At 51.3% G+C, this 56,963-nt stretch carries 59 protein-coding genes (2 of these 59 cut by a window edge); 35 read left to right on the forward strand and 24 right to left on the reverse strand.

Annotated elements, in window-relative coordinates; translation table 11 throughout:
- The 6 genes from ABRZ28_RS11405 to ABRZ28_RS11430 form a co-directional block, all read left to right on the forward strand.
- Window positions 1-430, forward strand: the 3' end of a protein-coding gene (locus ABRZ28_RS11405; RefSeq protein ID WP_319602894.1) for a protein-glutamate methylesterase/protein-glutamine glutaminase. It extends 623 nt beyond the left edge of the window; only the last 430 of its 1,053 coding nucleotides appear in the window; its start codon lies off the left edge, out of view; it ends in the stop codon at window positions 428-430.
- Window positions 431-468: 38 nt separating this feature from the next.
- Window positions 469-858 (forward strand): chemotaxis response regulator CheY, encoded by a 390-nt coding sequence (gene cheY, locus ABRZ28_RS11410; RefSeq protein ID WP_319602893.1) that lies wholly within the window; start codon window positions 469-471, stop codon window positions 856-858.
- Window positions 859-867: 9 nt separating this feature from the next.
- A complete protein-coding gene (gene cheZ, locus ABRZ28_RS11415; RefSeq protein ID WP_319602892.1) occupies window positions 868-1,515 on the forward strand; it encodes a protein phosphatase CheZ in 648 nt (215 codons plus the stop codon).
- A 260-nt stretch (window positions 1,516-1,775) separates the two neighbouring features.
- On the forward strand, window positions 1,776-2,927 hold the full coding sequence (gene flhB / locus ABRZ28_RS11420) for a flagellar biosynthesis protein FlhB (protein WP_319602891.1): 1,152 nt from the start codon (window positions 1,776-1,778) through the stop codon (window positions 2,925-2,927).
- On the forward strand, window positions 2,920-5,001 hold the full coding sequence (flhA, locus tag ABRZ28_RS11425; protein ID WP_330520303.1) for a flagellar biosynthesis protein FlhA: 2,082 nt from the start codon (window positions 2,920-2,922) through the stop codon (window positions 4,999-5,001). Before flhB ends, flhA begins: the two co-directional genes overlap by 8 nt.
- The gene (locus ABRZ28_RS11430) at window positions 4,998-5,414 is read left to right on the forward strand and encodes a flagellar protein FlhE (RefSeq protein WP_319602889.1); all 417 of its coding nucleotides are present in this window, start codon (window positions 4,998-5,000) and stop codon (window positions 5,412-5,414) included. The genes flhA and ABRZ28_RS11430 overlap by 4 nt, the downstream gene beginning before the upstream one ends.
- A gap of 45 nt (window positions 5,415-5,459) precedes the next feature.
- Here ABRZ28_RS11430 and ABRZ28_RS11435 read toward each other — a convergent pair whose 3' ends face one another.
- The 3 genes from ABRZ28_RS11435 to flgA form a co-directional block, all read right to left on the reverse strand.
- Window positions 5,460-5,897, reverse strand: coding sequence for a flagella synthesis protein FlgN (locus tag ABRZ28_RS11435; RefSeq protein WP_319602888.1), 438 nt, complete (start codon window positions 5,895-5,897; stop codon window positions 5,460-5,462).
- Between the two features lie 5 nt (window positions 5,898-5,902).
- Window positions 5,903-6,199, reverse strand: a complete 297-nt coding sequence (gene flgM / locus ABRZ28_RS11440) for a flagellar biosynthesis anti-sigma factor FlgM (RefSeq protein WP_319602887.1) — start codon at window positions 6,197-6,199, stop codon at window positions 5,903-5,905.
- A 145-nt stretch (window positions 6,200-6,344) separates the two neighbouring features.
- Window positions 6,345-7,016: a flagellar basal body P-ring formation chaperone FlgA gene (gene flgA, locus ABRZ28_RS11445; protein ID WP_330520304.1), complete on the reverse strand. Its 672-nt coding sequence runs from the start codon at window positions 7,014-7,016 to the stop codon at window positions 6,345-6,347.
- 159 nt (window positions 7,017-7,175) lie between these two features.
- On the opposite strand from flgA, the gene flgB reads away from it, so the two are divergent.
- The 11 genes from flgB to flgL all read left to right on the forward strand — a co-directional run bounded on the left by flgB (window position 7,176) and on the right by flgL (window position 17,306).
- Window positions 7,176-7,592, forward strand: a complete 417-nt coding sequence (gene flgB / locus ABRZ28_RS11450) for a flagellar basal body rod protein FlgB (RefSeq protein WP_319602885.1) — start codon at window positions 7,176-7,178, stop codon at window positions 7,590-7,592.
- A 27-nt stretch (window positions 7,593-7,619) separates the two neighbouring features.
- A complete protein-coding gene (gene flgC / locus ABRZ28_RS11455; RefSeq protein ID WP_095834298.1) occupies window positions 7,620-8,024 on the forward strand; it encodes a flagellar basal body rod protein FlgC in 405 nt (134 codons plus the stop codon).
- 14 nt (window positions 8,025-8,038) lie between these two features.
- Entirely contained in the window at window positions 8,039-8,710 is a 672-nt protein-coding gene (gene flgD, locus ABRZ28_RS11460; RefSeq protein ID WP_319602884.1) for a flagellar hook assembly protein FlgD, read from the forward strand.
- A gap of 79 nt (window positions 8,711-8,789) precedes the next feature.
- Window positions 8,790-9,983: a flagellar hook protein FlgE gene (gene flgE / locus ABRZ28_RS11465; protein ID WP_330520305.1), complete on the forward strand. Its 1,194-nt coding sequence runs from the start codon at window positions 8,790-8,792 to the stop codon at window positions 9,981-9,983.
- Window positions 9,984-10,004: 21 nt separating this feature from the next.
- Entirely contained in the window at window positions 10,005-10,760 is a 756-nt protein-coding gene (locus ABRZ28_RS11470) for a flagellar basal body rod protein FlgF (protein ID WP_319602882.1), read from the forward strand.
- 27 nt (window positions 10,761-10,787) lie between these two features.
- Window positions 10,788-11,570 (forward strand): flagellar basal-body rod protein FlgG, encoded by a 783-nt coding sequence (gene flgG, locus ABRZ28_RS11475; RefSeq protein WP_319602881.1) that lies wholly within the window; start codon window positions 10,788-10,790, stop codon window positions 11,568-11,570.
- A gap of 125 nt (window positions 11,571-11,695) precedes the next feature.
- Window positions 11,696-12,412, forward strand: a complete 717-nt coding sequence (gene flgH, locus ABRZ28_RS11480) for a flagellar basal body L-ring protein FlgH (RefSeq protein ID WP_319602955.1) — start codon at window positions 11,696-11,698, stop codon at window positions 12,410-12,412.
- Between the two features lie 19 nt (window positions 12,413-12,431).
- Complete coding sequence (locus tag ABRZ28_RS11485; RefSeq protein ID WP_319602880.1) at window positions 12,432-13,541, forward strand: flagellar basal body P-ring protein FlgI; 1,110 nt, start codon at window positions 12,432-12,434, stop codon at window positions 13,539-13,541.
- Complete coding sequence (gene flgJ, locus ABRZ28_RS11490) at window positions 13,541-14,491, forward strand: flagellar assembly peptidoglycan hydrolase FlgJ (protein ID WP_330520306.1); 951 nt, start codon at window positions 13,541-13,543, stop codon at window positions 14,489-14,491. The genes ABRZ28_RS11485 and flgJ overlap by 1 nt, the downstream gene beginning before the upstream one ends.
- Before the next feature lie 134 nt (window positions 14,492-14,625).
- Complete coding sequence (gene flgK / locus ABRZ28_RS11495; protein ID WP_330520307.1) at window positions 14,626-16,320, forward strand: flagellar hook-associated protein FlgK; 1,695 nt, start codon at window positions 14,626-14,628, stop codon at window positions 16,318-16,320.
- Window positions 16,321-16,349: 29 nt separating this feature from the next.
- Entirely contained in the window at window positions 16,350-17,306 is a 957-nt protein-coding gene (flgL, locus tag ABRZ28_RS11500; RefSeq protein WP_330520308.1) for a flagellar hook-associated protein FlgL, read from the forward strand.
- A 214-nt stretch (window positions 17,307-17,520) separates the two neighbouring features.
- On the opposite strand, the gene fliR is transcribed toward flgL, so the two are convergent.
- The 13 genes from fliR to fliF form a co-directional block, all read right to left on the reverse strand.
- On the reverse strand, window positions 17,521-18,306 hold the full coding sequence (gene fliR, locus ABRZ28_RS11505) for a flagellar biosynthetic protein FliR (protein WP_319602876.1): 786 nt from the start codon (window positions 18,304-18,306) through the stop codon (window positions 17,521-17,523).
- 2 nt (window positions 18,307-18,308) lie between these two features.
- Window positions 18,309-18,578, reverse strand: a complete 270-nt coding sequence (fliQ, locus tag ABRZ28_RS11510) for a flagellar biosynthesis protein FliQ (protein ID WP_319602875.1) — start codon at window positions 18,576-18,578, stop codon at window positions 18,309-18,311.
- 64 nt (window positions 18,579-18,642) lie between these two features.
- Window positions 18,643-19,419: a flagellar type III secretion system pore protein FliP gene (gene fliP, locus ABRZ28_RS11515; RefSeq protein WP_319602874.1), complete on the reverse strand. Its 777-nt coding sequence runs from the start codon at window positions 19,417-19,419 to the stop codon at window positions 18,643-18,645.
- Window positions 19,416-19,844 carry a flagellar biosynthetic protein FliO gene (gene fliO / locus ABRZ28_RS11520; protein WP_319602873.1) on the reverse strand — a complete coding sequence of 143 codons (429 nt, stop codon included), beginning with the start codon at window positions 19,842-19,844 and terminating at the stop codon, window positions 19,416-19,418. The genes fliP and fliO overlap by 4 nt, the downstream gene beginning before the upstream one ends.
- The gene (fliN, locus tag ABRZ28_RS11525) at window positions 19,844-20,257 is read right to left on the reverse strand and encodes a flagellar motor switch protein FliN (protein ID WP_319602872.1); all 414 of its coding nucleotides are present in this window, start codon (window positions 20,255-20,257) and stop codon (window positions 19,844-19,846) included. The genes fliO and fliN overlap by 1 nt, the downstream gene beginning before the upstream one ends.
- Entirely contained in the window at window positions 20,250-21,266 is a 1,017-nt protein-coding gene (fliM, locus tag ABRZ28_RS11530; RefSeq protein ID WP_330520309.1) for a flagellar motor switch protein FliM, read from the reverse strand. The genes fliN and fliM overlap by 8 nt, the downstream gene beginning before the upstream one ends.
- 5 nt (window positions 21,267-21,271) lie before the next feature.
- Window positions 21,272-21,751, reverse strand: a complete 480-nt coding sequence (gene fliL, locus ABRZ28_RS11535; protein WP_330520310.1) for a flagellar basal body-associated protein FliL — start codon at window positions 21,749-21,751, stop codon at window positions 21,272-21,274.
- 151 nt (window positions 21,752-21,902) lie between these two features.
- The gene (locus tag ABRZ28_RS11540; RefSeq protein WP_330520311.1) at window positions 21,903-23,180 is read right to left on the reverse strand and encodes a flagellar hook-length control protein FliK; all 1,278 of its coding nucleotides are present in this window, start codon (window positions 23,178-23,180) and stop codon (window positions 21,903-21,905) included.
- Window positions 23,177-23,623: a flagellar export protein FliJ gene (fliJ, locus tag ABRZ28_RS11545; RefSeq protein WP_319602868.1), complete on the reverse strand. Its 447-nt coding sequence runs from the start codon at window positions 23,621-23,623 to the stop codon at window positions 23,177-23,179. Before fliJ ends, ABRZ28_RS11540 begins: the two co-directional genes overlap by 4 nt.
- Window positions 23,620-25,002, reverse strand: coding sequence for a flagellar protein export ATPase FliI (gene fliI, locus ABRZ28_RS11550; RefSeq protein ID WP_319602954.1), 1,383 nt, complete (start codon window positions 25,000-25,002; stop codon window positions 23,620-23,622). Before fliI ends, fliJ begins: the two co-directional genes overlap by 4 nt.
- Window positions 25,002-25,700: a flagellar assembly protein FliH gene (gene fliH / locus ABRZ28_RS11555; protein ID WP_330520312.1), complete on the reverse strand. Its 699-nt coding sequence runs from the start codon at window positions 25,698-25,700 to the stop codon at window positions 25,002-25,004. The genes fliI and fliH overlap by 1 nt, the downstream gene beginning before the upstream one ends.
- On the reverse strand, window positions 25,693-26,685 hold the full coding sequence (gene fliG / locus ABRZ28_RS11560; RefSeq protein WP_319602866.1) for a flagellar motor switch protein FliG: 993 nt from the start codon (window positions 26,683-26,685) through the stop codon (window positions 25,693-25,695). Before fliG ends, fliH begins: the two co-directional genes overlap by 8 nt.
- Window positions 26,682-28,397, reverse strand: a complete 1,716-nt coding sequence (gene fliF, locus ABRZ28_RS11565) for a flagellar basal-body MS-ring/collar protein FliF (RefSeq protein ID WP_319602865.1) — start codon at window positions 28,395-28,397, stop codon at window positions 26,682-26,684. The genes fliG and fliF overlap by 4 nt, the downstream gene beginning before the upstream one ends.
- A 335-nt stretch (window positions 28,398-28,732) precedes the next feature.
- Here fliF and fliE point away from each other — a divergent pair, with 335 nt between their 5' ends.
- Window positions 28,733-29,047 (forward strand): flagellar hook-basal body complex protein FliE, encoded by a 315-nt coding sequence (fliE, locus tag ABRZ28_RS11570; protein WP_319602864.1) that lies wholly within the window; start codon window positions 28,733-28,735, stop codon window positions 29,045-29,047.
- Between the two features lie 229 nt (window positions 29,048-29,276).
- Here the strand turns inward: fliE and fliT are convergent, their stop codons facing one another.
- Genes fliT through fliD form a run of 3 tightly spaced genes read right to left on the reverse strand, consistent with a single transcriptional unit; the run spans window position 29,277 to window position 31,494 of the window.
- A complete protein-coding gene (gene fliT / locus ABRZ28_RS11575) occupies window positions 29,277-29,651 on the reverse strand; it encodes a flagella biosynthesis regulatory protein FliT (RefSeq protein WP_330520313.1) in 375 nt (124 codons plus the stop codon).
- Between the two features lies 1 nt (window position 29,652).
- Window positions 29,653-30,060, reverse strand: coding sequence for a flagellar export chaperone FliS (fliS, locus tag ABRZ28_RS11580; protein WP_330520314.1), 408 nt, complete (start codon window positions 30,058-30,060; stop codon window positions 29,653-29,655).
- A gap of 12 nt (window positions 30,061-30,072) precedes the next feature.
- Window positions 30,073-31,494: a flagellar filament capping protein FliD gene (gene fliD, locus ABRZ28_RS11585; protein ID WP_330520315.1), complete on the reverse strand. Its 1,422-nt coding sequence runs from the start codon at window positions 31,492-31,494 to the stop codon at window positions 30,073-30,075.
- A 285-nt stretch (window positions 31,495-31,779) separates the two neighbouring features.
- Between fliD and ABRZ28_RS11590 the strand changes: the two genes are divergently transcribed.
- The 14 genes from ABRZ28_RS11590 to phoH all read left to right on the forward strand — a co-directional run bounded on the left by ABRZ28_RS11590 (window position 31,780) and on the right by phoH (window position 49,270).
- Window positions 31,780-32,673 carry a flagellin N-terminal helical domain-containing protein gene (locus tag ABRZ28_RS11590; protein ID WP_330520316.1) on the forward strand — a complete coding sequence of 298 codons (894 nt, stop codon included), beginning with the start codon at window positions 31,780-31,782 and terminating at the stop codon, window positions 32,671-32,673.
- A gap of 159 nt (window positions 32,674-32,832) precedes the next feature.
- The gene (locus tag ABRZ28_RS11595; RefSeq protein ID WP_330520317.1) at window positions 32,833-37,038 is read left to right on the forward strand and encodes an FkbM family methyltransferase; all 4,206 of its coding nucleotides are present in this window, start codon (window positions 32,833-32,835) and stop codon (window positions 37,036-37,038) included.
- Window positions 37,039-37,138: 100 nt separating this feature from the next.
- The gene (locus ABRZ28_RS11600) at window positions 37,139-38,305 is read left to right on the forward strand and encodes a nucleotide sugar dehydrogenase (protein WP_330520318.1); all 1,167 of its coding nucleotides are present in this window, start codon (window positions 37,139-37,141) and stop codon (window positions 38,303-38,305) included.
- A 139-nt stretch (window positions 38,306-38,444) separates the two neighbouring features.
- A complete protein-coding gene (locus ABRZ28_RS11605; protein ID WP_330520319.1) occupies window positions 38,445-40,358 on the forward strand; it encodes a flagellin N-terminal helical domain-containing protein in 1,914 nt (637 codons plus the stop codon).
- Between the two features lie 29 nt (window positions 40,359-40,387).
- Entirely contained in the window at window positions 40,388-40,984 is a 597-nt protein-coding gene (locus ABRZ28_RS11610; protein ID WP_330520320.1) for a hypothetical protein, read from the forward strand.
- A gap of 25 nt (window positions 40,985-41,009) precedes the next feature.
- Window positions 41,010-41,294: a hypothetical protein gene (locus ABRZ28_RS11615; protein WP_330520321.1), complete on the forward strand. Its 285-nt coding sequence runs from the start codon at window positions 41,010-41,012 to the stop codon at window positions 41,292-41,294.
- Between the two features lie 214 nt (window positions 41,295-41,508).
- Window positions 41,509-42,459 carry an Rpn family recombination-promoting nuclease/putative transposase gene (locus ABRZ28_RS11620; RefSeq protein ID WP_330520322.1) on the forward strand — a complete coding sequence of 317 codons (951 nt, stop codon included), beginning with the start codon at window positions 41,509-41,511 and terminating at the stop codon, window positions 42,457-42,459.
- 240 nt (window positions 42,460-42,699) lie between these two features.
- Complete coding sequence (locus ABRZ28_RS11625) at window positions 42,700-42,942, forward strand: type II toxin-antitoxin system CcdA family antitoxin (RefSeq protein WP_319602851.1); 243 nt, start codon at window positions 42,700-42,702, stop codon at window positions 42,940-42,942.
- Window positions 42,942-43,253 (forward strand): CcdB family protein, encoded by a 312-nt coding sequence (locus ABRZ28_RS11630; RefSeq protein WP_330520323.1) that lies wholly within the window; start codon window positions 42,942-42,944, stop codon window positions 43,251-43,253. Before ABRZ28_RS11625 ends, ABRZ28_RS11630 begins: the two co-directional genes overlap by 1 nt.
- A gap of 149 nt (window positions 43,254-43,402) precedes the next feature.
- Window positions 43,403-44,362, forward strand: coding sequence for an Rpn family recombination-promoting nuclease/putative transposase (locus ABRZ28_RS11635; protein WP_330520324.1), 960 nt, complete (start codon window positions 43,403-43,405; stop codon window positions 44,360-44,362).
- A gap of 270 nt (window positions 44,363-44,632) precedes the next feature.
- Entirely contained in the window at window positions 44,633-46,330 is a 1,698-nt protein-coding gene (locus ABRZ28_RS11640) for a thiamine pyrophosphate-binding protein (protein WP_330520325.1), read from the forward strand.
- 241 nt (window positions 46,331-46,571) lie between these two features.
- Window positions 46,572-47,294, forward strand: coding sequence for an RNA polymerase sigma factor FliA (locus tag ABRZ28_RS11645; RefSeq protein WP_319602847.1), 723 nt, complete (start codon window positions 46,572-46,574; stop codon window positions 47,292-47,294).
- Window positions 47,295-47,346: 52 nt separating this feature from the next.
- Window positions 47,347-47,859: a flagella biosynthesis regulatory protein FliZ gene (fliZ, locus tag ABRZ28_RS11650; RefSeq protein WP_319602846.1), complete on the forward strand. Its 513-nt coding sequence runs from the start codon at window positions 47,347-47,349 to the stop codon at window positions 47,857-47,859.
- A gap of 622 nt (window positions 47,860-48,481) precedes the next feature.
- Window positions 48,482-49,270 carry a phosphate starvation-inducible protein PhoH gene (gene phoH / locus ABRZ28_RS11655; RefSeq protein ID WP_319602845.1) on the forward strand — a complete coding sequence of 263 codons (789 nt, stop codon included), beginning with the start codon at window positions 48,482-48,484 and terminating at the stop codon, window positions 49,268-49,270.
- 69 nt (window positions 49,271-49,339) lie between these two features.
- Here phoH and rplY read toward each other — a convergent pair whose 3' ends face one another.
- The 3 genes from rplY to ABRZ28_RS11670 form a co-directional block, all read right to left on the reverse strand.
- A complete protein-coding gene (gene rplY / locus ABRZ28_RS11660) occupies window positions 49,340-49,624 on the reverse strand; it encodes a 50S ribosomal protein L25 (RefSeq protein WP_319602844.1) in 285 nt (94 codons plus the stop codon).
- A 136-nt stretch (window positions 49,625-49,760) separates the two neighbouring features.
- Window positions 49,761-51,521, reverse strand: a complete 1,761-nt coding sequence (gene radD / locus ABRZ28_RS11665; RefSeq protein WP_330520326.1) for a DNA repair helicase RadD — start codon at window positions 51,519-51,521, stop codon at window positions 49,761-49,763.
- Between the two features lie 4 nt (window positions 51,522-51,525).
- Window positions 51,526-51,765: a YecH family metal-binding protein gene (locus ABRZ28_RS11670; RefSeq protein ID WP_319602842.1), complete on the reverse strand. Its 240-nt coding sequence runs from the start codon at window positions 51,763-51,765 to the stop codon at window positions 51,526-51,528.
- Window positions 51,766-52,100: 335 nt separating this feature from the next.
- Between ABRZ28_RS11670 and rsuA the strand changes: the two genes are divergently transcribed.
- From rsuA to ABRZ28_RS11685, 3 genes are all read left to right on the forward strand, one after another.
- Window positions 52,101-52,799 (forward strand): 16S rRNA pseudouridine(516) synthase RsuA, encoded by a 699-nt coding sequence (rsuA, locus tag ABRZ28_RS11675; protein WP_319602841.1) that lies wholly within the window; start codon window positions 52,101-52,103, stop codon window positions 52,797-52,799.
- Between the two features lie 15 nt (window positions 52,800-52,814).
- Window positions 52,815-54,005, forward strand: coding sequence for a Bcr/CflA family multidrug efflux MFS transporter (locus ABRZ28_RS11680; protein WP_319602840.1), 1,191 nt, complete (start codon window positions 52,815-52,817; stop codon window positions 54,003-54,005).
- A gap of 516 nt (window positions 54,006-54,521) precedes the next feature.
- Window positions 54,522-54,866, forward strand: coding sequence for a YejG family protein (locus ABRZ28_RS11685; RefSeq protein ID WP_319602839.1), 345 nt, complete (start codon window positions 54,522-54,524; stop codon window positions 54,864-54,866).
- Window positions 54,867-54,975: 109 nt separating this feature from the next.
- Here ABRZ28_RS11685 and yejF read toward each other — a convergent pair whose 3' ends face one another.
- Entirely contained in the window at window positions 54,976-56,568 is a 1,593-nt protein-coding gene (gene yejF, locus ABRZ28_RS11690) for a microcin C ABC transporter ATP-binding protein YejF (protein WP_330520327.1), read from the reverse strand.
- A gap of 1 nt (window position 56,569) precedes the next feature.
- Window positions 56,570-56,963, reverse strand: the 3' portion of a protein-coding gene (locus ABRZ28_RS11695) for an ABC transporter permease (protein ID WP_319602837.1). The gene runs 632 nt beyond the window's last position; only the last 394 of its 1,026 coding nucleotides appear in the window; its start codon lies beyond the right edge, outside the window; it ends in the stop codon at window positions 56,570-56,572.

The raw sequence follows: 56,963 nt of genomic DNA on the forward strand, positions 1-56,963 counted from the left end.
TCAGATCACCGTAAAGGAAGCCGAGGATGGCGAGCGCGTTTTGCCCGGTCATGCCTATATTGCGCCGGGAGCGCGGCATCTTGAACTGGCGCGCAGCGGCGCTAATTACCAGGTGCGCTTAAATGACGGCCCGCCGGTTAACCGTCACCGTCCATCGGTTGATGTATTGTTTCGTTCGGTTGCGCAGTATGCCGGGCGAAATGCCGTAGGGGTCATCCTTACGGGAATGGGAAACGACGGAGCTGCCGGTTTGTTGGAACTTCATCAGGCCGGTGCCTACACCCTGGCACAAAACGAAGCAAGTTGCGTGGTATTCGGTATGCCGCGTGAAGCTATCGCTATGGGGGGCGTCGACGAAGTGGTGGATTTGCACCAGGTTAGCCAGCGGATGTTGGCTCAAATCTCTGCCGGACAGGCATTACGTATATAAGCAGCTCCCGGTGAGCAATAAATATTTTAGGAGTAGGTATGGCCGATAAAGAACTCAGGTTTTTAGTAGTGGATGATTTTTCGACAATGCGCCGAATTGTTCGCAACCTACTAAAGGAGCTGGGCTTTAATAATGTGGAAGAGGCGGAAGATGGCGCCGATGCACTGAACAAATTGCGCGCCGGTGCTTTCGATTTCGTTATTTCCGACTGGAATATGCCCAATATGGATGGTTTGGAGTTGCTGCAAACCATTCGCGCCGACGCGGCGCTTTCAAAACTTCCGGTGCTGATGGTCACGGCGGAAGCGAAGAAAGAAAACATTATCGCCGCCGCACAGGCGGGTGCCAGCGGTTATGTCGTTAAACCATTTACTGCGGCTACCCTGGAAGAGAAGCTGGGTAAGATATTTGAAAAACTGGGTATGTAAGGGGATCTTATGAAGCCACATCCAATGCCGCCCGTAAACGATACTGCCTCCGCTACCGAGATTATTTCCCGTATCGGCCAATTGACCCGTATGCTGCGCGACAGCCTGCGGGAACTGGGTCTGGACAACGCGATAGCCGAAGCGGCGGAAGCGATTCCGGATGCGCGCGATCGCCTTGATTACGTCGTCCAAATGACGGCTCAGGCGGCGGAACGGGCGTTAAGCAGCGTCGAAGCCGCGCAACCGCGTCAGAACCAGCTAGAGGCCGAAGCCAAATCCCTGAAGTCGCGCTGGGATGAGTGGTTTGAAAATCCCATTGAGCTGGCTGACGCGCGCGAACTGGTGACCGACACCCGCAAATACCTGGAAGAGGTGCCGGAACATACTTCATTCACCAATGCGCAACTGCTGGAAATCATGATGGCGCAGGATTTCCAGGATCTGACCGGTCAGGTTATCAAACGCATGATGGCTGTTATTCAGGAAATAGAGAAACAGCTGCTGATGGTGCTGTTGGAAAATATACCTGAAAAATCGGCGGAGCCGAAACGCGCCAATGATGGTTTGTTAAATGGTCCCCAGGTGGATAAAAGCGCGGCGGGGGTTGTTTCCAGCCAGGATCAGGTTGACGACCTGTTGGACAGTTTGGGGTTCTAGTTTTGTCGAACAAAACCGGCGTGTGCGGCGGCGATACCGCGCACACGTCGGTACGAGATTCACTCCCTGTCATTTCCGGCTATGCCTATGGTCGCTTTATCGGGCCGTACTCAGCCGAACCCTGTTTCTCTTGCGCGCCTCCGGCGACTATCCAGCAAAGAAACATAGGTTTTCCCCGTTGTTCCAGCCATAAAGTTTTTTCATATTTGTCATGCTAAGCAGCAAAATCCTCTCCTAAGTAGTCATAACAGGAAGCGGCATTGGCTGAAGATAGCGATCTGGAAAAAACAGAATCCCCCACTCCCCATAAAGAGGAGAAGGCTCGCGAAGAGGGGCAGATCCCCCGATCCCGCGAACTGAGCTCTATTCTGATGATGATGGCGGGGTTGGCCATATTATGGATGGGCGGGGAATCGATGTCGCGCAAGTTGGCCTTAATGGTTAGCCAGGGGCTGTCTTTTAATTACGAAACCATCGGCGATGAGACCCAGATGCTGCGCCATATCGGCGTATTACTCAAGCTGGGGGCGATGGCGCTGATCCCCATTATGTTGGGCGCGGTGTTGGTCGCTTTATCCGCGCCGATGCTATTGGGCGGGGTATTGTTCAGCGCTAAATCAATCAAATTTGATTTAAAAAAGCTAAATCCGTTATCTGGTCTAAAACGGTTATTTTCGTCTCAGTCATTAGCTGAACTGTTCAAAGCGATATTGAAATCACTGATGGTGGGGATAGTAACGACATGGTTTTTATTGCATAACTGGCCAAAGATGCTGCATTTGATATCAGAGCCGCCGATGGCTGCGCTGGGGGATGCATTAGATCTGGCGGCAATTTGCGGCTTTCTTGTCATCATGAGTCTTGTGCCAATGGTGGCATTTGATGTGTTCTGGCAAATCTGGAGCCATATCAAAAAATTGCGCATGACCAAGCAGGAGATCCGTGACGAACATAAGGAAAGCGAAGGCGACCCGCATGTCAAAGGTCGCATTCGTCAACAGCAACGGGCCATGGCGCAGCGCAGAATGATGGCGGATGTGCCTAAAGCCGATGTCATCGTCACTAACCCGACCCATTACGCCGTCGCATTGCAATATAATGAGAAAAAAATGAATGCGCCCAAAGTGTTGGCGAAAGGGGCGGGCGAAATCGCCGCGCGCATTCGCGAACTGGGCGCAGAGCATCGGATACCGATGCTGGAAGCGCCGCCGCTGGCTCGCGCGTTGTATCGTCATTCCGAAGTCGGACACCATATTCCGGCTGCGTTATATGCTGCTGTTGCAGAGGTTTTGGCTTGGGTTTACCAATTGAAACGCTGGAAGCGCGAAGGTGGATTAATCCCGAGAAAACCTAAACACCTACCGGTGCCGGATGCACTGGATTTTGCTAAAGAGAATACTGCTGATGGCTAATTTGGCCTCTATATTACGTTTACCGAGTAATTTTAAAAGCACACAGTGGCAAATATTAGCCGGGCCGGTTCTGATCCTGCTGATTTTGTCCATGATGGTGCTGCCGCTGCCGCCGTTTGTCCTGGATCTGTTATTTACTTTTAACATCGCGCTTTCCATCATGGTGCTGCTGGTCGCCATGTTTACCCAGCGTACGCTGGAGTTTGCCGCTTTTCCCACCATCTTGTTGTTCTCAACGCTGCTGCGGTTATCCCTTAACGTGGCGTCGACACGTATCATCCTGCTGGAAGGCCATACCGGAACCGCGGCGGCGGGACGAGTCGTTGAAGCGTTCGGCCATTTTCTGGTAGGCGGTAATTTCGCCATCGGTATCGTGGTTTTCATCATCCTGGTGCTGATTAACTTTATGGTGATAACCAAAGGCGCCGGACGTATCGCCGAGGTGGGCGCGCGCTTTGTACTGGATGGGATGCCAGGCAAACAGATGGCCATTGATGCCGATCTCAACGCCGGCTTGATTGGTGAGGAGGAAGCTAAAAAGCGGCGTTCTGAAGTAACGCAGGAAGCCGACTTTTATGGTTCGATGGACGGTGCGAGTAAGTTTGTGCGCGGCGATGCCATCGCCGGCCTGATGATTATGGTGATCAATATTATCGGCGGATTATTGGTCGGCGTTTTTCAGCATAATATGCCGGTAGGTCAGGCTGCTGAAAGTTATACGCTACTGACCATCGGCGATGGCTTGGTGGCTCAAATTCCGGCGTTGGTTATTTCGACCGCCGCAGGGGTAATTGTGACGCGCGTCAGCACCGATCAGGATGTCGGCCAGCAGATGGTTACCCAGTTGTTCAACAATCCTCGGGTGATGGTATTAAGCGCGGCCGTACTGGGATTGATAGGCCTGGTACCCGGTATGCCTAATTTCGTGTTTCTGCTATTCACGGCGACGCTGCTGGGACTGGCCTGGTGGATGCGCGGCGATCAACAGAAAATGCCGGCAGTGACCCCCGAACCTTCAGCCATGGAAAAGCATAAGGTGGTTGAGGCCAGTTGGGCGGATGTTCAACTGGAAGATCCGCTAGGCATGGAAGTGGGGTATCGACTGATTCCTATGGTGGATTTTCAGCAGGATGGCGAGTTGCTCGGCAGAATCCGCAGTATCAGAAAGAAATTCGCGCAGGAAATGGGCTATCTGCCGCCGGTTGTGCATATTCGTGACAATCTGGAACTTCAGCCGGCAAGCTATCGTATTTTGATGAAAGGGGTTGAGGTCGGTCACGGCGAGGCCTATCCGGGCCGCTGGATGGCGATTAATCCCGGTAATGCGGTAGGCGATCTCCCTGGCGAGGTAACCAAAGATCCCGCATTCGGACTGCCCGCCGTATGGATAGAAAGCGGAATAAAAGAGCAGGCGCAAACGCAGGGATACACGGTAGTCGAAGCCAGTACGGTCGTTGCTACGCATCTTAATCATTTAATTAGCATGCATGCCAGCGAACTGTTTGGACGGCAAGAAGCGCAGCAGTTGATGGATCGCGTCGCGCAGGAAATGCCGAAACTGGCGGAAGACTTTATTCCGGGCGTCGTGACGTTAACGACCTTGCATAAGGTTTTACAGAATCTACTGAGCGAAAACGTTTCGATTCGCGATATGCGAACCATTATGGAAACCCTGGCCGAACATGCGCCGGTGCAGCCCGATCCGTACGAGTTAACCACCGTTGTTCGAGTCGCGCTGGGGCGCGCCATAACCCAGCAGTGGTTCCCGGGCGATGGCGAGCTTCAGGTCATTGGCTTGGACGGCTCATTGGAACGTTTGCTGCTTCAGGCGTTACAAGGCGGCGGGGGACTTGAGCCGGGTCTGGCCGACAGGTTGTTGGCACAGGCGAAACAGGCGTTGCAGCGGCAGGAAATGTTGGGCGCGCCGCCTGTGTTATTGGTCAATCACGCATTGCGCGGATTGCTGGCTCGTTTTCTGCATCGCAGTTTGCCGAATATGGCGGTGCTTTCTAATCTGGAAATCAGTGACCAGCGGCAGATCCGCATGACTTCGATTATCGGAGAGGCGCAATGAGATTTGCCCGGATAGCCGTCGCCGCACTCTTTTTCGTTGTTCCTGCCGCGGTTTTTGCTACGCCGGGCGCCTGGAATGCCAGTAAAAGAGGGGTCGTGCTGGAGCATCGCGGCGTCACCGCCTCTTCTCCCGCATTTTTACCTAGCCCTAATATGGCGGTTGGCGTCGATAAGCGCGTTACCCTGATCTACTGGCGTTATGAGTCTTTGTCTCCTGAACCTGTCGGGTTGATTGTCCGGCTTTGCACGCTGCGGCGGTGTGTGAAGTTGGATGGCGCAAGCGGGCAGACGCGGGGCTTGAGCGGGGAACCCGCTAATAGTGAATTTCGCTTTATATACTACATTGAGGGCGGCGGAAGGCTTCACCGGGCGTTTAACGTAAACAGCATCAGCCTGGCGGTTAACTATAAGTGATAACGGCTATCGGAGAAGTGAATGTCTCTATACGGCAAGAGACATTCAGATGCTGATTTTACGGCCGGAATAATTGGCGCCTTTTGCTTGACCGTCCGGTCCATATAGCGACTGTCCGTGACGCGGCTTGAGTATTTCGAGCGCTTTATCAGTGTGGGAAATATGCTGATTGAGCAGCATGCCATTATGTTGATTTTTGTTTCGCAGACTTTTCGTTAGCTGCTGTATCTGTTGCCAGCGCTCTGCCAATGCTTCCATATCGTCATAAGGCGCCTGAAGTTTTTTCAATGATTCTTCTTCATGACGGCATGTCTCCAGATATTGCATTGTTGCCAACAGCGAACTTTTTTTCTCGGTCACTTGCTGAAGCGCGCTGCTATTGATGTGGCCGGCACAAAGCTGTGCTTGCTCATCCGACATAACCTGCTGTAGGTCATTCAGATTATGCAACAACTTATCCAGTATCGTTTGTAGTTTTTCCATCGTGATTAATTACTTGCTAAGAAGTCCTGAGTATCTTTGATTAACGCGTCAGCGATTTTTTCGACATCGATTTTCAGCGAACCATCACGAATAGCTTGTTTCAACGTTTCGACCCGATTCAGATCAATATCGCTGGCGCCAGGCTGCATCAACTTAGCCTGTGCATCGCTGAGTTTTACCTGCGTGGCGCTGATTTCAGTCTGCGCCTCGGTCTGTTTACGTTTGGGCTTGGATACCTCGCCCGGTTCGCGCTGCTGGACCTGACTGACGGGCTTCAGCGGCTGGGTACGATCAATACTCATAAAATCAATCCCTCTGAGATGAGGATAAAATAAGTTAATTATCAATCTGATACATGTAGCTCTAGGCTACGGTTCAGTTGGGAAAAATAAGGCCGACAACCATCTTGTGAATATCATCGGCAAATGGCAAAAAACCTTTAATAAATTACTGTGGAATAAGAATAATCCCATCCTCGCCGGCGACGCCGCTTATGACCTGACCTGATGCGGTTCTGACTCTGACCGACTGACCCACCGCCGCGTTATTCATCGCCTTACCCTCGCTGTTGATGGTAAAGCCTTCTCCCTGCGCAAAAACCTGCACGTTTTGTCCTGCCTTTATTATCCATGCTCTGCGCAGCATTGAGGCGGTTATTGGTTGTCCCGGCGTCAGATCGCGCAGGGTAATCGCGCCTTCCGCCTCGCTCAGCGTATGTATGGCGCGCGGCGGCAACTGGTCAAGGCGGCCTTTGGTCAGGCGTAAATCACGCTTTTCCAGTTTTGCTCCGCGATTGACGATACGGCTACTCACCACATAGTGTCCGGTTACCTGAACCTCGGTCTGGATGAATTTGCGCTGCTGACCGCAACGAACCGAAACGCTGATATTACCCCAGGTCCGCGTACTTGTCGGTAAGGATATTTGCGGCCTTTCGCACTGCGGCCACTGTGATTGCGGCGATTTAACCACGACCTTAACCGTCGTATTGGGGCTTGCTTTGTAACGCGCGGAAAAAAATTCATTTATCTGTGTCGCAAGATCGGACGGGGCAGCGTGACCGAACGGCGATACTGACAAGCAGATCAGTAGCCATATGAGGTTACTTTGTCTTTTCATATGCGATCTCCAGATAACGGTATATCCGTGCGCCAGTGTAATGGCTTCCGCCTGAGGTTAAGGCAATAAATAGCGCCGCATTTTATGTCTATTCATTCGATGGCATTGCCATAATGAGAATTATCCTATCCGCTCTAAATTCTAACTTGCGGAGGGAGCATGCTCGATAAATTAAGCGCCTCGTTGCAGTTTCAACAGGAAGCGTTGAACTTGCGTGCCCAGCGGCAGGAAATTCTGGCCGCAAATATAGCCAATGCGGACACCCCTGGCTACCAGGCAAGGGATATCGATTTCGCCAGTCAGCTCAATAAGGTTATGGAACAGGGCCGTGCGGAAGGTACAGGTATTGCTTTAAAAACCACCTCTGTACGGCATATTCCCGCACAGAATTTCCAGCCGCCGGAGCTTGATCTGTTATACCGCGTTCCCGACCAGCCGGCATTGGACGGCAACACCGTGGACATGGATCGCGAGCGCACCAATTTTGCCGATAACAGCCTGAAATATCAATCCAGTCTGACGGTTCTGAGCGGTCAAATCAAAGGCATGATGTCGGTTCTACAGTCTGGCTCATGATAGTAACGTGATAAAAGGCAAGGTTTTATGTCGTTATTGAATATATTCGAGATTTCTGGTTCCGCGCTTGCTGCGCAATCGCAGCGCATGAACGTGAGCGCCAGCAACCTGGCGAATGCCGACAGCGTTACCGGCCCGGATGGAGAACCTTATCGCGCCAAACAGGTGGTGTTTGAGGTGAATGCGGCGCCGGGGCAGTCCACCGGCGGCGTGCGTGTCTCCGGCGTTGTTGATGATCCGTCGCCCGCTCGTTTGGTCTATGAACCAGGCAATCCTTTAGCGGATGCTCAGGGATATGTGCGTATGCCGAATGTCGATCCGGTGTCGGAAATGGTTAACACCATTTCAGCATCACGCAGTTATCAGGCAAACGTAGAAGTATTGAACACCACGAAAACGATGATGTTGAAAACGCTGACGATTGGACAATAAACCGGGGGAATGGCATGTCAATTACCGTTAACGATACGAGCTCGGCAACGCAAACAGCGGCCAGTTCGACAACGACGACAAACGGCACTAGCAGTGTCGATCTGCAAAATCAGTTTCTGACGCTGCTGGTTGCTCAGTTGCAGAATCAGGATCCCACCAACCCGATGGATAACGACCAGTTGGTCAGTCAGTTGGCGCAGATTAATACCGTAAGCGGTATTGAAAAACTGAATACGACGCTGGGGTCTATCTCCGGTCAGATCAATAACAATCAGTCGTTGCAGGCAACGACCCTGATTGGCCATGGCGTGATGGTGCCCGGAAGCGAGGTGTTGGTCGGGAGTGAGACGACTACGCCGTTCGGACTGGAACTGGAGCAAGCGTCGGACACGGTTACGGCAACGATTACCGATAGCACCGGCAAAGTGGTACAGACTCTGGATCTGGGCGCGTTGTCCGCCGGCGTCCACTCTTTTAACTGGGACGGCAAGACCTCGGACGGCACAGTCGCGCCGGATGGCGCCTACACCGTATCTATCGCCGCCAGCGCCAACGGCGCTCAGCAGGTGGTGCAACCGCTGAATTATGCGCTGGTCAACAGCGTGACCAACAGCGATTCCGGCGCATTGCTGGATCTCGGCCTGCGCGGTAAAGCCTCGCTGGAAGATGTCCGGCAGATCCTGTAACAGTCATCGAACGTCATAGTATTCCAGCGCGACGGTATGACTGGAATACGGTGTAATCAATTTATCTGGAGAGAGTAACATGGGTTTTTCACAGGCGGTCAGCGGATTAAACGCCGCATCCAATAACCTGGATGTCATCGGCAACAACATCGCCAACTCGGCAACGGTAGGATTCAAGACCGGTACGGTATCTTTTGCCGATATGTTCGCCGGCTCTAAAGTCGGGATGGGGACCCAGGTCGCCGCCGTGATGCAGGATTTCAGCAACGGTACGGTCACCAGCAGTTCGCGCGCGCTGGATATTGCCATCAGCGGCAGCGGTTTTTTCCGCGTACAGGATACCAACGGTTCTGTTTATTACAGCCGTAACGGTCAGTTCACGCTGGATAGCGCCCGTAATATCGTCAATATGCAGGGCATGCAGTTGACCGGCTATCCGGCGACGGGTACGCCGCCGACCATTCAGCAGGGGGCCGATCCCGTCGCGCTGACTATTCCGGAAGATGCCATGGCCGCTCAGGCGACCACCGTGGCTTCCATTATCGCCAACCTGAACTCTTCCGATGCGGTCAAGACCTGGGATGAAACCAACGCGGCTGACACCTCCAACTACAAAGGCTCGATCACCACCTACGACAGCCTGGGCAACGCCCATGATTTCGCACTCTATTTCGTCAAGACGGGCGACAATCAGTGGAGCGCGTACGCAAAAGATACCAGCGACAGCACCTCTGACTACCAAAAGATCGACCTCGAATTCTCCAGCAACGGCGCTGTGACGACGCCGGGGCCGTTTACGCTGGCCATGAATTCGCTGAACGGTTCGGCGGCAAGTACGTTTACGCTGAACTTCGCCGGCAGCATGCAGCAAAACAGTGATAACAGCACCAAGTCTCCGACCCAGAACGGCTATGCGCCCGGTGAACTGACCGGCTACAGCGTCAATGACGACGGCACCGTCGTCGGCACTTATTCCAACCAGAAACAACAGATTCTGGGGCAGATTGTATTAGCCAACTTCTCCAACCCTGAGGGGTTATCTCCCGAGGGCGATAACGTCTGGTCGGCGACCGATAACTCCGGACAGGCGGTGGTTAACCTGGCCGGCACCGGCAACCTGGGTAAGCTGATCGGTCAGGCGACGGAAAGCTCCAACGTCGATATGAGTCAAGAGCTGGTTAATATGATTGTGGCTCAGCGCAACTATCAGGCCAATTCGCAGACCATCAAAACGCAGGATGCCATTCTGCAAACGTTGATCAGCCTGCGTTAATTGTTTTAACGGAGATATTGCATGGATCACGCTATTTACACGGCGATGGGCGCGGCGAGTCAGACGCTGGAACAGCAGGCGGTTACCGCTCACAATCTGGCCAATGCGTCGACGCCGGGTTTTCGCGCCCAACTTTCGGCGCTGCGCGCAGTGCCGGTAAATGGGTTGTCATTACCCACCCGCACGCTGGTTGTCGCCTCGACGCCCGGCGCGGATATGACGCAAGGGGTAATGGACTATACCGGTCGGGCGATGGATGTCGCCCTTGCGAAAGACGGTTGGCTGGCCGTTCAGGCGGCGGACGGCAATGAAGCCTATACCCGTAACGGTAATATCGAGATCAATGCCGACGGTCAGTTGATGGTCCAGGGGCATTTGGTGCAAGGTGACGGCGGACCGATTGAGGTTCCTCCTCAGGCTCAGATCACGATAGCGTCAGACGGAACCATCTCCGCATTGAACGCGGGCGATCCGCCAAACACCATCGCTCAGCTCGGGCGTTTGAAACTGGTACAGGCGACAGGGCAGGAAGTGACGCGCTCTGATGATGGCCTGTTCCGTCTTACGCCAGAGGCGCAACAACAACGCGGCAACGTGCTGCCTAACGATCCGACCATGCAAGTGATGCCCGGCGTATTGGAAGGCAGTAACGTCAACCCGGTTGATACCATGGTGGATATGATCGCCAACGCCCGCCGCTTCGAAATGCAGATGAAAGTGATCAGCAGCGTCGATGATAATGCCCAACGCGCTAATCAGATATTAGCAATGAGTTAAGCGCCAAGCGCGCACAGGAGTGACTAGATGATCCGTTCTTTGTGGATTGCGAAAACCGGTCTGAACGCCCAGCAAACCAATATGGATGTAATTTCCAATAACCTGGCAAACGTCAGCACCAACGGTTTTAAGCGTCAGCGTGCGGTGTTTGAAGATTTGCTGTATCAAACTGTTCGTCAACCAGGCGCGCAGTCATCCGAGCAGACAATGCTGCCTTCTGGCTTGCAGTTAGGCACTGGCGTTCGTCCGGTATCGACCGAACGTATACATACTCAGGGGACGTTCTCGGAAACGGGAAACTCCAAGGATGTGGCGATTAGCGGGCAGGGTTTTTTCCAGGTGCAGTTGCCGGATGGCACCACTGCCTATACCCGCGACGGCTCTTTCCAACTCGACGGCAATGGGCAGTTGGTGACCTCCAGCGGTTTTCAAGTGCAACCGGCGATCACCATTCCCGCCAACGCCATCGAAATGACGATTGGCCGCGACGGTATTGTCAGCGTCACCCAGCAGGGCCAGACCGCCGCGACGCAGGTGGGTCAATTAACGCTGACGACCTTTATCAATGATAGCGGGCTGGAAAGCATGGGTGAGAATTTGTATCTGGAAACCGAGAGCTCCGGCGCGCCGAATGAAAGCAATCCGGGTCTCAACGGCGCCGGTTTATTGCGTCAGAAGTATGTCGAAACCTCGAACGTCAACGTGGCCGAAGAGCTGGTTTCCATGATTCAGACCCAACGTGCTTATGAGATTAACAGTAAGGCGATTTCATCTTCTGACCAAATGTTGCAGAAGCTGACCCAGCTGTAATAAGTCATGGTAAAAAAGGGTAACGGCATGGCGCGTTCAGAATATCCGGCGAGAGCGTTCAGTGTCGCTGTTACCCTATGAATATCTTGAAATATTTTTACTTTAAGGCGATATCCGTAGTGATGATGAATGCAAAGTCGGTTGCTATCCAACAATTCCGCCGACCTCGTCCGTTGGTCTTGTTCATGATGTTGACACTCAACGGCTGCGCCTATATTCCACACGATAAAGTGGTGACTGGTCCGACAACGGCTCAACCGACTTCGCTGGTGATGACTGCGTCTAACGGATCTATTTTTCAGACGACTCAGCCGATGAACTATGGCTATCAGCCGATGTTTGAAGATCGCCGGCCGCGTAATGTGGGAGATACCCTGACCATCGTGTTGCAGGAAAACGTGAGTGCCAGCAAGAGTTCGTCGGCCAACGCAAGCCGTGATGGGTCATCCACTTTTGGCCTCGGCACCACGCCGCGTTATCTGGAAGGCCTGTTCGGCAATAACCGGGCGACGCTGGATGCATCGGGAACCAATGAGTTTAGCGGTCAGGGCGGGGCGAATGCCAACAACACATTCAGCGGTACGATAACCGTTACCGTTAATCAGGTTTTACCGAACGGCAACCTGAATGTGGTGGGTGAAAAACAGATTGCGATCAATCAGGGAACTGAATTTATCCGTTTTTCCGGCGTGGTGAATCCCAGAACCATTAGCGGCACTAACTCTGTGCCATCAACGCAGGTTGCCGACGCGCGTATAGAATATGTGGGCAACGGTTATATCAACGAAGCGCAAAACATGGGCTGGTTGCAGCGGTTCTTCCTTAATGTTTCTCCGTTCTAAGTTAATAAAGAGGCGCCTGATGCGGATTACTTCATTTTTCACCGTTCTGTTTGCCCTGCTGGCGCTGACCAGTATGCCCGTTTCGGCAGAGCGGATTCGCGATCTGGTGAGTGTCCAGGGGGTGCGTGATAACGCACTGATTGGTTACGGATTAGTGGTAGGGCTTGATGGGTCGGGTGACCAAACCATGCAGACGCCCTTTACGACTCAGAGCCTGAATAACATGCTTTCCCAGTTGGGAATTACCGTCCCGACCGGAACCAATATGCAGCTTAAGAATGTCGCAGCGGTAATGGTTACGGCAAAGTTGCCGCCGTTTGCCCGCGCCGGGCAAAACATTGACGTCGTGGTCTCCTCAATGGGGAACGCCAAAAGTCTGCGTGGCGGTACATTGTTGATGACGCCATTAAAGGGCGTTGATAACCAGGTTTATGCATTAGCGCAAGGCAACGTACTGGTCGGCGGCGCAGGCGCCGCCGCCGGCGGCAGCAGCGTTCAGGTTAACCAGCTTGCCGGCGGTCGCATCAGCAACGGCGCGATTATTGAGCGTGAATTACCGAACACGTTCGGCTCGACGAATACTATCATGCTGCAACTGAACGAAGATGATTTTACCATGGCGCAACGCATCAGCGACGCCATCAATCGTTCTGGTCTTAGCGGCAGCGCGACGCCGTTGGATTCACGTACCGTCCAGGTCATGGTTCCACATGGCAATAGTTCGCAGGTGCGTTTCCTGGCGGATGTTCAAAATATCGAAATCAATATGGGCGTACAGGACGCCAAGGTAATTATTAATTCCCGTACCGGCTCGGTGGTGATGAACCGCGACGTCGTACTGGATAGCTGCGCCGTTGCTCAGGGCAATCTGTCGGTGACGATCAACCAGCAGGCGAATGTCAATCAGCCCGATACGCCATTCGCCGGCGGGCAGACGGTGGTTACGCCACAAACTGAAATCGCCGTCCAGCAGAGCGGCGGCGCGTTGCAGCGCGTTAACGCCAGCGCCAATTTGAATAATGTGGTGCGTACGTTGAACTCGTTAGGCGCGACGCCAATGGAACTGATGTCCATCTTACAGGCAATGCAAAGCGCGGGTTGTCTGCGCGCCAAGTTGGAAATTATCTGATGAGCAACGATGTGCAAATGCAGAGCAGCGCCGCTTATGACGCTCAGTCGCTGAATGCGCTCAAAAGGCAGGTGGCCGGTAATCCTCAGAGTCAGGAAGGGATCCGGGCAGTGGCTCAACAAATGGAAGGCGTTTTTGTCCAGATGATGATGAAGAGTATGCGCGCCGCGTTGCCGCAGGACGGGCTCTTCAGCAGCGAGCAGACGCGTCTTTTTACATCCATGTACGATCAGCAAATCGGTCAACAGGTCGCAGGAAAAGGGTTGGGACTGGCCGATGTGATGGTTCGGCAACTGTCCGGCGGGCGAACCGCGCCGACCGAGCCCAAAGCGTCCGCGCCATTAACATTTGACCGCGTCGCGGTGCAAAACATGCCGGCGGCGGCGGTCGAGCAAATTGTACGTCGCGCCATGCCCAGACTGCCTGCGGAAGGCTCCGCTCTGCCGCTGTCCAGCGATAACTTCGTTTCCCGCCTGTCGATCCCGGCGCAAATGGCCAGTCAGCAAAGCGGCATTCCCCATCACTTGATTATTGCCCAGGCGGCGCTGGAATCAGGCTGGGGACAGCGTGAAATTCCCACCGAAGACGGGCGCCCGAGTCATAACCTGTTCGGCATCAAGGCGGGCAGCCGTTGGGATGGCCCGGTGACGGAGATAACCACGACGGAATATGAACAAGGGGTGGCGAAAAAGGTCAAGGCCAGTTTCCGGGTTTACGACTCCTATACGCAGGCTATCGCTGATTATGTGAAACTGCTGACGCAAAATCCCCGTTATGCCAATGTGGCGAATGCCGGCAGCGCCGAGCAGGCCGCTCATGCCTTGCAGAATGCCGGTTATGCCACCGATCCGCAATACGCTAAAAAGCTGGTCGGCATGATTCAGCAGATGAAAAGCGCGGGTGAAAAAGCGGTCAAAGCCTATACCCATGATTTAAGCCAACTGTTTTGATTTTTCTTTTAAGTTTTGCCGTTTCCGGTCGATAACTTATTCAGGCAAAGCGAGTGTGGCATAGCCATTCGCGGCACATTTATTTAATAAGCGCACGGCATTTCGTCAACGCCTTGTGTACAAGGAACTTCCACATGTCCAATTTGATTAATACCGCGATGAGTGGCTTAAAAGGCGCTCAGGCGGCGCTGAGCACGGTGAGTAATAACATCAGTAATCAGGCCGTGACAGGATACAGCCGACAGAATGTGCTGCTGTCACAGGCGGTAAGCACCAGCACCTCAGCCGGTTATATTGGCAACGGCGTGAATGTGGTCAGCATTAACCGCGAATATAATGATTTCATTTCAACGCAATTACGTTCTGCGCAAACGAAAAGCAGTTCAATAAACAGCTATTACGAACAAATCTCCAAGATTGATAACTTACTGGCGGATAGCACCACCAGCCTTTCGACAACGTTGCAGGCTTTTTTTACCAATTTGCAGAGCCTGACCAGTAATGCGGGCGACTCATCGACCCGTCAGACTGTGCTGGGCAAGGCAGAGGGATTGGTCAATCAGTTCAAGGTGACCGATAAATATCTGAAGGACACCGCCGAGGGGCTGAATACGCAAATTCAGAGTACGGTCGGACAGATCAACACCTACGCCAGTCAGATTGCCGAGTTGAATAACCAGATTACCCGCCTGACGGGAGCGAATCAGGGCCAGGCGCCGAATGATCTGCTCGATCAGCGCGATCAATTGGTCAATGAGCTGAATAAACTGGTGGGTGTCGATGTCGCCGTTCAGGATGGCAGCGTTTACAACGTTACGCTCAAAAACGGGCTCAATCTGGTGCAGGGAACACGTAACAATGAGCTGGTCGCGGTCAGTTCCAGCAGCGATCCTGCTCGTATTACGGTCGGTTATAACGATAAGATTGCCGGTGTCAGCGAAGTCAGGGAAAGCGCAATCACAGGCGGCTCCCTCAGTGGCTTGCTTTCCTTCCGTTCCGAGACGTTAGATAACGTCAGCAACCAACTGGGCCAGATGGCTTTGGCCTTTGCCGATGCGTTTAATACCCAGCATAAGGCCGGATACAATCTGAATGGCGAGGTCGGTGAGGACTTTTTCTCGTTTGGCGGCGCCTCGGTGCTGAAAAATTCGGCAAATACAGGGAGTGCGGAACTGAGCGCCGACTATACGGCGACAAATGAAGTCAAAGCATCGGATTATACGATCAAATACGACGGCGCCGACTGGCAGGTTACCCGCATCTCTGATAATGCCACCTTCACCGCCGCCGTCGACACCTCTGATTCCAGCCTGAATTTTGATGGATTGAAGGTGACGATTTCAGGTACGCCTTCCGCCAACGATAGCTTTACGCTGAAACCGCTGGCCAACGTTATCACCAATATGAGCGTCGCCATCACGGATTCCAGTAAAATCGCCGCGGCTTCCGTCAAGCTGGATGAAGACGGCAATCAGGTGCTGGATAGCAACGGAGACCCGGTATTTGGCGGCGCCAGCGACAATACGAACGCCAAGGCGTTATTGGCGTTACAGAGCGAAAAAGTCATTGAGGGTAAATCCACCCTGACCAGCGCTTATGCCAGCCTGATTGCTGATGTCGGCAACCAGACGAGCACCCTGAAAATCAATAATACGTCGCAATCCGGCGTCGTGACCCAGCTTACTGCCGAACAGCAATCAGTGTCCGGGGTGAATCTGGATGAGGAATATGGCGAGTTGATGCGTTATCAACAGTATTACCAGGCAAATGCCGCCGTTATCCAAACCGCATCAACCATTTTTGATGCTTTGTTATCGATTCGTAGTTAACCCACTGCTTAGAAAGAGGAATTGATACCATGCGCTTAAGCACCAGCATGATATATCAGCAGAATATGCAAGGCATATTGAACGGTCAGTCTGTCTGGCAGAAAAGCGGTGATCAGCTTTCTACGGGAAAACGCGTTGTTAATCCATCGGATGATCCCATTGCCGCCGCCCAGGTGGTAATGCTCGGTCAGGCCGAGTCGGAAAACAGTCAGTATACGCTGGCGCGCACATTCGCCAGGCAGAGTATGTCTTTGGAAGAATCAGTGCTGACAAAAGTTGCGGACTCCATTATCGCGGCAAATACTCAGGTTATCAGCGGCGGCGGGGTGAAAAGCGATGATGATCGTCAGTCGCTGGCGACGGAGTTGCGCGGCATCAAAGCGCAACTGCTGAATATGGCCAACAGCACCGACGGCAACGGCAATTATATTTTTGCCGGTTATGAAACCGAAAGCGCGCCGTATGTACAGGGGACGAGCAGTGTGGACTACGTCGGCGGATACCAGGCTATTGAGCAACAGGTTGATGCCGCGCGCTCAATGACCACCGGTCATATCGGATCGACGGTGTTTAACGGCGTAACGGGTGATGCGCAAAAAGAGCCTGACGGCAGCGTGCAATCCGACCTATTTGCGACGTTGGATCTGGCGATCGGCGCCCTGGAGACCCCGCTTGACGGCGCCGATGACGCCACCAAAGCCACGGTTCAGGCCGCATTGGGAACTGCCAGTCGCGGCCTAACTAACTCACTAAACAATGTTTCCGCCGTGCGGGCCGAGCTTGGCGTTCAGCTTGATGAACTGGATAACCTGGATTCTATCGGCAGCGACCGGACGCTGGCCAATAAGACCGCGCTGTCTCAGTTGCAAGATACGGATTGGTATGATGCTATTTCAACTTATACGATGCAGCAAGCCTCGCTGAATGCGTCTTACCAGGTGTTTAATAATATGCAAACCATGTCGTTGTTTCAGTTAAATAAATAGCGTCCGCATCATCCGGGCGCAACGGATTTGAATACGCTTAAACCGGGCGTATTTTTTGGGCATGTCACCTTGATGAAGATGACATGCCGTTTTTTTATTCTATCCGTTTGAATCCTCTCCCCCGATTTAACGTCACCGCCGCACCCGGCAAAAATACCGTTAGCTAATCGTCAAAATCGAGGTGGCGGGGCTATCGGCAGGTAAAAAGCGATGCTCAGGAGGTGGATAACTGGGTGAGAACGTCGGCCAATAAATCGAAAACTTCGCTGAATAAACGTTCCGTGAATGGGGCGAGCAACGGAATCAACAGACCGAGCGTCATGATGCCCACCGTTAACGTGACGGGGAAGCCGACAACGAAAATGGAGAGCTGGGGGGCAACGCGATTGAGGAGTCCCAACGAAAGGTTGATGGTCAGCAGCAGGGTTACGATCGGCAATGCCAGCATCAATCCATTGATGAAAATCAATCCGCCTGCACGGGCAATGGCCAGAAAAGCATGGCTGTTTAACGGCGTGGCGCTTATCGGTAAGGTATAAAAGCTATCGGCCAGCAGTGAAATCAGCCAGAGGTGTCCGTCAAAGGTGAGAAAAAGTAAAATCGCCAGGATGTTAAGAAAGCGGGCCAATACTTGCATATTCGGACCGCCTGTCGGGTCAAAAAAAGTGGCGAACGCCAACCCCATTTGCAGCCCGATCAGTTCTCCCGCATGGCGGACCGCGGCGAACGCCAACTGCATGGAGAGTCCTAATGCGATACCGATTAAAATCTGTTGAATCAATACCCATATACCAATCACAGAGAAGATAGGCGTGTCATTCAACGGCAAATAGGGCGCTACAAGCAGGGTAATAAACAGCGCCAATCCGATTTTTACCCGATTGCTGATCGATCGTTCATTGAATACCGGAGCGGTGCTGATAAGCGCCAGGATCCTGACAAAAGGCCAGAAAAACTGACTGACCCAGTTAAGCATGTCCCAACTATTAAACGTCAGCATGTTTAACCGATGATGTAGGGAAGCTGGCCGAACAGGGTACGCATATAGTCCAGCATAAGATTTAACATCCAGGGGCCGGCAATAACCAGCGTAAAGAATACCGTCAGGATTTTAGGGATAAACGACAGCGTCATTTCGTTTACCTGCGTCGCCGCCTGCAACAAACTGATAATCAAGCCGCTGAGCAGCGCGGATAACAGCGGAGGCGCCGCCAGCGCCAGTGCAATTTTCATGGCTTCATAGCCAAGCGCCATTACTGATTCTGGCGTCATTTTAGCGTTCCTCTGTCAAGCGAATGCAATATGCGGATATGTCTATTTCCGGTAGTCAACACCGCTAACTGTAAAAACTTTGAGCGAGCGAGCCGAGCAGTAATTGCCAGCCGTCTACCAACACAAACAGCATCAGTTTGAAGGGAAGCGATATGGTGGCTGGCGGCACCATCATCATCCCCAGCGCCATCAGAACGCTGGCAACCACCAGGTCGATGATCAAAAACGGAATAAAGACGGTAAAGCCAATCTGGAAAGCCGTTTTCAACTCGCTGGTGACAAACGCCGGCAATAAGACGCGCATCGGCACCGCTTCCGGCCCCTGTATCTGCGGGATTTCCGCGAGTCGGGTGAACAACGCCAGATCGGATTCCCGCGTTTGGCGCAGCATAAATTCCCGCAATGGTTCCGCTCCGCGCTCAATGGCCAGTTCCATACTGATTTGATCCTGACTGAATGGAACATAGGCTTCTTCATAGACGCGGTTCAATACCGGCGACATTACGAAGAACGTCAGGAACAGCGTTAATCCCAGCAGCACCTGGTTAGGCGGCGCCGTGGGAGTGCCAAGGGCGTTACGCAACAGACTGAGGACAATGATGATGCGGGTGAAACTGGTCATCATCAACAACGCGGCGGGAATAAAGGTCAGCGAGGTTAAAAAAACCAGCGTCTGTACCGGCAGCGTCCAGCTCTGTCCGCCGTTCGCCAGCGGTTGGGTGACGATCCCGGGTAGCTGCGCCCACACCGAAGGCGTCAAAAACAGTAATCCGGCGGTTAATACATAGCGCAGAGAACGGTACAACACGGGGCTGAACGATTGACGAGATAACACGGTCATGCCGATTTTTCCGGACGTTTGAGAACTTTTTTGAATAATTGCTGAAAATCAAGCGGCTTAATGACGCCGGACGACGTACTGCCGTTATCAATCGGTTGCGCCGGCAAGGTATGCAGCGGCGTAACCTGTTGCGCGGTAACGCCCAGCACCAGCCAGGTGTCGTCAACTTCCACAATAACCACGCGCTCACGCTGCCCGACCGGACAACTGGAGACCACTTTCAACAACTTATTCTGTTTTGCCTGCGGGGCAAAGCCGAGTTTGCGCACCAGCCAGGCAATAAACAAAATAAGTAGCAATATTCCGCCCAGGACGCTGCCGACCTGAGTCAACAGCATGCTGCCGGTGAGCGGCGGCTCGGCCGCCAGCGTAGATGGCTGACCTGTGGTCGCGCTCTGGGTGGACGGCGTCTGGAGCGTGGTCATCAGCGACTCAGACGGCGCATACGTTCGGACGGCGTGATGATGTCCGTAATACGTACGCCGTACTTATCGGCGACCACCACCACCTCGCCCTGCGCGATCAGATAACCATTAATCAGGATATCCAATGGTTCGCCCGCCAGTCCGTCGAGCGCGACGACAGAACCTTGAGATAATCTCAGCAGCTCTTTGATGGTCATTTTGGTTCGACCCAGTTCGACAGTCAGTTTTACCGGGATATCCAGGATCAAATCGATATCCTGCAACGAGCCGATGGACTCCTGACCTTCCAATGTCTTAAATACGCCTTCCGTCGTCGCAGCGCTTTTTTCCGCAGTCTGTTGCTCGTTGAATGCATCAGCCCACAGATCGTCCACTGATTCCTTGTCGTCGGACGGTTTCTTGGTGTCACTCATTGGGCTGTTCCTCATTATCCAGAGAATTCAAAATTGGGTTAATCAAGTGTTCAACACGTAAGGCATACTGCCCGTTGAGCGTGCCGTACTGGCTAGTCAGAACCGGTACGCCGTCGACATGGGCGATCAGACGTTCTGGCTTATCGATAGATAAAACATCGCCTGGTTTCAGTTGCAAAACTTTGGATAAGCGCAAAGGGATATCGACAAAATTCGCCACCAGTTCGAGTTCGGAATGCTGTACCTGTTTAGCTAATGTTTCCCGCCAGCTCTGGTCTTCCAGACGCGAATTTTCCAGCGGCGGGTTGGCCAGTAACTCACGCAACGGTTCAATCATGGAGAAGGGAATGCAGATATTAAATTCGCCGGTCAGCGAGCCGATCTCGACATGGAACGGCGTTGTGACCACTATGTCGTTAGGCGAGGTCGTTATGTTGGTGAATTTAACCTGCATTTCCGAACGAACGTACTCTACTTCCAGCTTGTAGATGGCATTCCAGGCGTCGCTGTAGGCCTCAAGAGCCAGACGCAGCATACGTTTGACGACGCGCTGTTCCGTGTGAGTGAACTCCCGTCCTTCCACTTTTGTCGGGAATCTGCCGTCGCCGCCGAACAGGTTATCCACAGCGATAAAGACCAGACTGGGGGAAAAAACAAACAGCGCCGTGCCGCGCAATGGCTTCAGATGCACCAGATTGAGATTGGTCGGTACGGGAAGATTTCTCGCAAAATCATGATAAGGCTGAATTTTAATGGGGCCTACCGTGATGTCGGGACTACGGCGCAGGAGGTTAAACAAGCCCATCCGGAACTGACGGCCGAAACGTTCATTAATAATTTCCAGCGCATGTAAACGTTCACGGATGACTCGTCGCTGGGTATTGGGATCGTAGGGTCTCACGTCCCCATCTGAAGATTTAGTCGACGCGTTGGCATCAGCGGCGCTATCGCCGCTGTCGCCATTTAATAGCGCGTCTATTTCTGCTTGAGAAAGAATGCTATCGCCCATAATGATTATCGCAGTATAAAGGCAGTGAACAGGACATCAGTAACCACCTGATTCGGTTGACCGGGGATCAATGGCGGGCTTAACACTTGTTTGATATTTTCTATTAATTTCTGTTTACCCTGTTCGTTTGCAAGCTCAGTCGCATTCTGACGGGACAGAAGCAGCAGCAAACGACTGCGGACCTCGGGCAGATAATTATTGAACCGAGTGCGGGTCGCCTCATCCGGCAAACGCAAGGTAAAGCCAACGTATAACACGCGATCGGGATCGTTATCCGCATTGACTAAATTAACAGTGAACGTGTCCAGGGGCATGAACACGGGTTCGGGCGGCGGTGGCGCCTCCTGTTCAGCGTTCGCGGCGTTTTTCTGATGCAATAGCCACCAGCCAACACCCGCAGCCCCGGTGGCTGCAAGAGCAACGATAATCAGTAGTATTAACCAGAAAGAGCTTTTTCGTCCCGGCCGGACTTGTATATCAGACATAGCCAAAGAGAGTTCCTGTTACTTATTGATATTTATTACTGATGCAAACCAATAATAAATACATCATGTTAATGATTATCTCGTCTATTCACACGATCAATACGGCGAATAGACAAGAAAAAACGTGTTAACTTATTTCTTTACCCCGTTATCAGGCAAAAATATCAACGCCATTTGCTGAAGACGCCATTGATTGCAAATGCGCTGGAACCTCTAATGGTTTAGCGATATTTCCCGATGAATCGCCAAATTGCTGCTGATAAGAAGAGCCGTTATTCCCTTCGCCGCTGTTATTTGCCGTTTGTTGCTGCGCTTGCCAACTGGAGGCGTCGCTGCCCACGCTGCTTTGTCCCAGATTAATGCCGCTTTCCGCCATCGCGTTACGCAGGTGGGGCAGCGCGGCTTCCAGTGCCGAGCGCACCTGGCTATTTGCGGATGCCAGGTGAATTTGCGCTTGATTATCGTCAATTTTCAAACTGATATGCAGCGGCCCCAACTCCTGCGGATTCAGGCGTAGCTCGGCATTCTGCTGTCCATTACGGCTGAACATCACCACCTGCTGACTCAGCGCGTCCTGCCACTGAGGCGAGCCAAACGGCGTCGCTAATTGATACGACGGCGTCGCAGCACTGCCGGCAAGCGTTGATTGAGCAGGCGGCGTCAGCGATATATGCGGCGTCGGCGCGCTCTGACTACCGGAAATCAGCGGAGAATCCTGACTATTGCGATCGCTGGCAATCAACGGCGATGTGGTGGCGAATTTGGCTGAATCATCAGCTTGATCAACCGCCGCCGAGCGTTTGAGCGAATCGCTCGATGTTAACGTCGCATCGGCGTCTTTTAATGTGATGCCTGCAATGCCAATGCGCGTCGATGACGAATTCTCATCCCCGGCATCATCTGCTGTCGTGCGAGCATCAGACAAAAGGGGAGCGTCCTGTTTTTTCCCGGTGATCAAGCCGGAAAGGGCAGGGGCGACATTTTGCGCATCATCAGCGCCGTTCGCCGGCGCTGTGATTCCCGGCGGCAACATGGCAAGTAATGCCTGCATAACCACCGCTTGATTGTCGCTATCGCTATCTTTTTCATCCGATAGCGCGGTCTTATCCGCTTTGACCGTTGCGTCGGTAGGTTCAATGTCCGCTGGCGCCACTGAGCCGGTTAACGAGCCGAATGAGGCCAACAGGGCATTTAAATCATCACTATTCAAATCAGCGACGGCGTCTTTTCCAAGCGCGTTGAGCAGCGCTTCTTTATCATCCATCGCTGTAAGCGATTTGTTGACTGACGGGTCTGAAGACAGAGACAACTGTTTGCCCAGCAGCGCGATAAAATCTTTGGGTAACTCGCCCTGCGTCAACAGGGAAGATGCGGTAGAACTACCGGTATCGCCGGCGCTTGTCGTTATGGGTAATGCGGACAGCTTCATAGCTCTGTTTTCCTCTGTGAGGCCCGTTGGGCGAACTCGTCCATCTGTTTTTGTTCTATACGGTTTTCTCTGGCGACTTGCCTAGTTGCTTCGCGATCCTGTAATGTTTCAAACGCGTTTAACCGTTGCTGTTTTTCCCGCCATGCCTTCATTGCCAGATCCAAACGCGATGTCCACTGTAAAAGCTGTTGCCGATGCTGTTCAATCGCTTTATCCAGTGTCTGAATAAATTGCTGATAATTCTGCCAGCTATTGTTCGCCATTCCGCCGGACATGGTGGTGTTTAATTTTTGGCGATAATCATCCTGATAGTTCAATAGCATATTCAACTGCTGTTCAGCCTGCTGATGCGCCTGGCGCACCTGACCTAATTGACCGACGGCTTTCTCGACCTCTTTCTGCGCCAAATCACGCAGCGTAATTAAAGGAGACGTGTTTTTCATCTGCTCTCCTGATTGTTACGAGGGAAAATAGTATTCAGCGCCTGACAAGCCTCGTCATAGCCGCTGCGCTCGAACATACCCTGCTGTAAAAAGGCTTCCATCTGCGGGTACAGGCGAATGGCTTTATCAAGCAATGGATCGCTGCCGGCGGCATAAGCGCCGACGCTGACCAAATCGCGGTTGCGCTGGTAGCTGGATAGCAGTTGTTTAAACTGGCGGACTTCAGCGTAGTGATTTTCATCAATCAATGCAGTCATGGCGCGGCTGATTGAGGCTTCTATATCAATCGCCGGATAGTGACCGGACTCCGCCAACTGACGCGACAGAACGATATGTCCGTCAAGAATGGCGCGCGCGGAATCCGCGATGGGATCCTGCTGGTCGTCCCCTTCGGTTAATACGGTATAGAAAGCCGTGATAGAACCGCCGCCGTGAATGCCGTTGCCGGCGCGTTCCACCAGCGCCGGTAATTTGGCGAAGACGGAAGGCGGGTAGCCTTTGGTGGCCGGCGGTTCGCCAATCGCCAGTGCGATTTCACGCTGAGCCATGGCATAGCGCGTCAGTGAATCCATGATTAACAAAACATGTTGACCCCGGTCGCGAAAATCTTCCGCAATGCGCGTCGCATACGCGGCGCCCTGCATCCTCAACAGCGGCGACACGTCGGCGGGGGCGGCAATAACGACGGATCTGGCGCGCCCTTCGGCGCCCAGAATATTTTCAATGAAGTCTTTGACTTCACGACCACGTTCGCCGATCAGACCGACGACAATGACGTCAGCCTGGGTATAGCGCGCCATCATGCCTAATAATACGCTTTTACCAACGCCGGAGCCGGCGAATAGCCCCATACGTTGACCGCGCCCCACGGTCAGCAGGGCATTAATGGCGCGCACGCCCACATCCAGCACGTGTTCAATCGGCGTTCTTTGCAACGGGTTGAACGGCGCGGTAATTAACGGCGCGCGATAGCCGGTATCCGGCGACGGCAATCCGTCCAATGGTTTGGCGCTGCCGTCCAATACGCGACCCAATAGCTCCGGACCCAGCGGAAGTTGTTTGCCCTGCGAACTGTTATCTAAATCAACGCGGGCATAAACGCGGGCGCCGGGGGTGATGCCTTCGACCTCTTCCAAAGGCATCAGGAAAAGCCGTTGTCCATTAAAGCCAACGACTTCGCTTTCCACTTCGTCTACCTGACTGCCGTTTTTACGTTCGATAAGGCAGGTCGCACCCAGCGGCATATGCAAGCCGGTCGCTTCCAAAACCAACCCCGTAGCCCGGGTCAGACGGCCGTAGCGACGTGTGGATGGCGTGCCGCCAATCCGATTCTCAAATGAATCCAGAGCGTCGAGCCAACGCCCGAGGCGCGAGGTCATCATAGTTCTCCCGGCGCCGCCAGGCGGCAGAGTTCATGCCAGCGGGTAGCCAGGCTGGCATCCAGATCGCCTTCCTCGGCGCTGACTTTACAGCCGCCGGGATGCAGTTGATTATCCGCTAACAGTTTCCAGCCGTGCAGACTGAGCGTCGGCCCCAATGTCTGTTCGACTCGCTCAAGATCCGCAGGATGCACACGCAATTGCGGCTTACCGGAAAACATCGGTTCCTGTTGGATCAACTGTTGGATTTGGCTGAGCAGCGCGGTGCCGTCACAGACCGGCGGCTGCCCCAGAATTTGTTTGGCCGCGGTTAAAGCCAGTTGCATCAGTCGGGCAGGGATGACGCTGTCCAGCGCATCCAGCGTCTGCTGGAATTCGGTAACCATCTGCTGCATCTGTTCAACCATTGGCTGCTGCTGCTGAGAAGCATCCAGCAACCCTTGCTGCCGACCGGCATTTAAACCTTCCTGATAACCAGCGTCATAACCCTGCTGGCGGCCTTGGGCAAATCCTTCTTCGCGGCCTTGTTGCATCGCCTGCTGACGCAGCGAAATCAGTTCATCGTCAGCCAATGGACTCACGTCGGTCACGACTTCCGGCTCAATGATCTCCGGCTCTTTGACAGCAGGTTTGTTGGGCTCGGACAAATCATTCAACTGCCAGGGTTGCCAGTCGAGATTGATAGAGGCATTAGACATAAGCATCCTCGCCGCCGCCAATGATCATTTCCCCGCTGTCCGCCAGACGACGAACAATAAGCAGAATGGCTTTCTGTTCGTTTTCCACCTGCGACATGCGCACAGGGCCACGGGTGGCCAGGTCGTCGCGCAGGATTTCCGCCGCGCGCTGGGACATATTGCGCAGGAACTTCTCGCGTAATGGTTCGTCGGCGCCTTTCAATGCCAGCAACAGGGATTCGGATTCGACTTCCTGCAACAAACGCTGAATGCTGCGGTCGTCCACGTCCACCAAATTCTCGAACAGGAACATTTCGTCGATGATTTTCTGCGCCAGTTCGCCGTCGAATTCCCGCACCGCATCGATAACCGCTTCTTCCTGCTGTGCTTTCATCAGGTTGATAATCTCGGCTGCGGTACGCACCCCGCCCATCTTGCTGCGTTTGAGATTCTGGCCGTCCAGCAGGCCGTTCAGTACATCGGTCAGTTCGGCCAATGCCGCCGGCTGTATGCCGCCAAAGGTGGCGATACGCAACATGACGTCATTACGCAGACGCTCGTCAAATAGCGCAAGGATATCGGCCGCCTGCGCACGTTTCAGATGCACCAATATGGTGGCGATAATCTGCGGATGCTCGTCGCGAATCAAATCGGCGGCGGATTGCGGCTCCATGAAATTGAGCGTTTCCATACCGGTCGTGGTTTCGCGGCTTTCCAGGATATCTTCCAGCAGGCTTGACGCGCGCTCTTCTCCCAGCGCTTTGACCAGGACCGAGCGCAGATAGTCGCTCGCGTTGATGCTCAGCGCCGCGAATTGTTCCGAATTCGCTTCAAACTCTTTCAGTACTTCCATTAACTGCTGTTGTGAAACCTGACGAACATTCGCCATCGCCGCGCTGAGGTGCTGCACCTCTCTGGTCGAAAGGTGGGTAAATACCTCTGCGGCTCGGTCTTCACCGATGGTCATCAATAAGATGGCGCTTTTCTCTGTTCCTGTCAGGCTCATAGTTCACTACTCATCCATTCACGAATGACCAACGCGACGACGCGCGGATCGTTCTCTGCCAGTTCACGTATGCGCTGGCTTTGCAGCTCCGCGCTGATACGTTGTTGCGATTTTCTCTGCTGTTCTGCTTCTGAACTGCTCAGGTTGACGACGACATCGTCATCTCCGCCTTTAGCCATGGCTGCCGCCGTCTCGGCCGCTTCTTGTTGCTGAGCTTTCTTCTGCAACTGCGGACGAACCAGTTTGCGCCATAATATCCAGGCGACAATCAGTACCAGCAACCAGCGACCCGCCTCTATCAGCAGATCGAAAAACGCCTGTTGTTGCCAGAAGGGGAGTTCGCCGGTGCCTTCCGCTGAATCCATAAACGGCGTATTAACCACGTTCAAGGAGTCGCCGCGTTCAGCCGAGAACCCCATCGCTTCACGGGCGACGCTTTCAATCTGCTTGATTTGATCTTCAGTCAGCGCGACCGGTTTACCATCTTCGCCGGGGGGTAAATAGTTAACGATGATTGCCGCGGACAACCGTTTTACGCCGCCGCTGCTGTGCTTGGTATGCAGAATGGTTTTATCGACTTCGTAGTTTGTCGTGGCATCGTTACGGATGTTGGACGTCTGCATAGCGGTATTGGCGCTGGTATTGGCCTGAGCGCCCGCTGCATTATTATTTTGCTGTCCGGCCTGATTATTGGCGTTGGCGTTATTATTCGGTTGCGTCTGGATGGGCGCGGTAGGCGCGGGAGCCGGTTGATTAGACAACGCGCCAGGCACGCCGCCGACGTTTGGGCCGCCTCTTTGTTCGCTTTGGCTGGTTTGCTGCGAGCGAATCGCGGCCTTATCGGGCGACTTATTGGGCTGATACTGCTCATCGGTCTGTTCGCGGGCGGCAAAGTCGATTTGCGCGGTCACCTGCGCATGCACGTTGCCCATGCCGACGATAGGCGCGATGATGGCCTCTATGCGACGCTGATACATGGCTTCGACTTCGTTGCTGTATTTGAGCTGAGCCGCGTTCAGGTCGCGGCCGCTGCCGCCGGCCTGGGTGAGCAGACGCCCTGTCTGGTCAACGACGGTAACGTTGTCCGGGGGCAATCCTGCAACGCTGCTGGAAACCATATAGACGATGGAATTAATTTGTCCTTCATCCAGGGCCCGGCCTGGTTGCAGTGTCAAGGTTACCGCGGATGACGGGGATTTCTGCTCGCGAACAAAGAGCGAGGGCTTGGGAATAGCCAAATGTACGCGCGCGTTTTGCACCGGCCCCAGCGTTTCAATGGTTCTGGCAAGCTCGCCTTCCAACGCGCGTTGATAATTGATCTGCTCGCTGAATTGGCTGATGCCGAATTTTTCCTGATCGAGCAGTTCAAACCCGACGGCGCCGCCCTTAGGCAAGCCCAGTTGCGCCAGGCGCAAACGTGTTTCATGAACATTTTCGGCCGGGATCATTATCGCGCCGCCGCCATCGGCAAAGCGATAAGGAATATTAAGTTTTGTCAATTCGCTGACGATAGCGCCGCCATCACGGTCATTGACATTACTATACAGCACCCGATAGTCGGGCCCTTTGGCCCATAAGGCCAGCGCGACGACAATAGCGATAGCTGCCGCCGCTGCAATCAATAGAGGAACCTTCGGATTGGCGCGTAAGCGGTTGAGTATTTCGCCAAAGCCGCTTTTACCGGTAGCTGTGCCGGTTATCGAGGCGCTCATACCCGATCTCTGCTTGGTTGTTGAACGGTATACTTAACGTTGTTACGTAACAAAACAGAACTCCCTGAATGCCAATCAATAAAACAAGTCACCTACATTTGCAGGCATGTCATTATTTTCCGTAAAAGAAAAATCGATGGGTCGATAAGCCCCTCTTTTTCACGCTAATTGGGCGATTTAGTACAAAAAGGATGTGATAGGGTGTTTGACCTAAAGTAGCGATAGCAAAGATCCGCTGATTTCACGACGTAATATCGCCGGTAACCGCTTCACTTCATTCAACTATCGCCGTTTGCGGCAATGAAAATAACGTACTTTATAATTAGCGAGGGGATATGTCCGTTCAAGGTATCGAAGGGGTATTACAGCAATTGCAGGTTAACGCTTTGCAGGCTGCAAACACGTCGGTTTCCCGACCTGCGGTAGAACCCGGTTTCGCCACCGAGCTCAGGTCGGCAATCGATAAAATCAGCGAAGTGCAGCAGCAGTCCCGTGCGCAGGCGCAGGCTTTTACCCTGGGCAAGCCCGGCGTAGCGCTGAATGACGTGATGGTCGATCTGCAAAAATCCTCAATATCCATGCAGATGGGCATTCAGGTGCGCAATAAACTGGTTTCGGCATACCAGGAAGTGATGAATATGAGTGTGTAGGATAATAATCAATTTATTTATAAGTTAAGCCATTATCCTGTTGTCGAGTTCATTACAGGTCGCTCAGTGGCGGATGTTTTCCAGCTCTTCTTCGGTCAGGCCAGTGGCTTCCTAATCCGTTGCCAGTGGTATCCCGTCGTTTAATCAACGGCAGGTTTCGCGGTATTTTCATGTTACGCTGAAAAACCAGCTTATCCGTTTGCTGGTTTCAGAGGCGGGATTCAGTTTTCTATTTTACGGTTTTGTCTAGGTCGCCAGGTAGTAGCTTTTGTCCGGCAAACTGGGCATATACCGTATTGACGGTATGCTGTTTACGCGAGGTGCCCATTAGCGAACTCAGCTCATTCATTCTGTTTTGCAGCAGTTGTTTTATCTGCGCTTCATTTTCAAGAATTTCCTGTAAAATTCGGCGAAAATGCAATTGCATAACGCTATCTAAATTGGTCGGAATGGGCGTTGTGCTCAATTTCTCGACGGATTGAATATAAATAATCTCTTGATCAACCAACTCGTCCCATTGCCCGCCAGAGGCAAGACCAAGGATCTTTCTGCTGAGGGATTGCAGTTGCTTATAATCTTTAAGAAGTTGGCGGAGATTGTCCATTTTATGCTTCCTGTGCCGGTTGATAGTTGGGACCAATCTGACGCCAGGCATCGGCAATGTTTTCCAACAACTTCTCCACTTCTTCAATAGCTTTTATGTCGTTATGCAGATTGGCGATCATCAACCGCTGCGCCATATAGTCATATAACGCCGACAGATTTTCCGCCAGCTCACCGCCTTTCTCTACGTCCAAACCGGCTTTAAGTCCATTAGTGATAATGTCGATTGCTTTAGACAAGGCAATACCTTTATTGGCGATGTCGCCTTGTTGTATCAAAATGCGTGCTCTGACCATCGCGCTTTTCGCCCCGTCAAATAACATTACAATCAATTGATGAGGGCTGGCGCTCATTACGCCACTTTCCAGGCCCACGCGCGCATAGGCCTGACTGCCGTTTCTAGTGTACATCGCGGCTCCTTCTTAGCTGCTGCTGGTTTTGCTTAATGCGGCGAGTTGCGTTGTCAGATAATCACTGGTGCTGTTCATCTGCGAAACCAGCGTATCTAACTGAGTGAACTGCGCTTTATATCGGGCGATGGTGGCCTCGATGCTGACTTGCGTATTGTCATACTGCTTCTGTAATGTTTTTAGCGTGGAGGCAATCCCGTCTTTTGCAGCCTGGATAGCACCATCTTTAGAATCCAGAACATTATCCAGATAAGTATGAACCTGGGTGGCAAAACCTGTGGTTTTCCCGTCGCCCGCAAAGAACTCCGTCACGCTGCCGGATTTTTCTTTCAGTGCTGTTTGCAGTTTTTCCGTGTCGACTTCCAGTACCCCGGTAGTGGCATTTTGCTTAATCCCGAGTTCATTCAGGGTGCTAATATCCATTCCGCCTTGGGCATTGGAGATCTGTGTTTTCAGCTTGTTCTGAATATTACGTAACGTGCTATTACCAAGTAACACGCCATTACTTGAGTCTTGCGCATCGGCGCCGGAGTCAACGGCGGTGTATTTTGTTAAGGTGCCGATCGTGGTTTGCAGCGAGTTATAGGCATCCACCCATTCCTGAATAGCTTTCTGCATTGGTTCTATATTGCTGGCAATATCAAGCGTTTCCGGCGAGCCGGAAGTGGTTTTCGCTTTTAGCGACAGCGATACGCCGTCGATGGCATCGGTGATGGTATTGCTCTGACGTGTTACAGTAATGCTGTTGATAACGACTTCGGCGTTTTGCGCGGCGGTTTGTTGCGTCAGGGCGCCGCTATTGGTGTCTGCGGAGTAGTTGAGCTTGCTGTTCAACGTGTCGTCACCGGTGACGCTAATGCTTATTTTGGCGTCAGTGCCGGTTTCTTTCGCCGTGATGGCCAGATAATAGCTGTCATCATCCGCTTTAATAATACTGGCGCCGACCCCACTATCCGCTTTGTTAATTGCGTCACGGATCCCCTCCAGCGAGGTCTGGCTGTCGGTAAGCGTAATTTCCAGCGGTTCTTCACGTCCCGGCTGGCTGATGGTCAGCGTTCGGGTTCCACCTGAGGTTTCTCCCTGCTTATCGGTACTGCTGGTGAATTCAGACGAAAGCAATGAATGTGCGGTGGCAAGGCTATTGACTTCAATACTATATGAACCGGAAGACGCGCTGCTGGTTGTGGTAGCCGTAAAAGCGCTATTGGTGCTGCTGACCGTTGTTTTATTGATTGAACTGGCTTTGGTCAACGCTTCGTTGGCGGACTCCAGTTTGGTTAACGCCGTTTTCAGCGTGTCGAAAGCTTTATCCCGGTTTTCATACAGCGTTTGCTGGGTCTTGATTGGGGTAAGGCGCGTTTGCTCATTGGTCGTCAATTGAGACAGGATATCGCTTAAGCCGCTGGTAGAGCCGGTGAAACTGATGCTGGCCATTATGCTTCCTTATAAAATATTTCACATGTCGTGGAAAGGGTATCGGCAATACAAGTGGAAAGTTTAGCTTTACCCATAAAAGAAAAAACAGGCGGTAATTACAGTGTATTCAATCATTACGGCGATTTAAATAACGGTACCGCATTAAATTGTCTGACGGGATTTTTTCTGAAAATAATTTTAAAGCTTCTTTCAAGGGTGCCGATACAGGTTAGGACGGTGATGAAAGCCGTGGGCTACAGCCCGAACCTAAACCGACTTGAATTGCAATTAAGGAACATAATTATGGCAGTCATTAATACTAACAGCCTGTCGCTGATAGCTCAAAACAACCTGAACAAATCTCAGTCTGCACTGGGGACGGCTATTGAACGTCTGTCTTCCGGCTACCGTATCAACAGCGCCAAAGACGATGCCGCAGGTCAGGCGATCGCCAACCGCTTTACCGCCAATATCAAAGGCCTGACTCAGGCTGCCCGTAACGCCAACGACGGTATCTCCATCGCTCAGACCACTGAAGGTGCGTTGAACGAAATCAACAACAACCTGCAACGTGTCCGTGAACTGACCGTGCAGGCAAACAACGACTCTAACTCTGCGGATGACCTGGTTTCCATCAACAACGAAATCGTTGACCGCGTAAAAGAAATCAACCGCGTTTCCGCACAGACTCAGTTTAACGGCGTGAAAGTACTGGCTACCGCCCAAAATCTGTCTATCCAGGTTGGCGCGAATGATAATGAAACCATCGATATCAGCCTGAAGAAAATCGATTCCACGACGCTGTTCGCTGGAAATACTAGATTGTCCAATATCACTGAAAGTAGCACCGGTGCTGGTTCTGTGGGTATTCTGGAGACTTATAATGCTGCTACCGGCGCAACGGCTGCAACCGCAACGGTTGCAAGCGGTCTGTTGGCTCAAATTGATAAAGCCATCTCCGACGTTGACTCCCTGCGTAGCAGCTTGGGTGCAAGCCAGAACCGCTTTGAATCCACCGTTACCAATCTGAACAGCACGGTAACCAACCTGACCTCCGCCCGTAGCCGTATTGAAGATGCGGATGTGGCGACGGAAGTATCCAACATGAGCAAAAACCAGATTCTGCAACAGGCAGGTACGTCCGTATTGGCTCAGGCTAATCAGGTTCCGCAGACCGTACTGTCTCTGCTGCAATAATCTAGTCGCATCAATCGTAATAAATAGCGTAAAAAATAGCGGGTTTTATACCCGCTATTTTTATTTATGTTCTTTATACTAGAAGTTCTCCAGACAGGTATATCTGAATCAGATCCTGATATGGTATGCCGGTGTTATCCCTATGATGAAGCGCTCAATATGAAAAAGTCGTCCGCAAAAGCTTTCGTTGCCAAGCAGCAAAACACACATTCTGCAGTGAATAAGAAAATCAAATTGGCGGCAGAGTGGCTTTCAACGCAGCCGGGAAAGGCTTTGCGGTTAGTAACGGAACTGTTACAAAAAGATGCTCAGAATCCGTTGCTGCTGGTGATTGCAGGAAGAGCACAGCAAAAGCTCGGTAATTTTTTTGAAGCGGAGCGCTATATTGACGAGGCGCTGAAACTTTACCCATCGTATGTTGAGGCCTTGCATGCCAAGGCGGATTTGCTGTACCGCAAAGAACGGCTGGAAGAAGCGGAAATATACTTATCTGATGTAATAAAGACGGTAGCGAAGGCGGAATCAAGGCCTTTGCGGTCGACTCAGGCGACGGTTTTGCAGAAGTTGAAAAAATATGAACAGGCGGAGGAGATCTTCAAAGAATTGATAAAAGAGGATCCCGGCAACTGGCTGTATTGGAGCAATATGGGGATGATTAAGCAGGATCTCGGATATTTTGACGAGATGGATGCGGTTTATCAAAAGGGCGAGACAACCACTAAAAACAATCCCACTCCATTTTTTAACCGCATTGTCGGCGCACACTATCACCCCGAAAGAACGGCTGAACAGATTTTAGCGCTATGTAAGTCATGGCAGCCTATCTTTAAACCTACTGAGAAAGTGCGTCGTGCTATTGCCGAGAATAAAACAGCTAATAAACGGTTGCGTATTGGCATGATTTCCGATGGTTTTCGTTCTCATCCAGTGGGGAATATGATTACTATAGGGCTGGCGCATATCCCGGAATCACAAATAGAGCTTTACGCCTATAGCACTAACTATAGCGAAGATCATATCACGCAAAAAATACAAGGTATTTGCGCCCAATGGAAAGTGATTGCCGATACTCCCCATGATGCGCTGGCGCAAATAATCCGTGAGGATAAGATTGATATATTGTTCGACTTATGCGGCTATAACGCCAATAGCCGTATGTTGACCATGCAACTGGCTCCCGCGCCGATTCAAATAAAGTGGGTGGGAGGGTTGATTAGCAGTACCGGTCTGGAAACGATGGATTATCTGTTAAGCGACCATGTGGAAACGCCGCCAGGGGTGGATGCGTTATATACTGAAAAGTTGATTCGCCTGCCGGATGACTATATCTGTTATGATCCTCCTCATTATTTGCCGCCGATTAGTGGTCTGCCGGCGACAAGCAAGGGATATATCACATTTGGATGTTTTAATAACGCATCGAAAATAAATGATGTCTTGTTGGAGCAATGGGCCATTATTTTACACGCAGTTCCGAATTCGCGGTTATTTTTGAAAAGTTTTAACTATAAAAATCAGTCATTGAGTGAACGTATTTATGCCACGTTGGAGAAATATGGAATTGTTCGTGAACGCGTTAGAGTTGAAGGATCATCGCCGCATAAGGAACTGTTAGCCAGCTACAACGACGTCGATATCGCCCTGGACCCATGGCCTTATTCCGGCGGGCTGACCACTTGTGAAGCGATGGCAATGGGCGTACCCGTTGTTACTTTACCTGGGCCGACATTTGCCGGTCGCCATTCCGCTTCTCATTTGGTTAATGCCGGTATGCCGGAACTGGTCGCCAATGACTGGGAGCAATATATTAATATCACCGTAGGGATTGCGAATGATTTAGATAGTTTAAGCGTTATTCGTCAGCACCTGCGAGATATATTACTTTCGTCTCCCGTCTGTGACGGTAAACGTTTCGCCAAACATTTCTCTGATGCCATGCGCGCAATATGGCAGCGTTATTGTGAAGGGAAAGAGCCGGAGGCATTGACGCTGAGTAGTGATTTTTCGCCTTATTTCCATGATGATAATCAGCCAGTTACATTGCAGCACCCTGTCGATGCGATTGCTCTGGGTAATAATAACGTATCGGACGGCTTCAGTTTCCAACTGCCTGGCAAAGTTATTACCATTGATAATGGCGGCGGCATGGTTACCGGTTCAAATTTTATTAATTTAACCGCTACCGACGCTTTCCACTTTGTTATCATGGATATCATCGGTGCGGTTGAAGAAAAACATTTGCCGCTGCGTAAAAAATCCATACAGCACATCAAATTACATGGCTTGGGTGACGGTAATCCGACGCCTGTCTCTATGTGTCTTGCCCCTGAATACAGTAGTGATCTGAAACCATTAACAATAAATGGAGAACTACAAGAAAAGATTACTGGAAAACAAGTACTTGCTGAGATAGTTGCGCAAACGTCAAAGCTCGATCATATCCATGGTCTGGATCATCTTGACTGGCTTATTTTGGATAACCGCTATGATATCAGAAAAGCCATTGCTCATGGTGAGCGTATTCTGTCGGGCTGCCTTGCTGTTCAGGTGCGTATCACCTTTACACAAACGCATCAGGATCAACTACTGTTCGGTGATATTACCGCGTTGTTGACGAATTATGGTTTTGTTTTCCATACGCTGAAAAATATTGAATATGCTCAGCCTGTTACGATTGATGAGCAGAAAACGCTGGCGTCATCAAAAATGATTTCGGCTATCGCGGTATATGTGCCAGATGATGCTCGTCTAAAATCATTTTCTTCAGAACAGCGTGAAAAGCTGGCCTTTATTCTGCATACCGTCTACAGCATTCACGATTTGACTTATTCCATACTGGCAATGGATTCAATCGTTCGTGCGAATACTTATGCTAATGAAACAGTATTTATAAACACTCCTCCGGTGAAAAAACACTCTTTGCCGCAAAAGCTTATCGTTAGTTTGACATCTTATCATAAGCGTTTTAAAACGCTTCACATGACATTGGATTGCTTGCTTAAGCAGTCCGTTAAGCCAGATAAAATTATTTTATGGATTGCGAAATCTGAACGTTCTCAGTTACCTGAAAAGGTGCTTGCATTTCGCTCTCAGGGACTTGAGATAAAATTCTGTGAGGATATTCGTTCATATAAGAAAATTGTTCCTACGCTTGTTGAAGATCCTAACGTATTTATTATTACCGCAGATGATGATCTCCAGTATAAAACTGATTGGTTGGAAAAGCTGATTGATGCTTGGGACGGAAATTATAAAACCGTAGTGGCATGGCGGGCGCATCAAATTGTACTTGATAGAGATAATTTACCAATTTCTTATAATAAATGGATTTGGGATAGCAAAAACACCGAGCCAGAATATTCTTGCCTGTTGTTTCCAACCTCTGGAGCTGGGGTGCTTTACCCACCACACTGCTTTTATAAGGATGTGATTAACAGTCAGATTTTTCAAAAATTATGCTCTGGTACTGATGATGTATGGCTTTATTGGATGTGCCGACTAAAAGGTATTAACTTTAAAGTGATTGATGAAAAAATGGACTTGAGAGAATGGGTTAGTGTTGAGTCGGAAGCGTTGTGGCATAAAAATTTATTAAAAGGGCAGAATGATAAAAATATCAACAACATGATTCGCCACTATGGATTCGTGGAGGATAATGGTTCTGTTGATGACAGTAATTTATCAGAAAATGAGAATGTTTTTTCTTTTTCTCATGTAAATAAACTTGTCTACATGTATCTGCCTAATAAGCTTGATTATATACAGAATGTAATTAGAGCCAATAAAAGTTTTTATGAATCGGAAATGCTAGTGGATATAGCCTCGAGAACAAAAAAAGGGGCTGCTATTATCGATATCGGCGCTAATATTGGTAATCACACTGTCTATTTCGGTTTATTTTGTGGAGCGGAAAGAGTGTTATCTTTTGAACCACAAAAAGATGTCTATGATACTTTAGTGAAAAATATAAAATTAAACTCAATTGGTGACAAAGTAACGGCATTTCAAATGGGACTTGGTAGTAAAGAAAACACTGCTAGGCTAGGTATGGTGGATGAGAAGAATATTGGCATGACCAAACTAGAAATTAGTGGGGCAGGCGGTATTAGAATATCCACTTTAGACACTATAATTGAGAATGAGCCACTAAGTTCGATATCAGTCATTAAGATTGATGTTGAAGGCATGGAAATGGAGGTGTTACGAGGAGCAGTGAACACTCTTGAACTCCATGGACCGGTGATATATGCAGAAGCAGCAACTAAATCTGAATTTGATGCAATAAAAGGTTTTTTATCAAGTTTTGGATATACTGCGACTAAGCGTTTCAATGCGACGGCAACATACTTATTTGAAAAAGCATAATACATAGTTCTATGTAAGTATTAACATGTTTTCTTTGGGGGGGCATGTTAATACGATGTATATTCAAAGTATAATTCAGCGATTGCAGGATAAGACTATCATGAAAATAGCCATTGCCGGAACAGGGTATGTTGGATTGTCCAATGCGATGCTTTTGGCTCAGCATAATGAAGTTGTTGCTGTCGATGTTGTAGCTGCAAAGGTTGCAATGTTGAATGATAAAGTGTCTCCTATCGTTGATAAAGAGATTGAAGATTTCATTCATCATAAGGCATTGAATTTCAAAGCAACATTGGATGCGTCAACCGCATATCAAGACGCAGATTTTATTATTATCGCCACGCCTACTGATTATGATCCGAAAACAAATCATTTCAATACGGATTCTGTCGAATCAGTGATACGGCAGGTGCTGTCTTTCAATCACAATGCGGTGATGGTGATTAAGTCAACGGTACCGGTTGGTTATACGCAGGAAATAAAAAGTAAATTCAATACGGATAATATCATATTTTCACCTGAATTTTTAAGAGAAGGGAAAGCCCTTTACGACAACCTTTATCCATCACGTATTGTGGTGGGTGAACGTTCCGAGCGTGCTGAGCAGTTTGCTAAGTTATTATTACAGGGAGCAGTTAAAAAAGATGTTCCTGTTTTATTCACTGAGTCTACAGAAGCAGAAGCGATTAAATTATTTTCGAATACTTATTTGGCAATGCGAATTGCTTATTTTAATGAGTTAGATACCTATGCTCAGTCTTTAGGCCTGCAAAGCAGACAGATCATCGAGGGAATAGGTCTGGATCCAAGAATTGGCAATCACTATAATAATCCTTCATTCGGTTATGGTGGCTATTGCCTTCCCAAAGACACAAAGCAATTATTAGCGAATTATGCCAGCGTGCCGAATAACATCATTCAGGCTATTGTAGCAGCTAATAGTACACGTAAAGATTTTATTGCGGAATCAATAATAAAAATGAATCCGAGCGTCGTTGGCATTTACCGACTGGTGATGAAAGCTGAATCTGATAATTTCAGAGCTTCTGCTATTCAGGGGATAATGAAACGGATAAAATCAAAGGGTATTCGTGTTATTGTTTATGAACCAGCGATGCTGGAGACCGAGTTTTTTCACTCCCTGGTGCTTAATGATTTATTGGAATTTAAAAAAAGCTCAGATGTTATTCTGGCAAATAGAATGTCTACTGATTTAAACGATGTGATAGAAAAGGTTTATACGCGAGATATTTTTGGGAGCGACTGATAAATAGTATATGCACCCTCAAGATACGAACCTATTTTTTTGTAGGGTTTTCAATGTTAATTTTTCTAAAGTTTCCTTCCCCTGTGCCGATGAAGGAAAGAGATTTACCTAAAATAAAAAATTGAGCAAGGTGGCCCCGATGGCGGTTATCAATACCAATCTTTTTTCTCTTACGGTTCAAAAACACGGCAACAAGACGACGTCCTCTCTGAGTTCCGCTATTGCACGACTTTCCTCTGGGTTGCGTATCAACGGCGCTAAAGACGATGCCGCCGGGCAGGCGATCGCCAATCGTCTCACCGCCAATATTAAAGGGCTGAGCCAGGCCGCGGGCAACGCCAATGACGGTATTTCATTATCCCAGACGGCACAAGGCGTTCTGGATGAAATCAATAATCGCCTGCAACGGGTCCGTGAACTGACCGTTCAGGGATTGAACGACACCTATGCAGGTGAAACCGGCGACAGCATTCAGGCCGAAATCAATCTGAATCTTAAAGAGATTGACCGCCTGAATCAGTGGGCCTCTTTCAATGGTATTCCGCTATTGGACGGTAATGGCGGCACCAAGTCGCTGCAGGTTGGCGCCCACGATCATGAAACGCTGGATATTGATCTGGGACCGCCCGGATTCAGCGTACAGGAACTGGGGTTGCTCGACATGACGGTTCAGGGAACGCCGGGCAGGGTTACGCCGGTTTCTTCGCTGACGGGAACATCCAGCCGCATTAATCTGGACGACGCGACCTATACGACGGTGGCGTATGTCCCCTCGGATAACAACCCCAATCTGGTAACGCCCTCACGCGGCGGCAGTCGGGATGTGGTGCAACTGGATGGCTCGGGTGGAAGACTGATGAATGTGTCGATCAGCGCATCCCACGATACCGATACCTTGCTGAATAATGTACGCCTGGGCGTCAGCAGCGCCATCATTAGTAACACGGCCAGTGAATCGCTCTCCAGCAGAAGCTATCTGAATAGCAATGGCGATCCGTTATCTCTGACTCAACCCGGTATCGTCCGCTCTGGCGGTAAATACTGGATCCAGCATCAGTACAATGGCGGGGCGTATTACTATGAAGCCGAACTGACGGTTTATGGCGATCAGCATAAGATCGCGGCTCAGGCGGTATCGAATACGCGTGTGGCGCAGGCTGATATGCCTGGCGGCATATCCAGCGCGCTGGAGTATGCGCCTTCTGTATCCAAAGCCAGCGCCGACTATAGCCTTACGCTGGATGGAACAGATGAAACCGGCAATGCCAACATGGAATTGGTTCATCTGGGCGGGTATTACTACGTCGAGGAGCAGATCAGCGCCGGGCAATATGCTTATTATCGCGCCGATGTCACTATTAAAACCGGCGGTGCCCAGAATTCGATTGCCGTGACATCGGATCGCAGCCAGGTGATTTCAGTAAGCGACCAACCCTATGTCAGCGGTTCATCCGTGGCGCATCTTGACCCTGAGAATAACAATGTTCAGGTCAATTATGTGGAGCTTGCCGGCGGAACCTCTACTGATGTGATGCGTTCTGACGAGAACGGTGATTATATTTTTCACATTGGTGAATATGTTAATGGTGACGGTGCTTATAAAACGGCTAAGGTCATTCGCAATCAGAATGGTCAATACATGCTGCAAACCGTTAATGGTGCGGCGGAAGTCGTGTTGTATTACCCGCTCTCGTATTCCGTTTCGACTAACGTCGAAAATAACCGCTCTATATTGACGCTGCGTGAAGCCGATGTGGCGCAACGCCTGCGCAATCCACCCGATCCTCTGGCCGTTATCGACCAGGCCATTTCTCGGGTTGATGCCAAACGGGGTGAACTGGGGGCGCTGGAGAATCGATTACAGTCGCTGATTCAGAGCAATACCCAGACCAGTATAAATCTGGCAACTTCTCGTTCCCGAATAGAAGATGCGGATTATGCCGTCGAGGTTGCCAATATGACTCACGCACAAATACTACAACAGGCGTCGTCTTCGTTATTAACCCAAGCTAATCAAGTGCCGCAAACGGTGTTGACGTTATTGAAAGGATAACAAGCAGTGTAATGTGAGGAGATTGAACGATGGCTGTATATCGTCGTCCGGCAAAACAGGGGCAATTGGATGGTGCATGTGGTTTTTATGCGATCGTGAATGCACTGCATGTGCTGGAGCCAGAATTAGAGCAAAAAGAGTTGTTCTATATCACGTTGAGCGCTTTTCTGTCTGACGGAAATCCGATGGGATTTGTTGATGGCACGAGGCGCGGTACGATAAAAAACACGCTAAGTCGGGTCATCAGTTTGCTAAATAAGGATTATAGTTTTACTGATGATAAGAATGGAACGCCTTATCAGTTTGGTTTTAATATTCCTTTCTGGATAAAAGATAAAGAGCGTAACCGAAAAACCGTACTTGATACATTATCATCAGCTAATTATAGACGCGGACAAGTATGTATACTTGGTTATGAGTATTGTTCAGCGGAACGTGCGTATAACCATTGGACCGTGATTAAAAATGTTCGCGATAATATCTTGATGACATTCGATTCTGATGAAGAAGCTCGAACGATCTCACTCGATCATGCTCGAGTTGATAGCGGGCAAGGGAGAAATAATTCTAGACCGTACAATATTATTAGTGGTGATATTTTCATTATTTATAAAACGGAAATTTAACGATCCTAAAAAGGCGGGGTGGGGTATGATTGATGCAATAACGGTAAATTTTGAACGTCTCGGGGAATCCTTAAATAAACTGAGAGAGAAAAATAACAGCGGTAAGGCGCTGACGACTGAAATTATTGAAATTTATATGGGCGGATTCCATAGTAATAAAGGTGTGCCGGTTAATGACTCATGGAATGCGCAATTCGGAAAATATTTGAAGCGGCATGCGGTGGAATTGGGTATTTCCGAAAATCGGAAAAATGTACGAATTGGCAACACTACTGCATCGGAGTGGAATTTATTTATAGCTGCTGAATAAAGTGAATATGTGATGAACGGTATTATTTTTCCATATGTCAACTCAGTAGGTACAACAGATGATCGACTTGCCCGATGACGATATGCAAACGGTGATCTCCTCAAAGGGCGGATGATTTTCTGCGAAGCGCCTCCGCACTTCATATCCTACCGCTTCCCTGTAAAAGATAACCCGCTAAGCTAATCGGCAATCACCACCACAGGGATGCGGCGCCATGTCATCGCACGATGCGATCTTTAAGCAGTTTCTCAGCGATACCGAAATCGCGCGCGATTTTCTTTCTATCCATCTGCCGCCGGAAATCCGGCAACATTGTGACTTCACGACGCTGCAACGGGAGTCGGCCTCGTTTGTGGATGAAGAGTTGCGCTCGCGGGTGTCGGATATGCTTTATTCTTGCCGTACTTCGGCAGGTCGTGGTTACATTTATTGCGTGATCGAGCACCAGAGTTCGCCGGATCGTTTGATGTCGTTCCGACTGCTGCGCTACAGTTTGGCGGCGATGCAGCAGCATCTGTCGCAAGGGCATAAAACCCTGCCGCTGGTCGTGCCGCTGTTGTTCTATCACGGCGATCGCCGCCCGTATCCGTACAGCCTGAACTGGCTGGATGTTTTTGCCGATCCGATGCTGGCGCGGCAGATCTACACCACGGCATTCCCATTGCTGGATCTGACGGTCACCCCGGATGCGGAAATTAAAACCCATCGTCGAGCCGCCTTGCTGGAACTGGTGCTGAAACATATTCGCACGCGGGATATGCTGGAGTTGGCGCGGGATATCGGTATGTTGATGGAAATGTGGACACTGCCCTTGACGCAGCAGCGGGCGTTGATGTTTTATATTGCCCATATGGGGCGGACATCTGATGTACCGTCATTTATTGCAGCGCTGAAAACGTATCCGGGAGGGGAGCAGATGGCAACCATCGCGCAGGAACTGATGCAGCAGGGAAAGGAGAAGTGGCTGGCTGAAGGTCTGGAGCAAGGTTTAGAACAAGGCTTAGAGCAAGGCCTGGAGCAAGGCCTGGAGCAAGGCATGAAAGCCAGCGCATTACGCATCGCCCGCCAGATGCTGAAAAACGGTATGCCGCCACAGCAGGTGCAGCAGTTGACCGATCTGTCCGATGACGATATGCAGACGGTGATGTCAATCGCCGACGAATAATTTTCTGCGCAGCGCCGCCATGCTTTTTACCGTACCGCTTTCCTGATATTACCGATCCGCTAAGGTAGCGGTTAAGCAACCGCTACAGAGATGCGGCGCTATACAATCAATCCATTTGTTGTGTTAGATTTCTCCACAAGAGAACCTGTCTGTTTGCCTGAACTCTTCACCTGATCCCTTGAAAAGACGCATTGACTGTGTCATAAACGATCGCATTGATGATACGTATTGGGAGTGTGTATGAGTGGTATCAATAGTTCAACGGCTAAAAAGAGAGCAAATGTTACCGTGAATGCAGCGCTTCTGTCTGAAGCCAAAGCCTGTGGTATCAATCTTTCCTCTTTGCTTGAGGAATCGCTCAAAGAAAGATTGCGTCAGCATCGTCGCCAAAAATTTATTGCTGAAAATAAAGAGGCTTTTGAGTCTCATAATGCGTTTGTAGAAGCGGCCGGGTTATTTTCTGACGGTCACGGAGTGCTTTGATGGCACAGTTTGATGTTTACCGTAATCACGGCAAGGGTAAGGACTTTTATCCTTACTATATTGACATACAAAATGATCTTTTCAATGCATTGACCAGTCGTGTGGTCATTCCCATGACGGATATTAAAAACATATCGCCGATCAGAGGATTACATCCTGTGATTACTCTACAGGGGAAACCGTATGTGGTAGTCACTGATCTGATGACCAGCGTATTAGACAAGGATCTCAAACAGACTCCTGTTGCCAATGCCGTGTCGATTAGAAATGAAATTATCAGTGCCTTGGATCTACTGATTACGGGGATCTAAAATTGCTGGCAAGCATCAATGATGCCGTGCAGAACAACCCGGCAGAATCATTTTCTGCGCAGCGCTTCCACACTTCATATCCTACCGCTTCCCTGTAAAAGATAACCCGCTAAGCTAATCAGCAACCATCACCACAGGGACGCGGCGCCATGCCATCGCACGATGCGATCTTTAAGCAGTTTCTCAGCGATACTGGAATCGCGCGCGATTTTCTTTCTATCCATCTGCCGCCGGAAATCCGGCAACATTGTGACTTCACGACGCTGCAACGGGAGTCGGCCTCGTTTGTGGATGAAGAGTTGCGCTCGCGAGTGTCGGATATGCTTTATTCTTGCCGAACTTCGGCAGGTCGTGGTTACATTTATTGCGTGATCGAACACCAGAGTTCGCCGGACCGCTTGATGGCGTTTCGACTGCTGCGCTACAGTTTGGCGGCGATGCAGCAGCATCTGTCGCAAGGGCATAAAACCCTGCCGCTGGTGGTGCCGCTGTTGTTCTATCACGGCGATCGCCGCCCATATCCGTACAGCCTGAACTGGCTGGATGGCTTTACCGATCAGGTGCTGGCGCGGCAGATCTACACCACGGCGTTCCCGTTGCTGGACTTGACGGTCACCCCGGATGAGGAAATTAAAACCCATCGTCGGGCCGCCTTGCTGGAACTGGTGCTGAAACATATTCGCACGCGGGATATGCTGGAGCTGGCGCAGGATATCGGCATATTGATGGAAATGTGGACACTGCCCTTGACGCAGCAGCGGGCGTTGATGTTTTATATTGCCCATGTGGGGCGGACATCTGATTATCGGGCCTTTATTGATGGGTTAACCGAACCTTTAACCGGCGCACGGGAGGAAAATATGGAAACCATCGCGAACCAACTGAAACGTGAAGGTTTTGAGAAAGGGCTTCAGCAGGGAAAGGAAAAGTGGCTGGCTGAAGGTCTGGAGCAAGGCATAGAGCAGGGGCTGGAGCAAGGCATGAAAGCCAGCGCATTACGTATCGCCCGCCAGATGCTGAAAAACGGTATGCCGCCGCAGCAGGTGCAGCAAATGACCGATCTGTCCGATGACGATATGCAGACGGCGATGTCAGTCGCCGACGAATAATTTTCTGCAAAGCGCCTCCACACTTCTACCATACCGCTGCCTTCAGATTGCCGAGCCGTCACGGTAGTCGGCAACCACCACAGGGACGCGTTGCCATACCATCGCACGATGCGATCTTTAAATCGCCGGGGAGATATTCCTCAAACCCTCATTCCCAATAATTCAAAATAAGCGAGTGAACTCTGTTCGCCTGCGGCGTTATCATGTCATCCATAATCCGTAGCTGTTTGATTTTTTAACTAATAATCACTTAACGGAATGAGGTATGTTATGACTGATAGTGCTTTCACATCCATAGATAAGGTACCGGCGCGCAAAGGCGCGGAAATTCTGCTCGAGATACTGGCCAGCGAAGGGGTCGAATATATTTTTGGTAATCCGGGTACGACTGAGCTGCCGCTGATGGATGCGCTGGTAGGCAAACCCGATATCAGCTATATCCTGGCGTTGCAGGAGGCAAGCGCGGTCGCCATGGCGGATGGTTATGCGCAGGCGGCCCGTAAGCCCGGCTTTCTGAATTTGCATACGGCCGGCGGTCTGGGACACGGCATGGGTAATTTGCTCAACGCCAAGATTTCCCATACGCCGCTGGTCGTGACGGCCGGTCAGCAGGATCTGCGCCACGCCATTACCGATCCGTTATTGTTCGGCGATCTGGTGCAGTTGGCTCAGCCAGCGGTCAAGTGGGCGCAGGAAGTATCGCATCCCGCGCAGTTGCCGGTCTTATTGCGACGCGCGTTTCACGACGTGGTGGCGCCGCCGCCGGGGCCGGTAATGCTGTCGCTGCCGATGAACGTTATGGAGGAGATGAGCGATACGCCGTTGCTGTCGCGCTCGGTGATTGATACGCATAGCGTGGCCTCATCGCTGGAGCCGTTGGCTAAGGAACTGGCGCATATTCCGCCCGGACGGTTGGCGATTATCGCCGGCGATGAGCTGTACAGCAGTCAGGCGGCGCCGCAGGCCGTCGAGTTGGCCGAGATGCTGGGCGCGCCGGTGTACGGTTCTTCCTGGCCGTCGCGGATTCCGTTTCCGACGTCGCATCCGCTGTGGGCGGGAAATATGCCCACTCAGGCCGCGGCGATTGCGGACGTGCTCAGTAACTATGATGCGATTTTCGCGCTGGGCGGCAAATCGCTGATTTCCATTCTGTACACCTCGTCATCCGCCGTGCCGGACAACTGTGCGGTTTATCAGTTGTCGTCCGACGTGGGCGATCTCGGCAGAACTTATCCCACGCGCCTTTCGTTGGTTGGCCATTTGCGCGCCTCGCTTGAGGCCTTGTTGCCGATCTTGGCCGGATGCACGCAGCCGACCCGCGCGAACAGAGACGCCAACAGCGACGCATTGCGAAGACAACGCGAGACGAACAGAAATACGCTATGCGCGCAGGCCGAAAATGATTTTACGGCGGGGATTATTTCACCGCTGGTGGCGGCCCGAGAAGTGATGCGGGTTATCGGACACGATGTGGCCATTGTCGATGAAGCGATCGTCACGTCTTCCGCGGTGCGTCAGTTTTTGCACAGTCCTTCGTATGAGCAATATTCCTTTTTAAGAGGCGGGGCGCTGGGCTGGGGCATGCCGGCGGCGGTCGGCTGTTCTCTTGGCCTGGGACGTACGCCGGTCGTTTCGCTGGTGGGAGACGGCGCCGCGCTTTATTCGCCTCAGTCGCTGTGGACGGCGGCGCATGAGAACCTTCCCGTCACCTTTATCGTCATGAATAACCGGCAATATAATGTGCTGAAAAATTTCATGCGCGGCCAGCAGCATTACCTGGCGGCTCAAACCGAGAAGTTTATCGCCATGGATTTAGTCAATCCCGAGATTGATTATCAGGCGCTGGCCCGTTCGATGGGCGTAAACGCCAGACGCATCACCCGCGCCGGCGATATCGCGCCGGCGGTGGAGGCGGGCATTCATTCCGGTCGGGCAAATCTGATCGAAATCGTGCTCGCAGAGGAGTGACTGAAATTCGCCTCGCTTGTGGATGAGGAACGACTCCGTTCGCGGGCGTCGTATCTTCACCACAGGGAAGCCGCTCCATCGCATCAATAAACAGGGCGGACGATATACGCCGCCTTTCACCATCCGATATGTTTCTCGTATCTTAAATAACCCCTCTTTTACATCCCTATTCAGGCAATTGGCTACCCTCATCAAAAGCATAATAGTGTCGATAACATAATTATCGTAGGTATTTGTCACTGTGAGCGATCTGTATACCGCCGAAGGCACAATGGATAAAAGCGCGTTGTGGAAGCGCTATGTCCCTTTAGTCCGCCATGAAGCTTTACGGCTACAGGTTCGTCTCCCCGCGAGCGTCGAACTCGACGATCTGTTGCAGGCCGGTGGTATCGGCTTGCTTAGCGCCGTCGAACGTTATGATTCGCTGCAAGGTACGGCGTTTACCACCTATGCCGTGCAACGTATTCGGGGCGCGATGCTGGATGAGTTACGCAGCCGCGATTGGGCCCCACGCAGCGTGCGGCGTAATGCGCGGGAAGTGGCACAAGCGATGCAACAGGCTGAACAGCAGCTTGGCCGTGCTCCAACAGAGCCGGAGGTTGCGCAATTCCTGAATATTACGCTGGAAGAATATCGTCAGATATTGCTGGATACCAATAATAGCCAGCTTTTTTCTTACGATGAATGGCGTGAAGAACATGGCGATAGCGCGGAAGCGTTGTTGGAAGGCAGTGAAGACGCCAATCCCTTGCATCAACTGATGGAGGGTAATTTACGCCATCGGGTGATGGAGGCGATAGAAAACCTGCCTGAGCGCGAGAAGCTGGTGTTAACGCTTTACTATCAGGAAGAGCTGAATTTAAAAGAGATCGGCGCGGTTCTGGAAGTAGGGGAGTCACGGGTCAGTCAGTTGCATAGCCAGGCGATAAAGCGTCTGCGCGTCAAATTAATGAATGATGTTTAATTTAACCGCGTGGGAATAATGTTATCTCAGTATATTGTCATGGAATGGATTCATGCTTCAATCAACTCGGAAGAAACAACGCCTCAGTCGTTATCTGAAAGATTTCAAACATAAGCAAACCCATTGCTCTCACTGTAATAGAGAACTGGATCGCGTGTCGCTGGCATATCGCCATCAGTTGGTTAATAAAAAATCGATGAGTTTTATCGATAGCCTGATTGATGACGAAACATGGCAGCGTCTGCAACAGGATCTGATTCCGCTGTGCCGTTTCTGTAGCGAAATAATATGCAATACGCATACGATCTATTTTGATATTAAAGCCTTTACTCAATATCTGATCGATCAGACGGAAGTCAGACATAGTACGATGCGTGAGTATGTCATTCGCTTGCGTCGGCTGGATGAATTGCTGGCGGCGAAAAATTATCCAAAGGAAGATTTTGTCAGCGATAACATACAGCAGCATATTTATGATTATCTGCCCGATATAGAATCCGATACCTATAGAAGCGCGCTGCGCAAATATGGCCAGTATCTGGATTGGCATAAATATTATCGATAATCAGCCATTTAATGGTGGTCATCTCCTTGATTTTCCTGCTAATGGCCGAACGGCGGGGCTTTCTCCGTCGGTCGCGCCGGGGGAGCGGTATAATAACGCTGTCGTATCAACTTCGCGAAATAAACGCATTTCAGCCATATGTAAATGTTATGGCAGTGTAAAAAAAACTTGCAAAGTGGGCGCAAAGTATTGCACTGTCATACTACTGAAATCATTCGGCACTAATTTTTAGTCAGATGATTAACAGTGGTTCTTAATACGGTCAATCATTATTCATTGGAATAGTTGTTGTCACAGTGAGGAACGCGGATGGTAGTGTCCTGTTTGGGACTAAATAGTCAAAAGCGAAATGCTGGTTTGCTGACTCGCCGAAGCGAGGGATGTCCCCGCCGCCCATTTTCTACACTGTGTCATTCATCGTTAACCTCATTTTCTCTTCTTGTCCGTCCGGTCTGTTTACGCCCCGTCCATTATTCCGCCAACCGGTTTTTATATGAAGCCGGCCTGTACGTTATCTATTCTGTTCGTCATCGGCTTAATAAGGAAGCCAACCTCGTTTGTGAGTGAAACGTCACGCGCTGCCAGGCAGTGCGGTAAGTGAAACAAACTGTAAGGTGCCACTATGGGAAGACAAAAAGCAGTGATCAAAGCACGTCGTGAAGCGAAACGCGTTATTCGGCGCGAGTCGCGCAGTCATCGTCAGCGTGAGGAAGAATCGGTCACTTCTCTGGTTCAAATGGGTGGGATTGAATCGATAGGGATGGCGCGGGAAAACCGCGATACCTCCGTTATTGAAGCCAGAACCACCGCCCAGGAGCATTACTTGTCTGCAATAGAGAATAAACAGTTAATCTTTGCCACCGGCGAAGCAGGGTGCGGCAAAACGTTTCTGAGTGCGGCCAAAGCGGCGGAAGCGCTTATTCATAAAGAGGTTGATCGTATTATCGTGACCAGGCCGGTATTACAGGCCGATGAAGATTTAGGCTTTTTACCCGGAGATATCGCCGAGAAGTTTGCGCCTTATTTCCGCCCGGTGTATGACGTGCTGCTACGGCGATTAGGCGCATCGTTCATGCAGTATTGTTTACGACCGGAAATCGCCAAAGTGGAAATCGCGCCGTTTGCTTATATGCGCGGTCGGACGTTTGAAAATGCGGTCGTGATTCTGGATGAAGCTCAGAACGTAACGGTTAACCAGATGAAGATGTTTCTTACCCGTCTGGGGGAAAATGTGACGGTAATCGTGAATGGCGATGTCACCCAGTGCGATCTGCCTTCAGGGGTTAAATCCGGATTGCGTGACGCGCTGGAGCGTTTTACGGAGGATGATATGATCGGCGTCGTATCTTTCGGTAAACAAGACTGCGTACGTTCGGAATTGTGTCAGCGCACGCTTAATGCGTATGGCTGATATTTAACAAAAAACGCCGCATAAGCGGCGTTTTTCTTTCCGGCGTCCCGGATTAACTCCAACGCGGGATTAAGCGCGAACGAAGTCAATATGAGTCAGTTTCGGCTTGAACGGGTGACGCTGTACAGCCTGAACCTTGACTTTGGTTTCTTTTCCATCGACAGACAGAATCACAACTTCACCGTAGAAACCTTCTTTCAGTTCCTGGTTTTTAACGCTGTCGTGATCCAGTTCGATAGCAACCGGCGCTTCCGCTCCACCATAAACGATGGCTGGGAATTTACCAGCGCGACGCAGGCGGCGGCTCGCACCCTTACCCTGATCTTTACGTGCTTCTGCTTTGATAGTAATCATTTTTTACTCTACTTAAGATAAGTAATCCTGCTACAGGCGACCCAGCAGCAAGTTGGGTTATTCAGCTTTTGCGGTACAAAAGCGGGCTGAATTCTAGCGGAATATGGCTCTGCGGGCAAATAAAACCGCGAATTACTTAACCCCGCAGCTCGTTCGCCCGGCGAAAGCGGCCCTGATAATCGAATATTTTTTCCCGTATCTGCCAGAATTTCCCCTGACGCCGGGCGACGACAAAATCGGGCGCGCGCAGCAGCTGTTGCTGGGCCAGAATATCCGCGGCCTGTCGCCAGTTGAAGGGAACGCCCGGCGCCCGCTGGTGGATACGCAAGAAGTTAAACTGAAACACATGGCGCTGTGCGGGCGTATGCAGGCGAAAGCGTTCGCTGACGTCCGCGCCATCTTCATCATAATAGGTGATATTGAGCCATTCTCCTTTGGCATCCCCGCCTGAGGTCAGACTCATGCCGCTACAGCGCAGCACCAGCGCGTCTTTCAGCTTCAACGCCGCTTTCAGCATGTCATCGGGATCGACCAGCACGTTTTCACACTGGTGACAACGACGGGCGGCAATGTCGTTTTCCGCGCCGCAGTGAGGGCAGGTTTTGAAACGAAAGCGAAAGTCGCATTGCCGGCGCTGGCCGTTGTCCAACGTTTCCCATCCCTGACAGCGTCGGCCGTAATGCTCGATCACGCTGCCGTCCTCCGTGGTTTTCCCCCAAAACAGATTGGCGAAACCGCATTGCGGGCAAAAAATCTGCACCGGCTGGCTGTCGCGATGGGGCTTGCTGTGGCCGACCTCAGGAGTATAGAGATCGTGGGGGTTTCCGGCGTAATCCAGAATCAGACAGGAGGTTTTGCCCGGAAACAAACGTAAACCGCGGCCGACGATTTGTTGATACAGGCTGACGGATTCCGTCGGGCGCAAGATGGCGATCAGGTCGACATGCGGGGCATCAAATCCGGTGGTCAGTACCGCAACGTTAACCAGGTAATGCAACTTTTGCTGTTTGAAAGCCTCGATCAGCGCGTCACGCTCCGCCGAAGGGGTATCGGCACTGACCAGCGCCGCCTGGCCTTCAGGCAGCAACTGATGAATTTCACGGGCATGTTCAACCGTGGCGGCGAAGATCATCACGCCACGGCGCGTCTGAGCGTAGTCGACTATCTGGCTGACGATGTGCGGCGTAATCCGCTGCTGATGTTTTAACTCATGATTCAGCTCCGACTCGCTGAACAAGCCGTTACTTCTGGCCGCCAGCTTGCTGAAGTCATATTTGACGATCGGCATATCCAGCCGTTCGGGCGGCACCAGAAATCCATGCTTGATCATGTAGCGCAGCGGCAGTTCATAGATACAGTCGCGAAACAGGCTGTTCTCATCACCGCGCATCATACCGTGATAGTGATATTGATAAATCCAGCCTTTTCCCAGACGGTAAGGGGTGGCGGTCAGACCCAACAACCGCAGTTGAGGATTGGTTTGCCGCAAGTGCTGGATGATTTGCTGATATTGGCTGTCGTCGTCGTCGCTGATGCGATGGCATTCGTCGATGATCAGCAAGGAAAAGGATTGTTCGAACCGATCAAGATTGCGCGCGACGGACTGTACGCTGCCAAATACCACTTTCCCCTGACTTTGCCGTTGCTGTAGTCCGGCGGCAAAGATGTCCGCATCCAGCCCCCAGGCGCAGTATTTGGCGTGATTTTGCGCCACCAGCTCTTTGACATGCGCCAATACCAGCACGCGACCGCGGGCGAGTTTGGCTAATTCGGCAATAACCAAACTTTTCCCGGCGCCCGTCGGTAAGACAATGACGGCCGGCTGGGAATGACGTCGAAAATAGTCGAGCGTGGCGGATACCGCCTCACGTTGGTAAGGCCGTAAGGTAAAGGGCATTGACTCAGTGCTGACAGATTTTACTGGCGCTGGTGGTGAAACCGGCCTCGGACGGAATAAATTTGCCGCGATCGGCCAGAAACTGAACCAGCGCCGCCGCTGTCATGTCGGTGGCCGAACAGGTATGGAAACGCGCCGCGCTGCCGAAACGTTTTTCAATAGCGGCAATCAATTGTTCAGTGGTAAAAGACTCGCCGGAGTCGATCATCATCTGCAAGACTTCATGACCGTGGATAGAAGACATGCCTTAACCCTCAAAAGAAATCATCGCCGTCTATTATGCCCCGTGATAATCGCCAACGCGAGTAACGCCGGCGCCATATTCGCAATTACTGTTGCAACATTCGTCACGAGCCGATCTTCCCCGTCGTTCCGCAGGCTTTCGCCCGCAGTGTGGCTGGCGAAAGCCTGCGGAACGACAAAAATTCGTGAATTCTAGGATGTCGACTAAAGCCCCGGTATACTGGGCTGCTCTGGCAGCGGTTCACGCTGCTCTTCTTCATCTTCATGAGTCTTGACGCGTTGGCGCCTGGTCCTGCGTGAGTCGGCTTCATGGTTTAAAAAGGCAGTTGGTCTTTAATGCGATTGGACAAATTTTTATCTCAGCAGTTGGCAATCAGCCGTTCGCTGGTGATTCATGAGTTGCGCGCGCAACGGGTGACCGTTGACGGCGAGGTGGTAAAAAGCGGTTCTTTTAAACTGTTGCCCGAGCATCAGGTGGCGTTTGATGGCAACCCGTTAGCGCAGCAGAATGGGCCGCGTTATTTTATGCTGAATAAACCGCAGGGTTATGTGTGTTCGACGGAAGATCCCGATCATCCGACCATCCTGTATTTTATGGATGTGCCGGTCGCGCATAAGCTGCATGCGGCGGGGCGGCTGGATATTGATACCACGGGGCTGGTGCTGTTGACTGACGACGGCCAGTGGTCGCATCGCATTACCTCCCCTAAACATCACTGCGAGAAGACGTATCTGGTGACGTTGGAGCAGCCTTTAAGCGACGATACCGCCGGGCAGTTTGCCGCCGGCGTGCAGCTGCATGGCGAGAAGCATTTAACCAAACCGGCGACGCTGGAGAAAATAACGGAATATCAGGTGCGTCTGACTATCAGCGAAGGGCGCTATCATCAGGTGAAAAGGATGTTTGCCGCGGTCGGTAACCGGGTCGTGCAGTTACATCGTGAGCGTATCGGCGCCATTTGTCTGGACAGCGAGTTAGCGCCGGGTGAATATCGGGCGCTAAGCAGTCAGGAAGTCGCGAGTATCGGGCGGTAACCAGGAGCCTCCTCTGTGCAACAGAACCAGCCTTCCTATATCGGGTTGATTTTTATCCTCGGCCTGATCTCGATGCTCATGCCGCTGGCGATTGATATGTATTTGCCGGCGTTGCCGACCATTGCGACGGAATTCGGCGTTGAGGCCGGCCGTGTCCAGATGACGCTCAGCGCGTATGTATTGGGCTTTTCTCTTGGTCAGATGTTCTATGGGCCGATGGCCGACAGCCTGGGGCGTAAACCGGTCATTCTGGGCGGGACGCTGATTTTCGCGATTGCGGGCGCGGCCTGTGCATTGGCGCAGAGTATCGATCAACTGATTTATATGCGCTTTCTGCACGGTATGGCGGCGGCTGCGGCGGCCGTGGTGATCAACGCCTTGATGCGTGATATGTTCACGAAAGATGATTTTTCCCGCATGATGTCGTTTGTCATACTGGTGATGACCGTGGCGCCGCTGGTCGCGCCGATTTTAGGCGGCGCGCTGTTGGTGTGGTTTAGCTGGCATGCGATTTTCTGGGCAATGTCGGGCGCCGCCTTATTGGCGACGGCGCTGGTCTTCTTCTTTATCCAGGAAACGCTGCCGCCGGCAAGGCGACAAAAGTTCCATTTGCGAACGACGGTCGGTAATTTTGTCAGTCTTTTTCGCCACAAGCGGGTTTTTAGCTACATGGTGGCCGGGGGACTCTCTTTCTGCGGCATGTTTTCTTTCCTCAGCGCCGGGCCGTTTGTCTATATCAATCTGCACGGCGTTTCCCCGCAGAATTTTGGTTATTACTTTGCTCTGAACATTGTTTTCCTGGTTCTGATGACGTTATTCAACAGCCGAAATGTCCGGCGTCTGGGGGCGGTCATTCTGTTTCGCATCGGGTTGACGATCCAGTTTTCGATGGGAATATTTCTGCTGCTGGTGTGCGCATTTGATCTGGGTTTTCCCGCGTTGGTGCTTGGCGTCGCCATCTTTGTCGGTTGTACGGCCATGGTGGGATCCAATGCGATGGCGGTGATTCTGGATGAGTTTCCTCATATGGCGGGGACCGCGTCGTCGTTGGCGGGGACGCTGCGTTTCGGTTTTGGCGCGATAACCGGGAGTATTCTATCGATGATGGCGTTTACCAGCGCCTGGCCGATGGCCATTTCCATGGCGGTATGTTCAATGGGCGCGCTTCTGGCATACCTGTACGCCAGCCGACCGGGTAAAGCCTGATATCCGCGACGGCGGGTTTCCTCATGTGAAAGCAATATTTCCGTAACGCTGCGTCGCCAGTGAAAGCCGGCGGCGGCATCGAAATAACCAGACATCTCGCCACTCCGCCGCCGAACTCACTGAGCGCGATGATTGATGCGCATATTTGTTCTATTCATGTAAAATATATAAAACAAAAGTGAATAAAAGGAGAGAAATGGGTTGAGATATTACATGAAAAGAGTTACATATAGCCTGATAAAGAATAGTAATTTATGACCGTCCCGACATTAATTGTTCTTATATACCCACCGTTATCGTGGTGCGGCAAGGCGTCTGATTCTTCAGGAACGAATTTGATCGGCCAACGCGCCGGCAGAATTCAGGAGACGGGGATTTATCACGGCAGATAGCGATGAGTCACCGTATGGCTTTTTTTCGCTAGAAAAGTGGTAAAAGCGCGGGCGTTGGGGCTACTATGGTAAATGTTATTTTTTTGTGAATTCACAGTAAAGATTAACCTGAAGGAAAACAGTAGTGAATAGTTTCCAACTTTCGGTAGTGCATCGTTTGCCGCAAAGTTACCGCTGGTTATCGGGGTTTGCAGGTATAAACGTTGAGCCCATTCCGCTGAGTGGCAGGGATGAGGACAATAATCTGATTGGTTTGAAATTATTGAGCCATGACGGTGATGATGCATGGCAGGTCATGCGCCAATTGAACCAATCTTTGAATGAGATTCAGGTCGAGAGTTCTGTTTTGGAGTGGGAAGGCGAACCTTGCCTGTTTCTACACCGTAATGATGAAAGCACCGCCATGTGCCGTTTAAAGAATATCGGCGTAGCGATTGCCGAGCCGGTTTCCGCACAATATCCGTTTTAAGCAGCAACGCCGATGCCGACGTTGCCGCGCTTTCCTATGCATGTTGCAAATCATTGAGCAAATCGATAACGGCCGATTGGTCAAGTTATGATGCAATTTCTTTTTATTTTCAATGAGATAACTGCAATAACTCTTGCGTATACGCCTGCGATGGATGCGTAAACACGGTCTGACAATCCCCTTGCTCCACCACTTCGCCCTGTCTTAATACAATCACCTGATGGCATAACGCCCGCACCACCTGGAGATCGTGACTGATAAACAAGTAAGCCAGTTGGTGCTTTTGTTGCAGCGATTTCAACAATGCCAGGATCTGCGCCTGCACCGTTCTGTCCAATGACGATGTCGGCTCATCGAGGATAAGCAGTTCGGGTTGCAGAATCAGCGCTCGGGCAATCGCAATACGCTGGCGTTGTCCGCCTGAGAATTCGGACGGATAACGATGGCGAGTGGCCGGATCCAATCCCACTTCCTGCATCGCTTCAATCACGCGTTGCTCTCGCGCCTGAGGCGTCAATTTCTGATGTACGGTCAGCCCTTCGGCGATAATCTGCTCGGCATTCAGGCGTGGATTCAACGCCGAGTTGGGATCCTGGAACACCACCTGGATCCGGCGGCGGAAGGGCAACATCTGCTTGCGGGTAAATTCATGCAAGGGTTGGTTATCGAACCAGATTTCGCCGCGTGAACGCAGTAGACGCAACAGCGCCAGGCCGGTAGTGCTTTTCCCTGAACCCGACTCGCCGACTAAACCCAGACTTTCACCGCGACGCAGGCTAAAGCTGATGTTTTTAACCACCTGTTTTTCATCGACGGCGCGTTGCAGCAACCCGCGTTTGACCGGGAAGGCGATCTGTAATTGTTCAACGCGCAAAAGGGGCCGGGTATCGCTGGTGAGCGGTATCGGCTCGCCGGCGGGTTCGGCATCCAGCAACTGACGCGTATAAGGATGCTGCGGCGCGTGGAATAATTGGGCGCAGGTGTTGTATTCCACGCGTTGGCCGGACTTCATGACGGCAACGTTATCCGCCAGCCGGCGCACAATATTCAGGTTGTGCGTGATGAACAGCAGGCTCATGCCTAATTCCTGTTTCAGTTCATCCAACAGCGTCAGTATTTGCGCCTGTACGGTAACATCCAGCGCGGTGGTGGGTTCATCGGCGATCAGCAGGTCGGGTTGCGTCAGCAGCGCCATAGCAATCATTACCCGCTGGCGCTCTCCGCCGGAAAGCTGGTGGGGGAAATCCTTCAACCGGCTTTTTGCCTGCCGAATGCCCACGCGATCCAGACAGGCGACAACCTCGCTGCGGGCGACGTCATTATGCATGCCGCGGTGCAGCGCCAGCACTTCAATCAGCTGTTTTTCGATGCTTTGCAACGGATTGAGCGACACCATCGGTTCCTGAAAAATCATCGCGATGCGATCGCCGCGGATCTGACGCAGCGTTTTTTCATCCGCATGCAGCAGCGATTGACCGGCAAACAGGATATCGCCCTGTGGATAGACAACGGGGGGCGACGGCAACAAGCGCAGGATGGAGAGGGCGGTCACGCTTTTTCCCGAGCCCGATTCCCCCACCAGCGCCAGCGTTTCGCCCGCATTAACGGCAAGCGAGATTTGGTCGACGACCCGCTGTTCGCTCTCTCCGCTGCGAAAGGCGATGCTGAGGTTTTCAATTTGTAGTAATGGTGAAGTTGTCATATTAATGCGCCTTGCTGGGGTCAAAGGCGTCGCGCACCGCTTCGCCGATAAAAATAAGTAAAGACAGCACAATAGAGAGCACCATAAATACGGTAATGCCCAACCAGGGAGCCTGGAGGTTATTTTTCCCTTCCAGCAGTAACGTTCCTAACGAGGGCGACCCCATGGGTAAACCAAATCCCAGGAAGTCCAGCGAAGTCAGCGTGGTGATGGATCCGCAGAGAATAAACGGCAGGTAGGTCAGGGTCGCGACCATCGCATTGGGCAGCATGCAGCGGTACATAATCGCCCGATCGCTGACGCCCATCGCCTGCGCCGCGCGGATATAGTCAAAATTGCGGGTGCGCAGAAACTCGGCCCGCACCACCCCTACCAGACTCATCCAGCCGAATAGC

Origin of the sequence: Brenneria sp. g21c3 (assembly GCF_040240345.1) — a bacterium.
Lineage (GTDB): Bacteria > Pseudomonadota > Gammaproteobacteria > Enterobacterales > Enterobacteriaceae > Brenneria.

What these genes read in the sequence shown, in the direction of transcription:
- cheY (WP_319602893.1), top strand. Translation starts at nt 469, where the DNA reads ATGGCCGATAAAGAACTCAGGTTTTTAGTAGTGGATGATTTTTCGACA.
- cheZ (WP_319602892.1), top strand. Translation starts at nt 868, where the DNA reads ATGAAGCCACATCCAATGCCGCCCGTAAACGATACTGCCTCCGCTACC.
- flhA (WP_330520303.1), top strand. Translation starts at nt 2,920, where the DNA reads ATGGCTAATTTGGCCTCTATATTACGTTTACCGAGTAATTTTAAAAGC.
- ABRZ28_RS11430 (WP_319602889.1), top strand. Translation starts at nt 4,998, where the DNA reads ATGAGATTTGCCCGGATAGCCGTCGCCGCACTCTTTTTCGTTGTTCCT.
- ABRZ28_RS11435 (WP_319602888.1), bottom strand. Translation starts at nt 5,897, where the DNA reads ATGGAAAAACTACAAACGATACTGGATAAGTTGTTGCATAATCTGAAT.
- flgM (WP_319602887.1), bottom strand. Translation starts at nt 6,199, where the DNA reads ATGAGTATTGATCGTACCCAGCCGCTGAAGCCCGTCAGTCAGGTCCAG.
- flgA (WP_330520304.1), bottom strand. Translation starts at nt 7,016, where the DNA reads ATGAAAAGACAAAGTAACCTCATATGGCTACTGATCTGCTTGTCAGTA.
- flgB (WP_319602885.1), top strand. Translation starts at nt 7,176, where the DNA reads ATGCTCGATAAATTAAGCGCCTCGTTGCAGTTTCAACAGGAAGCGTTG.
- flgC (WP_095834298.1), top strand. Translation starts at nt 7,620, where the DNA reads ATGTCGTTATTGAATATATTCGAGATTTCTGGTTCCGCGCTTGCTGCG.
- flgD (WP_319602884.1), top strand. Translation starts at nt 8,039, where the DNA reads ATGTCAATTACCGTTAACGATACGAGCTCGGCAACGCAAACAGCGGCC.
- flgE (WP_330520305.1), top strand. Translation starts at nt 8,790, where the DNA reads ATGGGTTTTTCACAGGCGGTCAGCGGATTAAACGCCGCATCCAATAAC.
- ABRZ28_RS11470 (WP_319602882.1), top strand. Translation starts at nt 10,005, where the DNA reads ATGGATCACGCTATTTACACGGCGATGGGCGCGGCGAGTCAGACGCTG.
- flgG (WP_319602881.1), top strand. Translation starts at nt 10,788, where the DNA reads ATGATCCGTTCTTTGTGGATTGCGAAAACCGGTCTGAACGCCCAGCAA.
- flgH (WP_319602955.1), top strand. Translation starts at nt 11,696, where the DNA reads ATGAATGCAAAGTCGGTTGCTATCCAACAATTCCGCCGACCTCGTCCG.
- ABRZ28_RS11485 (WP_319602880.1), top strand. Translation starts at nt 12,432, where the DNA reads ATGCGGATTACTTCATTTTTCACCGTTCTGTTTGCCCTGCTGGCGCTG.
- flgJ (WP_330520306.1), top strand. Translation starts at nt 13,541, where the DNA reads ATGAGCAACGATGTGCAAATGCAGAGCAGCGCCGCTTATGACGCTCAG.
- flgK (WP_330520307.1), top strand. Translation starts at nt 14,626, where the DNA reads ATGTCCAATTTGATTAATACCGCGATGAGTGGCTTAAAAGGCGCTCAG.
- flgL (WP_330520308.1), top strand. Translation starts at nt 16,350, where the DNA reads ATGCGCTTAAGCACCAGCATGATATATCAGCAGAATATGCAAGGCATA.
- fliR (WP_319602876.1), bottom strand. Translation starts at nt 18,306, where the DNA reads ATGCTGACGTTTAATAGTTGGGACATGCTTAACTGGGTCAGTCAGTTT.
- fliQ (WP_319602875.1), bottom strand. Translation starts at nt 18,578, where the DNA reads ATGACGCCAGAATCAGTAATGGCGCTTGGCTATGAAGCCATGAAAATT.
- fliP (WP_319602874.1), bottom strand. Translation starts at nt 19,419, where the DNA reads ATGACCGTGTTATCTCGTCAATCGTTCAGCCCCGTGTTGTACCGTTCT.
- fliO (WP_319602873.1), bottom strand. Translation starts at nt 19,844, where the DNA reads ATGACCACGCTCCAGACGCCGTCCACCCAGAGCGCGACCACAGGTCAG.
- fliN (WP_319602872.1), bottom strand. Translation starts at nt 20,257, where the DNA reads ATGAGTGACACCAAGAAACCGTCCGACGACAAGGAATCAGTGGACGAT.
- fliM (WP_330520309.1), bottom strand. Translation starts at nt 21,266, where the DNA reads ATGGGCGATAGCATTCTTTCTCAAGCAGAAATAGACGCGCTATTAAAT.
- fliL (WP_330520310.1), bottom strand. Translation starts at nt 21,751, where the DNA reads ATGTCTGATATACAAGTCCGGCCGGGACGAAAAAGCTCTTTCTGGTTA.
- ABRZ28_RS11540 (WP_330520311.1), bottom strand. Translation starts at nt 23,180, where the DNA reads ATGAAGCTGTCCGCATTACCCATAACGACAAGCGCCGGCGATACCGGT.
- fliJ (WP_319602868.1), bottom strand. Translation starts at nt 23,623, where the DNA reads ATGAAAAACACGTCTCCTTTAATTACGCTGCGTGATTTGGCGCAGAAA.
- fliI (WP_319602954.1), bottom strand. Translation starts at nt 25,002, where the DNA reads ATGACCTCGCGCCTCGGGCGTTGGCTCGACGCTCTGGATTCATTTGAG.
- fliH (WP_330520312.1), bottom strand. Translation starts at nt 25,700, where the DNA reads ATGTCTAATGCCTCTATCAATCTCGACTGGCAACCCTGGCAGTTGAAT.
- fliG (WP_319602866.1), bottom strand. Translation starts at nt 26,685, where the DNA reads ATGAGCCTGACAGGAACAGAGAAAAGCGCCATCTTATTGATGACCATC.
- fliF (WP_319602865.1), bottom strand. Translation starts at nt 28,397, where the DNA reads ATGAGCGCCTCGATAACCGGCACAGCTACCGGTAAAAGCGGCTTTGGC.
- fliE (WP_319602864.1), top strand. Translation starts at nt 28,733, where the DNA reads ATGTCCGTTCAAGGTATCGAAGGGGTATTACAGCAATTGCAGGTTAAC.
- fliT (WP_330520313.1), bottom strand. Translation starts at nt 29,651, where the DNA reads ATGGACAATCTCCGCCAACTTCTTAAAGATTATAAGCAACTGCAATCC.
- fliS (WP_330520314.1), bottom strand. Translation starts at nt 30,060, where the DNA reads ATGTACACTAGAAACGGCAGTCAGGCCTATGCGCGCGTGGGCCTGGAA.
- fliD (WP_330520315.1), bottom strand. Translation starts at nt 31,494, where the DNA reads ATGGCCAGCATCAGTTTCACCGGCTCTACCAGCGGCTTAAGCGATATC.
- ABRZ28_RS11590 (WP_330520316.1), top strand. Translation starts at nt 31,780, where the DNA reads ATGGCAGTCATTAATACTAACAGCCTGTCGCTGATAGCTCAAAACAAC.
- ABRZ28_RS11595 (WP_330520317.1), top strand. Translation starts at nt 32,833, where the DNA reads ATGAAAAAGTCGTCCGCAAAAGCTTTCGTTGCCAAGCAGCAAAACACA.
- ABRZ28_RS11600 (WP_330520318.1), top strand. Translation starts at nt 37,139, where the DNA reads ATGAAAATAGCCATTGCCGGAACAGGGTATGTTGGATTGTCCAATGCG.
- ABRZ28_RS11605 (WP_330520319.1), top strand. Translation starts at nt 38,445, where the DNA reads ATGGCGGTTATCAATACCAATCTTTTTTCTCTTACGGTTCAAAAACAC.
- ABRZ28_RS11610 (WP_330520320.1), top strand. Translation starts at nt 40,388, where the DNA reads ATGGCTGTATATCGTCGTCCGGCAAAACAGGGGCAATTGGATGGTGCA.
- ABRZ28_RS11615 (WP_330520321.1), top strand. Translation starts at nt 41,010, where the DNA reads ATGATTGATGCAATAACGGTAAATTTTGAACGTCTCGGGGAATCCTTA.
- ABRZ28_RS11620 (WP_330520322.1), top strand. Translation starts at nt 41,509, where the DNA reads ATGTCATCGCACGATGCGATCTTTAAGCAGTTTCTCAGCGATACCGAA.
- ABRZ28_RS11625 (WP_319602851.1), top strand. Translation starts at nt 42,700, where the DNA reads ATGAGTGGTATCAATAGTTCAACGGCTAAAAAGAGAGCAAATGTTACC.
- ABRZ28_RS11630 (WP_330520323.1), top strand. Translation starts at nt 42,942, where the DNA reads ATGGCACAGTTTGATGTTTACCGTAATCACGGCAAGGGTAAGGACTTT.
- ABRZ28_RS11635 (WP_330520324.1), top strand. Translation starts at nt 43,403, where the DNA reads ATGCCATCGCACGATGCGATCTTTAAGCAGTTTCTCAGCGATACTGGA.
- ABRZ28_RS11640 (WP_330520325.1), top strand. Translation starts at nt 44,633, where the DNA reads ATGACTGATAGTGCTTTCACATCCATAGATAAGGTACCGGCGCGCAAA.
- fliZ (WP_319602846.1), top strand. Translation starts at nt 47,347, where the DNA reads ATGCTTCAATCAACTCGGAAGAAACAACGCCTCAGTCGTTATCTGAAA.
- phoH (WP_319602845.1), top strand. Translation starts at nt 48,482, where the DNA reads ATGGGAAGACAAAAAGCAGTGATCAAAGCACGTCGTGAAGCGAAACGC.
- rplY (WP_319602844.1), bottom strand. Translation starts at nt 49,624, where the DNA reads ATGATTACTATCAAAGCAGAAGCACGTAAAGATCAGGGTAAGGGTGCG.
- radD (WP_330520326.1), bottom strand. Translation starts at nt 51,521, where the DNA reads ATGCCCTTTACCTTACGGCCTTACCAACGTGAGGCGGTATCCGCCACG.
- ABRZ28_RS11670 (WP_319602842.1), bottom strand. Translation starts at nt 51,765, where the DNA reads ATGTCTTCTATCCACGGTCATGAAGTCTTGCAGATGATGATCGACTCC.
- rsuA (WP_319602841.1), top strand. Translation starts at nt 52,101, where the DNA reads ATGCGATTGGACAAATTTTTATCTCAGCAGTTGGCAATCAGCCGTTCG.
- yejF (WP_330520327.1), bottom strand. Translation starts at nt 56,568, where the DNA reads ATGACAACTTCACCATTACTACAAATTGAAAACCTCAGCATCGCCTTT.